This is a genomic window from Photobacterium sp. BZF1, assembly GCF_014349205.1.
In the GTDB taxonomy this organism is placed as follows: Bacteria; Pseudomonadota; Gammaproteobacteria; order Enterobacterales; family Vibrionaceae; genus Photobacterium.
The window spans coordinates 1-41174 of record NZ_JACSOF010000047.1 but is presented as its reverse complement, the minus strand read 5'-3'; the positions used below and the strand labels follow the sequence as shown (position 1 = coordinate 41174).

Sequence of the window (41174 nt, the reverse complement as noted above, 5' to 3'; positions counted from 1 at the left end):
CCACAGAACCACAGAACCACAGAACCACAGAACCACAGAACCACAGAACCACAGAACCACAGAACCACAGAACCGTTTTTACAAAAACAAAAAAGGCCCCGAAGGGGCCTTTCATTTAGCTGTTCATGCTAATCGCTTATCACTCACGCTCATGCAGCGGGCTGAACTCGCGCTGGTTGTAACCGGTGTACAACTGGCGAGGACGGCCGATACGGTTGCCCGGATCGTTGTGCATTTCGTTCCAGTGGGCGATCCAGCCGATGGTACGGGACATCGCGAAGATAACCGTAAACATAGATACCGGAATACCAATTGCTTTCAGAATGATACCTGAGTAGAAATCGACGTTCGGGTACAGTTTCTTCTCGATGAAGTACTCGTCCGATAGGGCGATACGCTCAAGCTCCATAGCAACATCCAATAGCGGATCCTGAATGTTCAGCTCCTGCAATACATCGTGGCATGCTTCGCGCATTACTGTTGCACGTGGGTCGTAGTTCTTGTAGACACGGTGACCGAAGCCCATTAGGCGGAATGGGTCATCCTTGTCTTTTGCACGTTCAACGAACTCTGGGATCTTGTCGACACTGCCGATTTCTTCCAGCATCTTCAAGCAGGCCTCGTTGGCACCACCGTGTGCTGGGCCCCAAAGTGACGCGATACCCGCTGCAATACAGGCAAATGGGTTAGCACCCGATGAACCTGCAAGGCGAACAGTAGATGTTGATGCATTTTGCTCGTGGTCAGCGTGTAGGGTAAAGATCTTATCCATTGCACGAGCCACCACTGGGCTGACTTCGTACTCTTCACACGGCGTTGCAAACATCATATGCAGGAAGTTTTCTGCATAATCCAAGTCGTTACGCGGGAAGATAAATGGTTGACCGATAGAGTATTTGTAACACATTGCTGCTAGTGTCGGCATTTTCGACAATAGGCGGAACGCAGTGATTTCACGGTGGGTATCGTTATTGATATCCAGTGAATCATGGTAGAACGCAGCAAGTGCACCCACCACACCACACATAACAGCCATAGGGTGAGCATCACGGCGGAAACCGTGGAAGAAGCTTGAGATCTGCTCATGCACCATGGTGTGACGCGTCACAGTGGTACGGAATGTTTCGTACTGCTCGCGGGTCGGAACCTCTCCGTAAAGAAGAATGTAACACACTTCCAAGTAGTCGGCGTTATTGGCCAATTGGTCAATCGGGTATCCGCGGTGAAGCAGAATACCTTTGTCACCATCAATGTAAGTAATTTGAGATTCACAAGATGCAGTGGCTAGAAAACCAGGGTCGAATGTAAAATAACCGTTAGCTCCAAGCTTACGTACATCAATTACTTCAGGCCCTTCAGTGCCCCCGATAATCGGCAGTTCGACGGGTGCTTTCCCTTCAATGTGAAGAGTAGCTTTCTTGTCTGCCATAACAATCTCCTTTGTTTTTTATAATCCTAATCCAAGGCGGATGTACATTTGTTGTACCGATCAGCGACCCAAATGTCAATTTTTGTGCTTGCTTGTGTGCGCTTGTTAATAAGTTTGCACAAAATAGTGCAAATTTCTAAAACCGTGTTAGAGGTCATGTAACGGGGTTTGTATTTGATTGTTGCGAGGCGTATACTCGCGGCAGGTCTCTGGTTCTGCCGCCGCCAGACGCAAATGCCAAAGTTATCAATAATTAGAGTAAGTTAGGGAAGGCACAGTTTTACATGTAATATGTAGAACATTATTGCAACCTCGGGTTACGTTTATGTTAACGCACTTGTTCGGCATAAGTAGAAACAGGGAGTGATAACAATAACAATGCTTCAATGGAGCTGAGTGGGCAATCACCGTGAAAGTAAATAAGCCAAGACCTGTAAATCTCGACCTACAGACGATTCGCTTTCCCCTTACAGCGATAGCGTCAATCCTACATCGCGTCTCCGGCGTGATCACCTTTGTAGCTGTAGCAATCCTGCTATGGTTGCTGGGCCTCTCTTTATCATCTCCCGAAGGCTTCGCCAGTGCAGCCGGCATAGTGAACAGTTTCTTCGCTAAGTTCGTACTATGGGGCGTGCTGACGGCGTTGTTCTACCACATTGTGGTAGGCATCCGTCACCTAATGATGGACATGGGATATTTCGAAGAGATGGAAACCGGTATCAAAAGTGCCAAAGTCAGCTTTGTCATTGTCGGTGTTCTGTCTCTGTTTGCAGGAGGCCTGGTATGGTAAATAACGTCTCAACAATTGGTCGCAACGGTATTCATGATTTTATCCTGATCCGTGCCACCGCCATCATCCTTACGCTTTACACCCTTTATATGGTGGGCTTTTTTGCCTTTGGACCTGAACTGACTTTCGAAACCTGGAGTGCCTTTTTTGGCAAGCTCAGTACCAAGGTGTTCACCATGTTGGCTTTGCTGTCGATCTTAATCCATGCATGGATTGGTCTGTGGCAAATACTGACCGATTACATTAAGCCTGCCGCCCTGAGAGCGGGTATCCAATTTGGTGTAGTTGCTGTTCTTTTTATTTACCTGTTCTCAGGTTTCTTCATTGTGTGGGGTGCGTAAGTGAGTATTGCAGTTCGAGAGTTTGATGCAGTTGTAATTGGTGCTGGTGGTGCAGGTATGCGCGCAGCACTACAAATTTCTGAGCAGGGCTTAAAATGTGCACTGCTTTCCAAAGTTTTCCCTACACGTTCCCACACCGTTTCCGCGCAGGGCGGGATCACCGTTGCGTTGGGTAACTCCCACCCGGACAACTGGCAGTGGCATATGTACGATACCGTTAAGGGCTCTGATTATATCGGTGACCAGGACGCGATCGAGTACATGTGCAAAAATGGCCCTAAATCAGTGATTGAACTTGAAAAAATGGGCCTGCCGTTCTCTCGTTTCGATAACGGGACTATCTACCAGCGTCCATTTGGCGGTCAGTCGAAAGAGTTCGGTGGTGAGCAGGCTGCGCGTACTGCGGCGGCAGCTGACCGTACGGGTCATGCTTTGCTTCACACCCTTTACCAGCAAAACGTCAAGCACAAAACGACGATTTTCTCTGAGTGGTATGCACTGGATTTGGTGAAAAACCAAGATGGCGCCATCTTGGGTTGTACTGCGCTATGCATGGAAACCGGTGAGATCTGTTACTTCAAGTCGAAGGCAACTATTCTCGCGACAGGTGGTGCGGGCCGAATCTATGCCTCTACGACCAATGCCCACATCAACACCGGTGATGGTGTTGGTATGGCGCTACGTGCCGGTGTCCCTATGCAGGACATGGAAATGTGGCAGTTCCACCCGACAGGTATTGCAGGTGCCGGTGTATTGGTGACTGAAGGTTGTCGTGGTGAAGGTGGCTACCTACTTAACAAAGACGGTGAGCGCTTCATGGAGCGTTATGCGCCGAATGCCAAAGACTTGGCAGGCCGTGACGTTGTTGCCCGCTCAATGATGGTAGAAATCCGTGAAGGCCGCGGTTGTGATGGTCCTTGGGGTCCACATATAAAGCTGAAGATGGATCACCTGGGTAAAGATGTGCTTGAGTCGCGCTTACCAGGCATTTGTGAGCTATCTCGCACCTTTGCCCACGTCGATCCGGTTAAAGAGCCAATCCCTGTTATCCCAACCTGTCACTACATGATGGGTGGCGTACCAACCCAGGTTTCCGGTCAGGCTATCAAGCAGACTGCGACGGGGGCCGATGTTGAAGTGCAAGGCTTGTTTGCCTGTGGTGAAATTGCCTCGGTGTCTGTCCACGGTGCTAACCGCCTTGGCGGTAACTCACTGCTTGACTTGGTGGTATTCGGCCGTGCGACTGGCCTGCACCTGGGTGAGACTTTGCTGGCGCAAGCTGAAGCACGCCCGGCAACTGATTCAGATATCGAAGCTTCCCTTGCCCGTGTCAACCGCTGGAACAACACCCAGAAAGGCGAAGATCCGGTTCAGATCCGCAAAGATCTGCAAACTTGTATGCAGAATAACTTCTCGGTATTCCGTGAAGGCGAAGCAATGGCAACCGGCTTGGAAGAGCTGAAAGTGATCCGTGAGCGCCTGAAAGAAGCGCGCCTTGACGATACCTCGACAGAATTCAATACCCAGCGTATTGAGTGTCTGGAGCTAGAAAACTTGATGGAAACGGCCTATGCAACGGCGGTGGCGGCGAATTACCGTACCGAAAGCCGTGGTGCCCATGCCCGTTTCGACTTCCCTGAGCGCGACGATGCACAATGGCTATGTCACTCTATCTACAACCCTGAGACAGAAGAGATGTCCAAGCGTGATGTCAACATGACACCAATTCATCGTGAGGCATTTCCGCCTAAAGCGCGTACATACTAAGGGGAGGATAAAACTATGAAACTGAATTTCTCGATTTACCGCTACAACCCTGATGTAGACAACGCACCGCACATGAAGGGCTACACCCTTGAGGTCCCTGAAGGTTCGGACATGATGGTGCTTGATGCGCTGATTTTGCTAAAAGAACAAGATCCTTCTTTGTCGTTCCGTCGTTCGTGCCGTGAAGGGGTCTGTGGCTCCGACGGTATCAATATGAACGGTAAGAATGGCCTGGCTTGTATCACACCGCTCTCGGCACTGACTGACCAGAGCACGATTGTGATCCGTCCGTTGCCGGGCCTGCCAGTTATCCGTGACTTGATCATCGATATGGAGCAGTTCTATACCAACTACGCCAAAGTGAAACCATTCCTGATTGATGAGGGTGCCCAGCCGCCTGCACGTGAAAACCTGCAGATGCCAGAAGAGCGTGCCCATCTTGATGGTTTGTACGAGTGCATCATGTGTGCTTGCTGTTCAACGTCGTGCCCATCTTTCTGGTGGAACCCGGATAAATTCATCGGACCAGCTGGCCTGTTGGCTGCTTATCGCTGGCTAATTGATAGTCGTGATACGGCAACTGATGAACGTTTATCCGATCTGGACGACGCTTTTAGCGTTTTTCGTTGCCATGGCATCATGAACTGTGTAAATGTTTGTCCTAAAGGGTTAAATCCGACGAAAGCGATTGGACACATCAAGTCGATGCTGCTCAAGCGCGCGGTATAAATATAAGTATTATCGATATGCTGGCTTCATGATTCGCTCTCAGGAGCCAGCCTCAATTCCGGTCACCGAGCCGGGAAAATGGCGATAACTAGTGGTTAAGGGAAAACAATGCAGAACGGCGTTATGAAGGCTTGGCTTGAGTCTTCACACCTGGCTGGCGCCAATGCAACTTATGTAGAGGAACTCTACGAGTTGTATCTTAGCGACCCAGAATTAGTAGATGAAGAATGGCGTCACGTGTTCAGTGATCTGCCTGTTGTGAATGAGACGGTTGTTGAACAGCCTCACTCACGTGTTCGTGACTATTTCCGGCGTCTAGCGAAGGAAACAACCCATCTAAGTGCTACCGTCAGCGATCCAGATGTTGATGCTAAGCAGGTTAAGGTATTGCAGTTAATCAACGCATACCGTTTCCGCGGGCACCAGCACGCAAACTTAGATCCGTTGGGGCTATGGCAGCAGGAGCGAGTATCCGACCTCGATCCTGAATTCCATAACCTAACCGTCGATGACTTCAACGAGACATTCAATGTCGGTTCTTTTGCCATCGGGCAGGAGACCATGAAGTTATCAGAACTTTATGACGCGCTGAAGAAGACCTACTGTGGTTCGATTGGTGCGGAATACATGCATATTACAAACACTGATGAAAAACGCTGGCTTCAGCAGCGTCTTGAGTCGGTTGTTGGGCGTGGTTCCTTCTCCAAGGAAGAAAAAATGACTTTCTTGGATGAGTTGACTGCTGCAGAAGGGTTGGAGCGCTACTTGGGCGCGAAATTCCCCGGCGCGAAGCGATTCTCGCTCGAAGGGGGCGATGCCCTGATCCCTATGGTCAAAGAACTGATCCGCTACGCAGGTACCAATGGTGCCCGTGAAGTGGTTGTTGGTATGGCTCACCGTGGTCGACTGAACATGCTGGTCAACGTTCTGGGTAAAAAGCCGCAGGACCTGTTTGACGAGTTTGCCGGTAAGCATGATGAGACATGGGGTACCGGTGATGTGAAATATCACCAAGGCTTCTCGGCTGACTTTGCTACACCAGGTGGTGACGTACATCTCGTGTTGGCATTCAACCCGTCGCACCTGGAAATTGTAAACCCTGTGGTGGTTGGCTCGGTTCGAGCAAGGCAGGACCGCCTGGGCGATAAAGATGGATCTCAGGTATTGCCTATTACTATCCACGGTGACTCGGCCATTGCTGGTCAGGGCGTTGTGGCAGAGACGTTCAATATGTCTCAGTCACGCGGCTACCGTGTTGGTGGTACGGTGCGTATCGTGGTGAACAACCAGATTGGTTTTACCACATCTAACCCGAATGATACCCGCTCGACCCAATACTGTACTGATATTGCCAAAATGGTGCAGGCTCCGATCTTCCATGTTAACGCCGATGATCCAGAAGCCGTTGCTTTCGTTACCCGTATTGCCCTTGATTTCCGTAACACCTTCAAGCGAGATGTAGTGATTGATTTGGTGTGTTACCGCCGTCATGGTCACAACGAAGCGGACGAGCCGAATGCGACTCAACCGTTGATGTACCAGAAAATCAAGAAGCACCCGACACCGCGTAAGATTTATGCAGATGCCCTGACTGATGCAGGTACGGTGGATCTGGAAACCGCAACGTCTTTGATCAACGAATACCGTGATGCCCTTGACCGCGGTGAATGTGTAGTTAAAGAGTGGCGTCCGATGAAGCTGCATTCTGTTGACTGGGAACCATATATTGGCCATGACTGGACCGTTGATTGGGATCATCAGGTTGACTATGGTCGCCTGCAAGAACTTGCTCACCGTGTCTGCCAATTCCCTGATAGCCATAAGCTGCAAAGTCGTGTCCAAAAGCTATACAACGACCGCATGGCGATGGCTGAAGGTGAAAAGGCGGTTGACTGGGGGATGGCAGAAACGTTGGCATATGCCACTTTGGTTGATGAAGGTAAGCGTATCCGTATTACCGGCCAGGACTCAGGTCGTGGTACCTTCTTCCACCGTCATTCGGTGCTACATAATCAGGGTGATGCCAGTACTTATATCCCGCTGGCCAATATCCATGATAAACAAGGTACTTTCCAGGTCTTTGACTCGGTACTTTCCGAAGAAGCTGTTTTGGCCTTTGAATATGGTTATGCAACCGCAGAGCCTAGCGGCCTGACCCTTTGGGAAGCACAATTTGGTGACTTTGCCAATGGCGCTCAGGTTGTAATTGACCAGTTCATTAGCTCCGGTGAACAGAAGTGGGGCCGTATGTGTGGCCTGACAATGCTACTTCCGCATGGTTATGAAGGGCAGGGGCCTGAACACTCATCGGCTCGCCTGGAGCGTTATCTACAGCTGTGTGCTGAGCAGAATATGCAGGTGGTGATCCCATCGACACCGGCTCAGGTTTACCACATGCTGCGCCGACAGGTTGTTCGCCCGATGCGTCGTCCGCTGGTGGTTATGTCGCCGAAGTCATTGCTGCGTCACCCGCTATGTACATCCAGTCTGGATGAACTGGCAAGCGGTAATTTCCAGCCTGCTATTGGTGAGATAGACGACCTAGACCCGAAACAGGTCAAGCGCGTGGTCTTCTGTTCAGGTAAGGTGTATTTCGACCTGCTAGAACAGCGCCGTAAAAACGAGCAGACGGATGTGGCCATTGTTCGTATCGAGCAACTTTACCCATTCCCTAAAGAAGATGTTGAAGCTGCCTTGGCAGATTATCAGCACGTTACTGATTTTATTTGGTGTCAGGAAGAGCCTCAGAACCAAGGTGCGTGGTACTCCAGCCAGCACAATTTCCGTTCTGCACTTCCGGCCGGCGCCCAGCTTGAATATGCAGGCCGCCCGGCTTCAGCATCACCGGCTGTAGGTTACATGTCGGTTCACCTGAAACAGCAAAAAGCGTTGATTGAAGACGCACTAACAATAGATTAATAAGAACTGGAACAAAAAGGACAAAGCCGATATGACGATCGAAATTCTGGTTCCCGATTTACCTGAATCAGTTGCAGACGCAACAGTAGCGACTTGGCACAAGCAGCCAGGTGATGCTGTCACCCGTGATGAAGTTCTGGTTGATATCGAAACAGACAAAGTGGTGTTGGAAGTACCAGCACCGGAAGACGGTATTCTTGAAGCAATTCTAGAAGACGAAGGTACCACCGTACTGACTAAGCAGTTGATCGGTAAGATCAAAGCGGGCGCAGTTGCCGGTGAGCCAACAAAAGATGTTCCTGCAGAAGCAGAATCGTCGCCTAACAAGCGCAACACTGCAGCGCTGGGTGATGAGACCAATGAAGCATTGAGCCCAGCGGTTCGCCGCCTGCTGGCTGAGCACAATATCAGTGCAGCCGATGTGAAAGGTACCGGTGTTGGTGGTCGCATCACTCGTGAAGATGTTGAAGCGTTCGTGAAAGAAGGTAAGCCGGCTCCAGCGCCTGTGGCACCTGCTGTTGAAGCGAAGGTTGAAGCACCGATTGGCCACCGTAGCGAAAAGCGTGTCCCAATGACCCGCCTACGTAAACGTGTTGCTGAGCGCCTGCTTGAAGCGAAGAACAGCACAGCGATGCTGACGACGTTCAACGAAGTAAACATGAAACCAATCATGGATCTGCGCAAGCAGTACAAAGATATCTTCGAAGAGCGCCACGGTATCCGTTTGGGCTTTATGTCTTTCTACGTGAAAGCGGTTGTTGAAGCCCTGAAGCGCTTCCCAGAAGTGAATGCGTCTATCGACGGTGACGACATTGTTTACCATAACTTCTTTGATGTCAGCATTGCGGTCTCCACACCGCGTGGCTTGGTGACACCAGTTCTACGTGACTGTGACAAGCTGAGCTTGGCCGAGATTGAGAAAGGTATTCGTGAGTTGGCGATCAAGGGCCGTGACGGCAAACTGACCGTTGATGAGCTTACTGGCGGCAACTTCACTATCACTAACGGCGGTGTATTCGGCTCATTGATGTCGACACCAATTATCAACCCGCCGCAGTCAGCGATTTTGGGTATGCACAAAATCCAAGACCGCCCAATGGCTGTGGATGGCAAGGTAGAAATCCTACCTATGATGTACCTGGCACTGTCTTATGACCACCGTTTGGTTGATGGTCGTGAGTCAGTGGGCTACCTAGTTACCATCAAAGAGTTACTTGAAGATCCAACACGCCTGCTTCTAGACGTGTAACCCTGCAGGCAGGCCAGTGAGGCTCGACAGTTGGCCTGCCATTTTTGCAGTTACAATCGAAGAAGTACCGAAGAGTACTTCACATGGATATAACGATTCCCCAAGGGATATGAAAACGGATAGAACATCATGAATTTGCATGAATATCAGGCGAAACAGCTGTTCGCCGAGTACGGTCTGCCAGTTCCAGAAGGTTACGCTTGCGACACGCCACAAGAAGCAGCAGAAGCTGCAGGTAAAATCAGTGGTGACAAATGGGTCGTGAAATGTCAGGTACATGCCGGTGGTCGTGGTAAAGCGGGCGGCGTGGAACTGCACGACACCAAAGAAGGTATCAAAGGTTTTGCCCAGAAGTGGCTGGGTAAGAACCTGGTGACGTACCAGACTGATGCAAATGGCCAACCAGTGACAAAAATCCTGGTTGAAGAAGCCTCCAACATTGCCAATGAACTGTACCTTGGTGCGGTTGTTGACCGTGGTACACGTCGCATCGTGTTCATGGCGTCAACGGAAGGCGGTGTAGAAATCGAAAAAGTGGCTGAGGAAACCCCTGAGCTAATCCACAAAGCAGCGATTGACCCACTTGTTGGTCCTCAGCCTTACCAAGGCCGTGAGCTAGCTTTCAAACTGGGCCTTAAAGGTGACCAGATCAAGCAGTTCACCAAGATCTTCCTAGGCCTTGGCAACATGTTTGCTGATTACGATCTTGCCCTGCTAGAAATCAACCCATTAGTGATCACCGGTGATGACAACCTGCTTTGTCTTGACGGTAAGATCAACATTGATTCCAATGCCCTTTATCGTCAGCCTAAGCTTCGTGAAATGCACGATCCTTCGCAGGAAGATGAGCGTGAAGCGCATGCAGCACAGTGGGAGCTAAACTACGTCGCGCTTGATGGTAACATCGGCTGTATGGTTAACGGTGCTGGCCTTGCAATGGGTACCATGGATATCGTCAACCTACACGGCGGACAGCCTGCCAACTTCCTTGATGTGGGCGGCGGTGCTACTAAAGAGCGTGTTACCGAAGCGTTCAAGATCATCCTGTCTGATACCAATGTTAAAGCGGTATTGGTTAACATCTTCGGTGGTATCGTCCGTTGTGACCTGATTGCCGAAGGTATTATTGGTGCGGTCGAAGAAGTGGGTGTTGAAGTCCCTGTCGTCGTTCGCCTTGAAGGTAACAATGCGGTGCTAGGAGCGGAAACCCTAGCGAAGAGTGGTTTGAACATCATTGCTGCGACTTCCCTAACTGAAGCAGCGGAAAAAGTTGTTGCTGCAGCGGAGGGTAAATAATGTCTGTTCTAATTAATAAAGATACCAAGGTGATCTGTCAGGGTTTTACTGGCGGTCAAGGTACATTCCACTCAGAACAAGCGATTGAGTACGGAACACAGATGGTCGGTGGTGTATCACCGGGTAAAGGCGGTACGACTCACCTAGGCCTGCCAGTGTTCAATACTGTGCGTGAAGCGGTTGAAGCCACTGGCGCAACAGCGACAGTTATCTACGTACCGGCTCCATTCTGTAAAGATGCGATCCTAGAAGCAATTGATGCAGGTATCGAGCTGATTGTAACTATCACTGAAGGTATCCCAACACTGGACATGCTTGATGTGAAAGTACGCCTTGATGAAGCTGGCGTGCGTATGATTGGTCCAAACTGCCCGGGTGTGATTACACCAGACGAGTGTAAGATCGGTATCATGCCAGGTCACATCCACAAAGCAGGTAAAGTCGGTATCGTATCTCGTTCAGGTACACTAACTTACGAAGCTGTTAAGCAGACGACAGATGAAGGTTTCGGCCAGTCGACCTGTGTTGGTATCGGTGGTGACCCAATTCCGGGTTCAAACTTTATCGACGTGCTGGAGCTGTTTGAAAAAGATCCGGCGACTGAAGCTATCGTGATGATCGGTGAGATCGGCGGTACAGCGGAAGAAGAAGCCGCAGCTTACATCAAAGATAACGTCACTAAGCCTGTTGTGTCTTATATTGCGGGTGTTACGGCGCCTCCTGGTAAGCGTATGGGCCACGCGGGTGCGATTATCTCTGGCGGTAAAGGTACTGCAGAAGATAAGTTCCAGGCACTGGAAGCGGCAGGCGTTAAGACCGTGAAGAGCCTAGCAGACATCGGTAAAGCACTACGTGAAGTCACTGGTTGGTAATCCTTTAGCTCCAAAGCGATACCGATAGACTCTAATGAAACCCGCCATTTGGCGGGTTTTTTTATTGGGCTACACCTGACGGGATGTGTATATGCTTAGGAGAGGCAAGTGACCGGAGGGCTGACAGTGAGAAAGGTGGCCTTACTGATGATAATCGCGTTAAGTTCGGCATTTAGCGTAGCGAAAGAAGACAAGGAAGGTTACGAGACCTGCATTCTTGAGTATGTGTCTTTGGCTGAAAATGGTACATCAGCCAACTTGATGACCAATGCCTGCCATCGGCTTTATATCGATAACTTCATGTTATCGGACAAAGATGAGGCGTATTTCCAATGCCTGCTCGATTACCTGCCAGAAACCAAGCACCTACGGACAGCAATGCAAGTAAAGAGCACGTGTAACAGCCGTCACCGTAGTTTGTTTAACTAATAAGCGAGGCTTTTTTTGGGCTCGTAGTGTCTAGGTTTAAAAGGGTAGCGTTGCCTTGGAGGCTGAGAAGGACAGCAGCCCGGGAAGGGCTGCTGTTAAGTTAGTGATATTAGGCTTCGGCTCGCTTGAACTGGCTTAGCAGGAACAAAGCTGCGGCTGCTACCACAACGGACGGACCCGCCGGAGTGTCATAGTGCCAAGACATGGCCAGACCACACATAACGGCAATTATGCCCAATACTGACGCCAGTGCTGCCATCATCTCTGGGCTGCGAGAGAATTTGCGGGCAGTTGCGGCAGGGATGATCAGCAGGGAAGTAATGATCAGTGCGCCGACAAACTTCATCGCAACAGCAATGACCATACCCACCATCAACATTAATAGCAGGCGCATCAGATCAACATTGACCCCTTCGACCTGTGCCAACTCTTCGTTGATAGTCATCGAAAGCAGCGGACGCCAGAGGGTGATCAACATTATCATAACGATGGCACCGCCACTGTAGATCCACAGTAGATCTGAAGGGGTAACGGCAAGTAGATCACCGAACAGGTAGGCCATAAGGTCGATACGGACATGGTCAAGAAAGCTGACCGCGACCATACCCAGTGATAAGGCACTATGAGCCAGAATACCCAAGAGGGTATCGGTCGCTACATACTTTTGCTTCTGCAAGCTTACCAAGATCACCGCCAGTGCCATACAGCAAATAAACAGCGCCAGGTTAAGGTTGATATTGAAAAGGAAACCCAGCGCAATGCCCAGCAGTGAGGCGTGGGACAGGGTATCGCCAAAATAGGCCATCTTTCGCCAGACGACGAAAGAGCCAAGTGGGCCGGAAAGGGCGGCGATGCCAATGCCCGCAATCAGTGCGGGAAGCAATAAATCAAGCATTGTTGCTCTCTTGTCGTTCGTTATTTTGGTGCTCGTGCTGACAGGGGCCAACAGGGTTGCCAGACAAATCATGTTCGTGGTTGTGGTGATGTTGGTACAATGCCAGTTGTTCACACTGGTGGCGACCGAACAGGGCCACATAAGAAGGGTGGTTAGTGATCATTTCCGGCTCACCAGAGCAACAGATGTGGTGATGCAGGCAGATAACATGGTCGGTTTTAGCCATAACCAAGTGTAGATCGTGCGAAACCATTAAGATGGCGCAATTGAGCTTGTCACGCAAAGATTGGATTAGGCTATACAACTCTAGTTGGCCATTAACATCAACCCCCTGCACCGGTTCGTCCAGCACCAGCAGATCTGGTTGTTGTAGCAATGCCCGCGCTAACAGCACACGTTGTGTTTCCCCCCCAGAGAGGGAATGCATATTGCTATGGTGCAGGTGTTTGCCGCCTACCAGTTCAAGGGAGTCAAGCCGTTGGGACTCACTATACCGGCCAGCCAAGCGCATGAAACGATCAACTGTTAGCGGAAGCGTGGTGTTAAGTGACAGTTTTTGCGGCACATAGCCTATCCGTAGTCCTTTCTGGCGAATGACTGAGCCAACTGTTGGTTTGTTCAACCCTGTGATGACTTTGACAAGGGTTGACTTACCGGAACCATTGGGACCGATCAGTGTGGTGATCTGTCCCCGTTCTAATTTCAGGGAAACCTGATCGAGTACGTGTCTTTCGGCAAATGTGACTGTGACCGATTGTAATTCAACTAAGGAATTCATAAATTTATTTGCTTAGATATTTGCCAAAGTGAGATGTTATAATATAACATCTTTGACGATTATTAAAATTAAGAATTATTCAGGGAACCTATTATGCGCCGTTTGCTTCTTACTTGCAGCACTTTTGGGCTTCTAGTCGCGCCTACATTGCACGCTGAAGAACTCAAAGTCGTTTCAACAGTCAAGCCTGTGACTATGATTGTCCAAGAACTGACACAGGGGGTCACATCAACGGAGACGCTACTGCCAGCAGGAGCATCACCACATGATTATGCTTTGCGTCCGTCTGATGTACGCAAACTCAACGAAGCCGACTTGGTGATTTGGGTTGGCCCTGAGCTTGAGCGCTTCTTGATTAAAGTGCTTGATGACAAAGAAAACGTACTGACACTGACCGCTCAGAACAGTATCAACTTCCGCCATTACGGCGATGACCATGACGATCACGACGACCATGGCCATGATGATCACGATGGCCACGATCATGACAAGCATGCCCACGACGACCATGACCATGACCATGATGATCATGCTCATGATGATCACGACGGTCACGATCATGATAAGCACGCCCATGACGATCACGATGACCACCACCATCACGAAGGCATTGACCCTCACCTATGGTTAGGCCCAGAGCAAGCGGTTCAGGCTGCCCAAGTGATCACAGAGAAACTGATTAGCGTTGCGCCGGCTAATAAAGATATTTTTGAGAAGAACCTAGCTAATTTCTCGGCGGAGGTTCGCTCTACTGTTGCTGCAATCGAGCAGACCCTGACACCGGTTTCTGATCGTGGCTACTTTGTATTCCACGACGCTTATGGCTATTTTGAAGATCAATTCGGCCTGAATAACCTTGGTCACTTCACGGTTGAACCAGACCGTCGTCCAGGCGCTAAGACACTGATCACTATCCGTAATGCGTTGAAAGACCAACATGCAGCGTGTGTGTTCAGTGAGCCACAATTCTCACCGGCAGTGGTTGATAGCGTAGCGCGTGGCACTGGGGTAAATATTGGTACCCTTGATCCACTTGCCACTGAAATTGAATATGGTCAAGGAAGCTATGTTGAGTTTCTGAACCAGCTAACCCAAAGCTATAGCCAGTGTCTACAGTAAGCATCAGGGCCGTCCGAGAGGCGGCCGCTGTTTTTGGACAACTGCCCCGCCCCCATCGGATTGGGCTGGCGGTGTGTTCTACCCTCGTACTGGCTGCCACATTGTGGCAGCCAAGTTCGTATCTGGGGCACGATCTTAGTCCTCGGGTGGAAGTGGGTATACCGTCAAGTGGACGGGAGTTATTGTCAGAAAGAAACAGCGAACCCTTGGGCGCTGTTGTGGAAAATAATGACCCGGCCTTTGCGATCCCAGCCGATGAGCTGGAACAGCAGCTCACGCAGAATGCCCAGCGAAACCACCGCCATACCATTGCTAGCGGTGATACCCTGGGAGGTGTTTTTGGCCAATATGGCCTGCCGCTTGCCGATATGTATCAGATGCTCGAGGCAGAGCCCTCTTTGCAGCGGCTTGGTGTTGGCCAGCGCTTGGCTTGGACGGTTGACCAAGATGGCAGAGTGGAAAACCTTTCGGTAAGACGGAATGCTAAGTTTACCGATCATTATGAGCGGGTTGCTGATGGCGAGTACCGTCATCACAGGGCTGAAGAAGCGGGAGAGCTAAAACCGGTTAGATTATCAGGCCGGGTATCAGGCAGTTTTTATAACTCTGCATTGGCGGCTGGGCTGACACCGAACCAGATTCAGGAATTGGTTCAAGCATTGCAATGGCGGTTTGATTTTGGTCGCCAGGCTCGCCGTGGCGATCAGTTTGCCGTTACCGTTGAACAGGAGTTTATTGACGGAAGGGCGGTCGGGCGTGGTGAGGTTAAGTCCTTGCTTTACCTTAACGGTAACCGAGAAATCTTTGTCAGCCGGGCTCAAAATGGCCAGTTCTATGACGAGGAAGGCAATAGCCTAAACCGCGCCCTGCGTCGTTATCCAACTGCCCAGCGATTTAGGATCAGTTCACCTTTTAATCCTCACCGCAAGCACCCGATAACAGGTAGAGTATCCCCCCATAACGGTACTGACTTTGCAACACCTATCGGAACTCCTGTGCTGTCGGCAGGTGATGGCGTAGTCGTCAAGGCACAGAAGCACCCATTGGCCGGCAATTATGTGGTCGTGAAACATGGCCGTGAGTATGTGACTCGTTACCTTCATTTGCACCGGATGCTGGTAAAACCAGGCGAGCACGTCAAAATGGGCCAGCGGATTGCGCTGAGCGGGAACACCGGACGTTCTACCGGTCCGCATTTGCATTATGAGCTGATCAAAAAGAACCGCCCTGTCGATGCGATGAAAGTCCCGCTGCCAAAAGCGGCTCCTGTACCTTCTGGCGATATTGTCGAATATGGCAAAATCGCCCGTGAGGAAAAGCAGGTGTTACAACAGGCATTGAGTAGCTAAGTTATCAGCTATATTGGTTTCGAGGTTATCTCATTACTGGATCGGAGATAAAAAGCGCACTGAGGTGCGTTTTTTTATGCATCTTGCCTCATTTTATAAATGTCGACTTATATTCGATTTGTCATTACTGCATAATACAAACGAATTTCATGGGGTTAGAGTAACTTTTTCATTGTTATGATCAGGCGATTTATATTATTAATCAATTTATTAGGGCTGGTACTTACGACATCGGAGTCCGTATTTGCTTCGAGTTACCTTTTCCGCCCAATGGCGGACTTAACCAGCCTGAGTAACTTGTCTGTCCGCAAAATCGTCGATGATTCAAACAAAGGCCTCTGGCTGGTCGATATTCGAGGGCAGTTGCTGTTCTATGATGGTACTAATCTTAAACCTGCAGTCGAAAGAACCGGTAAACCCGTAACCGGCGTGACAGATGTTGCCTTAGTCAGCGATACACTATGGCTGGTTAAAGACAGTCATGCCTATTCGTATTCACCACAAACCACCACGCTGAAAAGGCACAATATTAGTCAGGTGCCGATCGAGTCTGTTGTCGGCTTGGGTAATACTGCGTGGTTCGCTAATCGACGTGGCCTTTACCAATTATCTGACTCTGAGCTAGAAGCGAATTTCCTGCCTTTTCCACACCCGATAAAGCTGGCCGGCTTACATGTTGCAGGTAACCATTTGTACGTTGCTAGTCAGCAAGGTGTTTATGAATACCTTTCATTTGCTCTGCCACCCACCAAGTTGTTGCCAGACTATTTTGTCACTGCCGTAGAGCAAGACGAACAAGGTGAGCTCTGGTTTGGTACTCGGCAAGGTGTGGTCAAAGGCAGAGAAGGTACGTTATATCCACTGCAGGAAAATCAAAGCAAGCCTGCAGTACTGAGCCTTCAGGCGACAGCAAAGGGTATGTGGGTCGGAAGTACGGCCGGACTCTATCGGATGGACTTAGATGTGGCGACAAAGGCCTATTTTATGCCTTCAGACCACGACAAATTTTCATTGCCTGGCCGCCGGGTACTTGAGCTACAGCAAGACCATCAAGGCTCGCTCTGGGTATCGACACCGGAAGGGTTAAGCCAATTACCTGCGGGTTCTGATTTACTCAACCGGATTCGGTTAGGGAAAGGGGAAGGAGAAGTTGATGCTTCCCTTATTACGGATATTGCCTATGGCAGTAATGGCGACTACTGGCTGGCGACAGATAATGGATTGTTTGAAATCTCCCCTACTTTTGAAGTCGCGGGCCATATTGCAAGCCTGGGAAAGATTAGACAGTTAGCGCTGTCAGGTGAGCGGCTATGGGTCTTAAAACAAGACGGTATTGCGACTTATGAAATCAACCCATCGCGGTTACAAAATGTCGACTTGCCACCAGCTATTCAAGCTCTGTCTGTTAGCCAAATTATGATCGACCACTTTGGTTCGCTCTGGGTAGGAGCTGAAGATGGCCTTTACCGTTATTGGCCAGAGTACGGAGAGTGGATGCCGTTTGGAAGTCACTGGTTACGTGATCCTGAAGGCGGCGAGGTCATTACCCGCTTTTGGGAAGACAGTGAATACCAGGTATGGGTTGGGACTACCTTCGGCCTGTATAAATTTGATGCAGGTATGCTGCACTTTGCACCGGGCAGTGAGAATAGGGGCGGGGTTGTTGATATCTATGAAGATCGGATGGGCCAGCTTTGGGTTGCCTCGAACTACGGGGTGCAGGTATCTCAGGCTCTGAACCCATTGCAGCTGCAAGAGGTTCAGCTCTCCTCTAATTTTGTCCGTCCTTATTGCCTTGTCGGCGGAAATGCCGGGGTATGGCTTTCTTCCAGTACAGGGCTGTCTTTCATTAGCTATTATGGCGAACTAAAGCAGCACTTGGGCTTCAATAGCGGCCTGCTGCCGGAGGATGTTGGGTCGCAGGCTTGTTTGCAAGATAATGCTAACACTTTAGTGCTTGGCTACCGCCAAGGCCTATTGAGTATTGATCATGACGCATTGTTTGATGAATTCCCCCCCGAGCCGGGGTTGGTGCTGAGTGCAGTATGGGTGGATAACGATATTTGGCCATTAGCTGACTCATGGAGCAAACTGAGGCGGTTGCCATATGGCTCCTCCATTGCTTTTAAGTTGGAGGCTATGCCATCCCGTTCGACTTTGTATCAGTATCGTTTGGTTGATGAAAATGCTCAGGCTGGCGAATGGCAGATAGCCACCCAGCCATTGCTGCCTCTAGGGGTATTGTCTGCTGGGCAGTACACGCTTGAAGTCCGTAGGGTGAAAGCTGCTGACAATACAGTGGTTGAATTAAGCTACGTCTTCAGTGTCCAGCCTGCCTGGCGGATATATCAAGCCTTGATAGGTATTTTAGGGCTTGCTGCCTTGCTGCTGGCTTTGGTGCTAGTTTATTGGCGGAGTAAGGTATTCAAAGATCAGGCACAGCAACTCAAACAGGCTGTTTTCCAAAAGACAGCTAAAATTGAACTTCAGAAAAAGCAACTCAACGCAAGTAATGTTCACTTACAACGGATATTGGACGTAAGACAGCATATTATGGCGCAGCTTTCACATGAGCTGCGGACACCGTTGCAGTTGTCTCTGGGCTTGTTGTCAGATCTGAGGCCCACTTGCCAAGCACCGAGTAAGGTCGATATTGCCGAAAAGAACCTTACCCATGCTCTGCATGTGGCGGATCAACTGCTTTCACGTGACGTATTTGCTCAGGTTGAGCCAGAGAGAGCATGCAAGCAGCTAGTCAGTCCAATCATTCAGGCTTGTTGCATGAGCTGGCAAGTTGAAGCTGAAAAGAAACAGATAGCCTTGTGTCTCGAAGAAAATATTTCCCCTGAAACAGCCATTTGCTTGGCACCCTACCACCTTGAGATCATGCTCGGTAACCTGCTGTCGAATGCGATGAAATATACCGACAGTAAAGGGGGGATCACGGTTGCTGTAAAAGAGCTTGAACATCAACTCATCGTCTCTGTAAGTGACACTGGCCGTGGAATGTCTGAGCAGACCAAGACCCACTTGTTTGATAGCTATTACCAAGAAGCCCCTCAGCTCAGCCCCAAGGCAGGCTTCGGCTTAGGCCTAAGTACGGTCAAACAGTTGGTTGAGCAGTATCACGGTACCATTTCAGTGATCAGCTATCAGGGAGTAGGGAGCGAGTTTATTCTTCGACTTCCCCTATTAGTTGAGTCATTGGAAGCAAAATATCCAACAGCTAGGCAAGGAGTGTCAGACCAGCCCCGTTGGCTAATGGTGATTGGGAATGAGGATGATAGCCATAGTGATTGGAGTAAGCGGCTGTCCGAACATTATCATGTTACCCATACCCGGGGGGATTATGAGGACTTGATGCTAATTGAAGATACCCTCCCTGAGCTCGTCATTATTAACAGGGGAGTGCTCGAACCAAGCGATGAAGAACTGCTTCAGGGGATGAAGGAAGATTATTTTGGCAACAAGGGACCGGTGTTCGTCGCACTAACTACTCCTGAAGAAACACGCGGATCTCAACCGATTCGCTGGGCGGACTACACGCTTTCAAAACCATTAGAGGCGAATGTTGCGCAAGCTGAAATCGGTCGCTTACTCAGTAAAGAATCTGCTGAACCTGCTGATGGGGAAGGGCCCCAAAGCAAGGAGTGGCAGGATAATGTCCACGCTTTTGTTTCCAAGCAATTTCACCATTCTGGCTTTGGGAGCTCTTCAGCAGCAAAAGCGCTGACTATGCCCGAGCGGACGTTCCAGCAGCGTTTTAAGCAAGAGTTTGGCTTGTCCTTTAAAGACTATGTCACCCAATTCCGTTTTGAGCAGGCCGCGGTCATGCTTAAACAAGGGGACAAAGTCTCTGATGTCGCGCTGGCATGCGGCTTCAAAGACCCTTCATATTTCTGTGCAAGGTTCAAGGCCTACAGCGGGCAAACACCTAGTGAGTTTGCCAAAGGGGCCTCTGCACTCGACTAAATTGCGTGGTCTGGTTATTCAGCCAGATCACGTTAGTAAGCACCTTACCCGGTATTTTGCCAGGGAGTAGCTCCTGCCTGTTTCATTATCCTTTCATCTAACCATTCTGCCTGTACAAGTACCAACTCTGTGTCGTATATCTGTGTTTAATTACATAGAGATTTTAAGTGATTGATCCATGCAATGTTTTCGTTGTCCCTTTAGCTATGTAATCCATCAATAAGGCTGTAAAGCGTGCTGGGTGTCAATATTGCAAACAATGAATGCAAAAATGAGTGAGGTTTATTGATTTAAAACAACACTTAATGTGTTTCAATCTGTAACATTGAAAGTATTAATGCTAATTATTCTTATTTAGGGTAGCGGTTTAGAATGAAACTGTCAGAAATGTTATGCGGGGCTGAAGGAAGGGTGACCAGTTTAGCTGGCTTACCAGCAGCTACCCGCAAAAAGCTAATGGTCATGGGGATGTTGCCGAATACACCGGTGAGTGTGATTCGTGTGGCACCGCTTGGTGATCCTCTTCAGGTGCGAGTTCGAGGCGTGGATATCGCCCTGCGTAAACAACTTGCAGAAAGCATTGATGTGGAGGTGAACTGATGGAATACAGCATTCTGACAGTCGGTAACCCAAATAGCGGTAAAACGACTCTATTTAATGGCTTGACTGGCGCCAAGCAGCAGGTGGGTAACTGGGCTGGGGTAACCGTTGAGAAGAAAACAGGCCGTTATGACTGTGCAGGTGACAATTTTGCGCTAACTGACCTTCCTGGTATCTACAACCTTGACAGTGCCAACGACGTTAATAGCTTGGATGAAGCCATTGCTTCTCGCGCCATCCTAACCATGCCAGCGGATGTCATCATCAATGTGGTGGATGCATCGTGCCTTGAGCGTAGCCTATACATGACTCTACAGCTACGTGAACTGGGTCGTCCAATGGTGGTTGTGCTGAACAAAATGGATGTACTGGAGCGCCAGCGCCAGAAACTAGACATTAAAGGGTTGGAAAAAGCCCTGGGTTGTCCGGTAATGAGCCTGTCGGCGAATAACCTTAAGCAAGTAGCAGAATTCAAAACCCAGTTGCACAAAATGCTGGCGCAGGGAATTGCTGTTAATGAGCTGAAGTTGGATTACGGTACCCAGTTTGAGCAAGCCATTGCCGAAACAGAAGCCTTCTTTACCGATGCCCAATTGAACAGCCGCGCGCAGGCTATTCGTGCTTTGGAAAATGATACCTTGGTGATCAACCAGTTGTCAGAAGAGCAAAAGAATCAGGCATACAACGTTCGCAATACTTTGATGGTGGATGTTGACCCTGATATCCAAGTGGCTGATGTACGCTATAGCTTCTTGCATCAACTGTGCAGTAAGGTTCGCCGTCAAGAAGGCAAGCTGAGCCGTAGCTTGAGCGACAAGATTGATGCGGTGTTGCTCAACCGTGCATTCGGTATTCCCTTCTTCTTTGTTGTGATGTACCTGATGTTCATGTTCTCCATCAACATCGGTAGTGCCTTTATCGACTTCTTCGATATTAGTGCCGGTGCGCTTCTCGTTGATGGTGGACATTACCTACTTGATGACCACCTTCCGGTGTGGCTGGTAACTGTTATTGCCGACGGTATCGGTGGTGGTATCCAGACCGTCGCAACCTTTATTCCTGTAATTGCCTGCCTATACCTATTTTTGGCGATGCTTGAAAGTTCTGGCTACATGGCGCGAGCAGCGTTTGTACTTGATAAAGTGATGCAGAAAGTTGGCCTGCCGGGCAAAGCATTTGTGCCATTGGTATTAGGCTTTGGTTGTAACGTACCAGCTATCATGGCAACCCGTACGCTGGAGCAAGAGCGTGAGCGTAAGCTCGCAGCTGCGATGGCACCGTTTATGTCTTGTGGCGCGCGCCTACCAGTATACGCACTATTTGCTGCAGCTTTCTTCCCTGAAAATGGTCAGAATGTCGTATTCGGTCTTTATATTTTGGGTATTGCCGCTGCGGTACTGACTGGTTTGGTATTGCGCCATACTATTTACCCAGGTAACAGTGATAGCTTCATTATGGAGATGCCAGATTATGAAATGCCAACATTGCGTAACGTTGGTATCAAAACTTGGCAGAAACTGAAGAAATTTGTACTGGGAGCCGGTAAAACAATCGTCGTTGTTGTGGCAATCCTGAGCTTCTTTAACTCACTGGGTACTGACGGTTCGTTCGGTAACGAAGATACGCCTAATTCTGTACTGGCAAAAACAGCCCAGATCGTTACCCCTGTGCTTTCTCCTATCGGTGTGAAAGAAGATAACTGGCCAGCTACTGTTGGTATCCTGACCGGCATTTTTGCAAAAGAAGCCGTAGTCGGAACGTTGAATAACCTATATGCGCCAGCTGCGGGTGAAGAAGACGCTGAATATGATCTAATGGGCAGCCTTCAGGAAGCGGTAGGCAGTATCGGTGCAAACCTTGCTGACCTTAGCTATTCTGATCCGCTGGGTATCACTGTTGGTGAGTTGGAAGATAAAGCTGCAGCGGCTGAAGAGCAGGAAGTTGATGCGTCAATCTTCGGCAATATCCAAGCCCACTTTGTGAGCTCTGCAGCGGCAATGGCCTACTTGATCTTCATTCTGCTTTACACGCCATGTGCCGCAGCAATGGGTGCCTACGTACGTGAGTTTGGTCAGAAGTACTCAGTGTTTATTGCGGCTTATACCATGCTATTGGCGTATACCTTTGCGACGTACTACTACCAGATCGCTCACTTTGCTGACCACCCAGCAACAAGTATGTTGTGGATTGGGTTCTTCACTGCAATCAATGCAGGCTTGTTTATTACCTTCAAGCGTAAGGGCCAGCAGATGCAAACCGAGGAGTTGGCAACACTATGATCCTGCAGCAGCTGAAACAGTACATTGAGCAACACGGGCGTGCCAGCCGCAAGGCATTGGCAATGCGGTTCGGTATGTCGGAAGACGGTGTCGAGGCCATGCTGGAGGTATGGATCTGCAAAGGCAAGTTGGGCAAGGAACTGGTCGGCTGTGACAGTGATGGATGTTGTCAGGGGGCCAAGGAGATTTGGTACCGACCGCTAAAATCCGATGAGCTTTCTATCACGGTAATGCGGGGGTAGCAGGTAATATTTAAAGGAAAGGCAACCTCAGGGTTGCCTTTTTTATACCTTAATCTGCGGCACTGAAGCCGTCGATATGGCCTAGCTCAGCCCTTAGCTCTTCGGTTAATGCTTGTTGTAGGGCTTCGTCACGTTGGGTGCCGTCAGTATTGCCCCAAATCGGGCCAGGCCATGCCACATCATCTTTGAAGCGGGCAATGTGGTGTACATGTAACTGGGGTACAAGGTTGCCCAGCGCACCGACATTGATTTTGTCGGCTTGGTAGTCTTTTTCCAGTACGGCTGCTACTGCACTGGACTCTTTGATCAACTGAAGCTGTTCATCTTCAGGTAAGTGGTGGATTTCACGTAGATCCGCTTTTCTTGGTACCAGAATTAACCAAGGGCCAAGCGCCTCTTTGGAAAGCAATACCTGACACAGGGGAAGATTGCCGATAATTGTAGTATCTGCGGCTAGTCTCGGATGGAGTGTAAACGGCATGGGATTATTCCTTATTTGTATTGTGTAGCTCACACGTTGGGATATTTACCTCCAGCCAAAATTTGGCTTTGGGGTAGGATAAAGGCATCAGGAGCTGCACTGATGACAGTAAGATAGTGTGAATATAAAGCAGTGGCAATGCTTTCTGCCATGGCAGTCAGTATTTTTCAGCAGTGTATAGTTGATTGGGTTGTGATCAGGCAGTGGTATTGGATTGGCCGCTTTGTGGATTTGGCGGTAACGTGACGAAGATCGATGTGGGAGTGATACATGGTGGCTCAATATCAAGAAGTGCTGGATTTTTGGTTCGGCGAGATAGGTGAAGAGGTAACGGTCACTGATCGTAATAAACTGTGGTTCCGGGGCGGGGAAGAAACCGATCAACTGATTACAGAACGTTTTCGCCACTTAGTGAGCCAAGCCGGGGCAGGTGAGTTGAGCCATTGGACAAAAGAGCCGAAAGGTACTTTGGCCCTGATTATTTTACTGGATCAATTTACCCGCAATATTTACCGAGGCCTTAGTGCCGCATTTCGCTATGACTCACTGGCTTTGGCATTATGTAAGCGAGGGCTAGCGAAGAACCAAGACTTGCAGCTGACACCTATCGAGCGGGTCTTTTTCTATTTACCCCTAGAACATTCAGAAGCGATTGAAGATCAGGAAGAGGCAGTCTTCCGTTTTGATCGCTTGCGTCAGGTTGTGACGCCGACGCATATCGATACGTTTGATAGTTTCTACCAATATGCTGTCAGTCATCATGATGTCGTGAAACGCTTTGGCCGCTTTCCCCACCGCAACGCTGCTTTCGGTCGGCTATCGACCCAAGAAGAACTAGAATGGCTTCATGGCGGCGGTCAGCGTTTCGGCCAGTGAGGTAACAACACAGTGAAGGCTGTTGTGGCTAGGTAATAGGTAACACGCGGTTTCGCCCGAGTTGCTTGGCTTGGCTGAGAAAATGATCGGCTCGTTCTATCAGCTTCTCACTGTGCTCTGCTGGCTCAGAGGCGCTAATGCCGAATGATGCGGTGACTGAATTGATCCGTTGGCCAGATTTCTTGTCGAGTACAGAGATCTTCTCAATGGATTTGCGCATTGTTTCAGCTTGCTGGCGGGCCGATGGCAGTGATTTATGCGGCAATAGCACGGCAAATTCTTCCCCGCCGAAGCGGTATGCCTTGGCATAGTCGCGGCAGCACTCGGTCAGCCTCCTTGCCACCATCTTCAACACCTGATCGCCCAGTAGGTGCCCGAACTCATCGTTGAAATTCTTGAAGTGGTCTATATCCAACAGAATCAGGCTGGTTGGGATCTGGTTGTCGAGATAGCTTTGTATGTCCTGATCGAAGGCTCGTCGGTTGTAGAGCTTGGTCAGGGCATCTTCATTAGCCTGCTGCTGGCTTTTATTCAGCGCAGCACGCAAGGTTTGGATTTCCTGTTGGGCGGAATCCAGTTGCCCTTTGAACAAGCCGGTAGATTGGCGCATTTGCTGCGACTCGCGGATCAATTCTCGTACCAAGCCAATGGTTTCTTCCAGTGAAATTCCTTCTTTGCCAACTTGCTCCAGTCGGCCGAAAGTACTTTCCAGCGCATTGTGGAAGTTATTTGTGTCTGACAGGGTATCCGCCATGCTATGGGATAGCTCCTGCATCATAGCAGTGAGACTTAGCTTAAGCTGTTTGACATCACTATCGGTCTGACTGGCAAGGTGATCTTGATAGATGCTTTCGCAAAGGGTCGGCGTACAGTGGCCGATTGACGCAATACCGCTATCGAGAGCCATATTGAGCTGGGGGTTTTGTTGAGAGCTATAGGTATACCACAGGGCATAGTTGGTAGGGGTCGTGGGTACCTTGTGCTTAATCATCAGAGGAACGGTTTGTTTCAATAGCTCCGTTGATTTCGCAAAGCTGTCGTTATTCATACCTAACATCCATTCTTAGAGGTCATCTACACCAGTTGTTTTTATTGCTGAACGTGTTGGTTTTAGGTTGGTGTATTGCTTCAGGAAATAAAAAAGCCTTCTAAGGATACCTTAGAAGGCTTTGGATTATTAGAGGTTTATCGAATTATGTCAGCGTTTTATTACATGCGCTCAAGCGTTTCGATACCAAGAAGGTCTAGACCCTGCTTGATGGTCTTCGCTGTCAGTAGTGCTAGCTTCAGACGGCTCTGCTTCACTTCTTCTTCTGCGTTCAGGATTGGACACGCTTCGTAGAAGCTTGAGAAGTTACCTGCAAGTTCGAATAGGTAAGAACACATCACGTGAGGGTGGCCTTCACGGGCAACGGTCTGTACTGCTTCTTCGAACTGTAGCAGTTTAGAAAGTAGTGCCTGCTCTTTCTCTTCGTTGATCACAACTGGGTGAGTCAGATCAGCCAGTTCAACGTCAGCGCGCTTGAAGATAGAAGCAACGCGGGTGTAAGCGTACTGCATGTAAGGGGCAGTGTTACCTTCGAACGCTAGCATGTTGTCCCAATCGAAGATGTAGTCAGTAGTACGGTGCTTAGAAAGATCCGCGTACTTAACTGCTGCCATTGCTACTGTGTTAGCGATGTTCGCTTTCTCTGCGGCATCTAGCTCTGGGTTCTTCTCTTCGATTAGCTTCGCTGCACGCTCTTCCGCTTCATCCAGAAGATCAGCTAGGCGAACAGTACCACCGGCACGGGTCTTGAACGGACGACCGTCTTTGCCCAGCATCATACCGAATGCGTGGTGCTCAAGGCTCACTTCTTCAGGTACGTAGCCCGCTTTGCGAACGATAGTCCATGCCTGCATTAGGTGCTGATGCTGGCGGGAGTCGATGAAGTAAAGAACACGGTCAGCACCAAGCTGCTCGTAACGGTATTTGGCACAAGCGATGTCAGTGGTGGTGTATAGGAAGCCGCCGTCGCGCTTCTGGATGATTACACCCATAGGCTCGCCGTCTTTGTTCTTGTACTCGTCTAGGAAAACTACCTGAGCGCCGTCATCTTCAACAGCTAGGCCTTTTTCTTTCAGGTCAGCAACGATGCCTGGCAACATGTCGTTGTACATTGACTCACCCATTACGTCATCACGGCTTAGTGATACGTTCAGGCGGTCGTAGTTGCGCTGGTTTTGGATCATCGTAACGTCAACCAGCTTCTTCCACATTTCAGCGCAGTACTCGTCACCGCCCTGCAGCTTAACAACGTAGTTACGTGCGCGCTCTGCGAAGTCTGCGTCTTCGTCGTATAGCTTTTTAGATTCGCGGTAGAAAGCTTCCAGATCAGAAAGCTCCATTGATACTTCGCCAGACTCTTTCTGTACACGCTCAAGGTTAGCGATAAGCATACCGAACTGGGTACCCCAGTCACCGATGTGGTTAGCACGGATCACTTTGTGGCCTAGGTGCTCAAGAGTACGGACAACGGCATCACCAATGATGGTTGAACGCAGGTGACCAACGTGCATTTCTTTGGCAACGTTTGGTGCAGAGTAGTCAACAACGATAGTTTTCTGCTCTTCCTGTGCCACACCTAGACGTGCATCTTTCAGTGCGCTCTCAGCTTGCTCGGCAAGCCAAGTTTTGCTTAGGAAGATATTGATAAAGCCAGGGCCGGCGATTTCAACTTTCTCAGCGATACCGTCAAGGTCTAGCTGGTCGATAACTTTCTGTGCGAACTCTCGAGGGTTAGTACCCAGTTTTTTGGCTACGCCCATAACACCGTTGGCTTGGTAATCACCAAATTGCGCTTTCGCAGACTGGCGAACTGCAGCAGGGCTACCGGCAGGTGCGCCTGCGGCTTCTAGCGCCTGAGAGACTTTGTCATTAATGAGTGCTTGAATGTTCACACGCTTATCCTTTAAATCGTTTGGAACGCCAAATGATAATGCACATTGGCGAGGCAAAAACGGCACCGTATTCAAGGAATATGACCGTCAAAAATAATCACGACCATTGGCCTATAAAGATAGCACCAAGTGATAATTTAATAACGTGAGTATTTTTGACGGGGCCGCCTCAGGAGTGGGTAGAGGGGAAACATCTTGAATACGCTGGTTGCATTGCCCTAATAATACCCACAATTTTAGGTGCTTTGGCAAGCCGTAAAGGCAATAGATTGCGATTTTTTTTAAATAATCATAGTGGGGTGAAAATTATGCAGGAGTCTAGCAAGCACAAGGGCTTTGCCGATGCTGAAAGGGCTGTTGTCAAGACGAAAACTATGGATAATTATGCGTTCAATCGCTCAGCGTGAATAATCGGAGAAAAGAGATGCACAAGCTAGAACAAAAGGGCCTGTTACCCGAGCAAATGTTGGCCGAGTTGCCAGCCTTTATGGCGAAAATTGAACGCCTTGCCGAGCAGTTGGGCCTATCGCTTGCCGGTTACCAGGCTGATCATATTGCCTTGCGGGTCAATGATTGGGAAACCGCGGAACAATTGCACCAAGCTTGGTTGGCTTATGGCAAAGAATGGTCAACCAACGAAATCAATGGTCGCCCGATTGTGGTGATTGGTTTTGACAAGCCGCTAAGTTGTGGCCCATGGCAGATTGAAGCACTGGAGTTGCCTTACCCGGGAGACAAAGCCTACCCACAGGAGGGGTGGGAGCACGTTGAGTTTGTTATCCCGTCAAAAGCAGCCGATACCGAGGCATTGAAAATCACGCTTGATGAGGCATTCCCGCAATTGGCAGGGCAGTGGGGGAATTTGGCTGATAAGGGCATTAAGGTTAAAGCCAGCAGCCCGTCGGGTGAGAAAGAGCGCCTGTCGAACCCAACCTATGCCTTCAAGCATGACGGTGTGTGTATCAAACTGCATCCGCATTCGTTGAAGGACGTTATTGAGAGTGAAGCTGAATAAAAAAAGACCTTACTCCCTCATTGAACTTATCGAATATGCGATATTGGTTCTGCGCGAGTAGCAGGGTGAATTAGCAAAACCTACCCGCCAGGGACGGCGGGTCGGAGCGACATGGATGTCTTTATGCGTTTTTGATAATTTACCCTGCTGCTTGGCGCCAAGTGTTGATGCTGATTACAAGATCACAGTACGGTTACCGTAGACAAATACCCGGTCGTCAATCACCAGTCCCAGCGCTTTGCTGAGCACTGACTTTTCGACATCTTTCCCCGCCCGCGCCATATCCCCGGCACTGAAGTTATGGTCAACCGGAATCACGTTCTGGGTAATGATCGGGCCCTCATCAAGATCGTTAGTGACAAAGTGGGCTGTGGCACCGATGATTTTTACCCCGCGCTCAAAGGCTTGCTGGTAAGGCTTGGCACCGATAAATGCCGGGAGGAAGCTGTGGTGGATATTGATGATCTTGTGGGGGAACTGGGCAACGAAGTTCGGCGTTAAAATCCGCATATATTTGGCCAGCACCACATAATCTGGGCTGTACTGCTGAACGGCTTCAAGCAATAGGGCCTCATGTTCGTCGCGGCTAAGCCCTTCGTGGCTGATGTGGTGGAAGGGAATGTCAAATTTGTTAGCGAGATCCGCAAGGTGATCGTAGTTACCAACAATGGCAGCAATCTCGATATCCAGCGTACCGTCAAATGTCTTGACCAAGATGTCCCCCAAACAATGGGCTTCCTTGGTCACCATAATCACAACGCGCTTGCGATCGGAACTGATCAGGCGGCGGTGGCTGCCTTCTGGAAGTGCACGGTCCAAATCATACAGGAAGGTCTCGTCATTGAAATAACCCTCAAGCTCGGTCCGCATGAAGAACTGGCTGTGGGAATGATCGACAAATTCGTTGTTGTGGACAATATTGAGTTGGTGCTTGTAACAGATGTTGGTGATTTTGCTGATTAATCCCATTGCATCCGGGCAGTCTGTCAGCAGGGTTTTCTTTTCCATGGTGCTCTTCCTTGAACTACTATTTTCAAATCGGTTTACATCTTGGCGTAAAAATCAGGCATTTGTGTAATCCGGTTTAATAGTATTTACCTTGGATTGCTTTCAGGGTCAAAGGCTAAATTTTGAACGGGAATAAATCATGGCTGCTAGCTGGGAATATTGGCATAATGCCCGGTCAATCGACGGCAATGTCCTAAGTCCGTTATTCTAAAGCCCAATAGTTGAAACCCTAGAGACTCAAAAGTCTATGATAGCCAAGTTTTTTGCCTCCGGTGGTGCGCTGGATAAAGCCATTCCCGGATTCCAGGCCCGCCAACCGCAAATAGATATGGCGCAAGCCGTGGCTGATGCCATCAAATCCGAGACCCAACTTGTCGTCGAGGCAGGAACCGGGACCGGCAAGACCTTTGCTTATCTGGTGCCGGCCCTTGTCAGTGGCAAGAAAACCATTATCTCGACCGGTTCCAAGAACCTGCAAGAGCAGCTCTTCCACCGTGATTTGCCGTTGATGGCTGATGCCCTTGGTTTCACCGGCCGGGTATCCCTGCTTAAGGGGCGCTCCAACTATTTGTGCCTTGACCGCCTGAGCCGCCAGATCACCGAAAGCCATGGGGTTCATACCGATCCGAAACTACTGAGTCAGCTGGTTCAGGTCAGGAACTGGTCGTCGTCGACCAAAAGCGGGGATCTTGGCGATTGTGAAGACATTGCCGAAGATAGCCCAGTGATCCCGATGATCACCTCGACTAATGACAACTGTCTCGGTCGCGAGTGCCCGTCTTACGAAGAGTGTTTTGTGGTCAAGGCTCGACGCCGGGCGATGGAAGCGGATGTCGTGGTGGTCAACCACCATTTATTCCTGGCTGATCAGGCTATCAAGGAAACCGGGTTTGGCGAGCTTATCCCGGAGGCTGAGGTGTTCATTTTTGATGAAGCTCACCAGATGCCGGATATTGCCAGCCAATATTTTGGCCAAAGCCTAACCAGCCGCCAGATCCAAGAGTTAGCCAAAGATGTTGAGATTGGCTACCGCACGGAAGCTAAGGATATGCGCCAGCTGCAAAAAACGGCAGACAGATTGCATCAGGCGGCAGCGGATATGCGCATTGTGCTGGGAGAGCCTGGATTTCGAGGTAACTGGCGGGAAGCCATTGCCAGCCCGACGATTCAGCGAGAAATCACTCGCTTGAGTGATGCCTTGGATCTGACTCATGAGGTATTGAAGTTGGCATTGGGACGGAGCCAATTGTTGGATACGGCTTTCGAGCGGGCGACTCTGATCAAGGCTAGGCTGGAGCGGGTGTGTGATACCAGCATTACTGGCTATTCCTATTGGTATGAATGTACCCCGCGCCATTTCAGCTTGCATATCACACCACTATCGGTTGCCGACAAGTTTCATGAGCAGATGGAACAGCAGGGCGGGGCGTGGATATTTACCTCGGCGACCCTGGCCGTCAATGATGACTTCAGTCATTTCAGCGATCGATTGGGGCTCAAACCCAAACAGCAGTTTTCGCTGGAAAGCCCGTTTGATTACCAGCAGCAGGCATTGCTTTGTGTCCCCCGCTTTTTACCTGAGCCCAATAGCTTTGGTATTGCTGACAGGCTGGTGGAGATGCTTGCGCCTGTTATTGAAAATAATGACGGACGCTGTTTCTTCCTGTGTACCTCGCACCAGATGGTACGTGACTTGGCTGAAGGGTTCCGGGCTAAGCTCGATTTGCCGGTGTTGGTGCAAGGTGAGACAACCAAGCAAAAATTACTGGCGGAATATCTCGAACGAGGTAATGCCTTATTGATAGCCACCGGTGCGTTTTGGGAAGGGGTGGATGTTAGAGGCCAGGCACTAAGCTGTGTTATCATTGACAAATTACCCTTTACAGCACCGGATGACCCGCTGCTGAAAGCGCGTATTGAGGACTGCCGTTTACGCGGTGGTGATCCTTTTGCGCAAGTACAGATCCCGGATGCGGTGATCACCCTCAAGCAGGGTGTTGGACGACTGATCCGCGATAAGCAGGACAAAGGTGTTCTGGTGATCTGTGATAACCGGTTAGTCACGCGCCCTTATGGCGCTGTATTTCTCAACAGCCTGCCACCTATCCCGCGAACCCGGGATGTGATTGGTGTCGGGCAATTTTTATCTTCGGTAAATGGTCAGCAAGCATTGACCGATACTGAAGAACAGCATTCAGAGGCTTGAATGAGCAACAAAATTCTTGCAGTAGATACTGCCACCGAAAACTGTTCCGTTGCCCTGTTGGTGGGCGATGAGGTGATTTCTCACTGTGAATACGCTCCGCGTGAGCACACCACCAAAGTCTTGCCGATGGTCGATAGCGTATTGGCACAAGCTGGCTTGAAGTTGAACCAACTAGATGCACTGGCATTTGGTCGTGGTCCGGGTAGCTTTACCGGTGTGCGTATCGGTATTGGTATCGCACAAGGCTTGGCTTTTGGTGCAGATCTGCCAATGGTGGGTGTTTCAACACTAGCGGCTATGGCTCAGGGGTCATACCGCCAGCATCAGGCCGAGCAGGTGATGGCAGCCATTGATGCCCGTATGAATGAAATCTACTGGGGCCAATACCGTCGCCAAGCAGATGGTGACTGGGCATTGCAGGGTAGCGAACTGGTTATCAAGCCTGAGATGTTGATCACGCAACTACCGCAGAGTGAGGGCCAGTGGTTAACGGCGGGTACAGGTTGGGAAAGCTATGCTGAGGCATTGGCACAATTACCAATCGAAACAGTATCAGGTGCAGTGTTGTACCCTGATTCAGCCGATATGGTGCATTTGGCCAAATATGCATTTGCACGTGGCGAGGCTGTTGCAGCCGAAGAAGCAAGCCCTGTGTACCTTCGCGATACCGTTACCTGGAAAAAACTGCCAGGCCGCGAATAATACACTTGCCTCATTGCCGTGTATGCATACTATTGTATTAGCATGCTCGGCAATTATTTGGATACTGGACGTTTCCTATGGTTTCTATTCAGCGCCTCCCCGTCACCATCCCCCAAACCCCGTCGAAGACGAAAATATCCCGCGCTTCCGTTCAGGATGCCAGTGAGCCCACTCCCGTCGCTAAAGCTGTCGCCCAATCTGTTCGTGATCCTGAAGTGCTCAATGCAGCACACTCCCATATTCAGTACGATCAACCTGAGGGAAAAAATCGCCAGGCATTGGAGAGCTATTTGGGTGTAATGCATCAGCAAAAGCGTGATGAACTCTCGATGTTGGTTGGGGTCGATGTATATGTTTAAAGCGCGGTTAGTTGCCTGAATCTCGGGGAATTGCGCGGATATTCATCATTTACAATGGAGTTAGCTATGTTTAGGAAGCTAATCGTTGGGTTGCTTGCTGCGACTATGATAGGCTGCGCCGCGGTGCCTGAGAGCCTGATGACCGACAGTGATAATCCGATCACCGATGTGATGGCACTGAGTGATCCTACCGGTCAGGACCTAGGGCAGGCTATTCGTCTCGGGGGCGTGATTGCTGCAATCGATAATGGTGAACAGAAAACCCGTTTGGAGATCGTTGCTATGCCGATAGGCAGTGATGGTAAGCCCAAGTTGGGGGATAGTACCCAGCAAAGGTTTGTTGCTTATGTCGACGGATTCCTTGAGCCAATAGAGTATCATCCTGGTCGGTTGATTTCTGTCGCGGGCCATGTCGATGGCGAGGAGTACGGCAAGGTCGGTGAATACAACTACCGGTTCCCTGTGGTTGCCGCTTCGGGAACCCAGCTGTGGCAAGTGAAGCAAGAGATTTGGATTGATGACTTTGACCGCTACAGAAGTTGTATCGGTCTGCATTGTTCACCAAGCCTTATTAATAAAGGTTTTTCACGGGCCGAAGTCAGGGAACGGGTGACCAAATAGATAATCATGTTTCCGATTGAATTTCAGCTGTCTGAACAGCGGTTGTCCGGGCTTGCCTCATTTTCTGTCGGGCATCCCATCGTCGACAAGGCCCTGTTAAGTGATGTTTTATCGCAAAAGCCAGTGATGCTTATGTTGCATGGTTGGCAGGATAATGCTGCCAGCTTTGCCCCTTTGTTTGGTCCGCTTGCTGAGCATTTCCATATTATTGCGATCGATTGGCCCGGCCATGGGCTATCGGCACCAAGGGCAGCTGATAACTTCTACCATTTTATCGATTATGTTGATGACCTCGCTCAGCTGGTTGATTTATTGGATCAACCAAGGGTGACACTTGTCGGTCATTCAATGGGAGCAATAATTTCAGTCTGTTATGCGGCAGCCTTTAGCGATAAAGTGGTGGCGCTCAACCTCATAGAAGGTCTTGCCCCGCTATCAGAACCGACGCTAAATACAGCAGGTAGGTTGCGACAGGGAATCCAGAGCCGCCAGCGTTATCGTGCTAGGGCGCAGCAGCGTCAGAGTCGGTCAATGGCGACACTTCAGCAGGCTGTCGATTTGCGCTGCGCGGTTAATGGCGTAATACCTGAGCAAATTCAGCCGTTAGTCGAGCGTGCTGTGTACCAGCAAGATGGACGTTGGTATTGGCGCCACGACAACCGCCTGCGGTGCGATTCGCTTTATCGGATGTCGCCTGATCATGCCGAGGCTTTGATTGCAGCGGTTAATTGTCCGGTATTGTCTATTGTCGGGCAAACTGGCTACCAGGCGTTGAAGTTGGAACAACCAGCATCCTCAGGATGGCAGCACCTAGAACAAGTAGAAGTCGCTGGTGGTCATCATTGCCATCTTCAGAGTCCTGAAAAGGTGGCAGAAAAGATAGTGTCGTTTAGTTCAAAATTTAATGCATTGGCCCAATAGGTCAGTGTTACTTGTATGTTAATTGTGCTGTAATTGTGGTGTAAACACATGTTTTAAATACCCGTTAGCACAGATAGGCATCATGCCAAAATCAATAAGGAGAGTGCAAAGTGGATAAGGTTTGGCTTAACCGCTATCCGGAAGATGTACCGGCTGAGATCAACCCGGACCAGTATCCGTCGTTGGTTGAAATGTTTGAGCAGTCAGTACAGAAGTATGCTGATCAGACAGCGTTTATCAACATGGGTCAGGTTATGACCTTCCGCAAGCTGGAAGAGCGAAGCCGTGCTTTTGCTGCCTACCTGCAAAATGAACTGAAGTTGAAGAAAGGTGATCGCGTTGCGGTGATGATGCCTAACCTGCTTCAGTACCCGATTGCTTTGTTTGGTATTCTGCGTGCCGGCTGTGTGGTGGTGAATGTTAACCCACTTTATACTCCACGTGAGCTAGAACACCAGTTGAATGATTCTGGTGCCAAGGCGATCGTCATTGTTTCTAACTTCGCCCACACCCTAGAAAGCATCGTTAAAAATACCAGTGTTCAACACGTAGTGCTGACCAGCCTTGGTGACCAGCTATCACGCCCGAAAGGTACTCTGGTTAACTTTGTGGTGAAATACATCAAGAAGATGGTGCCTAAGTATCACCTTCCTCATGCCACATCAATGCGTATGGCGCTTCGTAAAGGTCGCCGTATGCAATATGTGAAACCATTTATGTCGGGTGAAGATACGGCATTCCTGCAGTACACTGGCGGGACAACTGGGGTTGCTAAGGGCGCTATTCTTAGCCACCGCAATATGCTAGCAAACGTGATGCAGGCAAAAGGTGCCTATGGCCCGGTATTGACCGAGGGCCGTGAGCTGATTGTAACCGCACTGCCGCTTTATCACGTCTTTGCCCTGACCGTGAACTGCTTGCTGTTCATTGAAATGGGTGGCCGTAACCTGTTGATCACCAACCCACGTGATATCCCGACATTTGTCAAAGAGTTGCAGCGTTACCCATTTACCGCAATTACAGGGGTAAATACCTTGTTCAATGCGTTGGTTAACAATGAAGATTTCCATGAGATTGACTTCAGTGAGTTGCGCCTATCTGTAGGTGGTGGTATGGCTGTCCAGCGTGCGGTCGCTGACAAGTGGAAACAAATTACCGGCAATTACTTGCTGGAAGGTTATGGCCTGACCGAGTGTTCGCCATTGGTTGCTGCTTACCCTTATGATTTAACAGACTATAATGGTTCTATCGGTTTGCCAGTCCCATCGACCGACGTGCGTATTGTTGACGACGAAGGCCTGGTGCTGGGTAACGATCAGACCGGTGAACTACAGGTTCGTGGTCCACAGGTAATGCAGGGTTATTGGCAGCGTCCGGAAGCGAGTAAAGAAGTCCTGACCGAAGACGGTTGGCTATCGACCGGTGATATTGTTCGCTTCGATGACGAAGGTTTCTTGCACATTGTCGATCGTAAGAAAGACATGATTTTGGTATCGGGCTTCAATGTTTACCCGAACGAAATCGAAGATGTGGTTGCCCTTAACAGCAAGGTACTCGAGGTGGCTGCCATCGGCGAACCGCATGAAGTGTCTGGCGAGGTTGTAAAGGTATGTGTCGTTAAGCGTGATGCCAGCCTGACTCGCGAAGAGTTGCTAGAGCACTGCCGTGAGCACCTGACCGGTTATAAGATCCCTAAGATTGTTGAGTTCCGTGATGAACTGCCAAAGACTAATGTCGGTAAGATCCTCCGCCGTGCTTTGCGTGAAGAATCCAATCAGCAAACTCAGGATGCGTAATCGGATCCTCAATTAAAGATAAAAAAATGCCGGCATCAAGCCGGCATTTTATTGGTGAGATAACTGTGAATTTTGAAATGATCACCAGCCGTACGCGGTTGGAAACGATATGCCAGAAGGCACGTCGTCAATCGGCAGTCATGCTAGATACCGAGTTTGTCAGAACCCGGACCCTTTATCCTAAGCTGGGCTTGATCCAGTTGTTTGATGGCGAGTCTCTGGCATTGATTGACCCGCTGGCTATCGACGATTTAGAACCATTGTGGGATCTGCTGCGCGATCAGTCGGTGATCAAAGTCCTGCATGCTTGTGGCGAAGATCTGGAAGTGTTCCAGTACTACGCTGGTTGCCTGCCAGTACCAATGATTGATACCCAGGTGATGGCTTCGTTCCTTGGTTATGGGGTCTCTGCTGGCTTTGGTACTTTGGTCAAAGATTTCTTGGGGGTCGAACTGGATAAAGGTGAAGCGCGAACAAATTGGTTGGCGCGCCCGCTAACCGATCGTCAGCTCGATTATGCTGCCGCCGATGTTTACTACCTGCTACCGCTATACCAGAAACTGATGCCGTTGGTTGAAGCCAAGGGTTGGCAGGAAGCTTTGGCGCAGGAATGTGCCGGCCTAATGCTCAAGCGAGTGAAAACCTTGGATCCGGAAAAAGCCTACCTGGATATTAAAAATGCTTGGCAGCTAAACCCGAAACAACTGGCAGTGTTACAAAAAGTGGCCAAATGGCGGGTACTGGAAGCGCGTAAGCGAGACTTGGCCCTTAACTTTATCGTCAAAGAGCTGCATTTGTGGAAACTGGCCCGTTACGGTATCAAGTCTAAGGCTGTGATGGCTAAAGAAGGCTTCGATAATATGGAAATCCAGCGACATGCCAACCGCTTGCTAAAGATGGTTCATGATGTCGATGACATGCCAGAAGAACAGTACCCTCAGAAAATCACCCGCCTTGTGGACTTGCCAGGCTATAAGCAGAAAGTGAAACACATCAAAGATGTGGTAACTGCGGTTGAGCAGGAAACTGGCCTGATGTCCGAATTCTTGGCTTCAAAGAAGCAAATCAATCAGTTGATTTCATGGGCGTGGAAAAAAGAGCGCTCAACGGAACAAATGCCAGATATGCTCAAAACATGGCGCAAGCCGTTGTTTGAAGACAAAGTGTTGCCGTTACTGAAATAGAATAAGTAAGCGGTAAAAGAAAAGCCCCGCTCAATATTATTGAGCGGGGCTTTTTTGCAACTGACCCAGATTATTTCTCTTCGTCTGGCAGGGTGACGTTGAGCTCCAGCACAGAAAGATCTTCTTCTTTCTGGTCGAGGTTAACGGTAACCTGATCTGGGCTGATCTCAACATATTTGCGGATCACATCCAGAATATCCTGCTTCAACTGCGGTAAGTAGCTAGGTGCACCCTGATCGGCAGAGCGGCGTTCAGCAACGATAATTTGCAGGCGCTCTTTGGCTACACTGGCAGTCGTTGGTCTCTTGGGGCGGAAGAATTCTAACAATGCCATCGTGTATTACCCTCCGAACAGACGTTTTAGGAAGCCTTTCTTCTCTTCTTCAAGGAAGCGGAACGGGCGTTCTTCGCCAAGCAGGCGCGCAACAGTATCTTCGTAGGCGATACCGGCGTCAGACTCTTTGTCAAAGATGACTGGCTCACCTTTGTTCGAAGCATTCAGTACGGCCTGGCTTTCAGGGATCACGCCAAGTAACGGGATATGAAGTATTTCTTCGACATCGCCGACGCTTAGCATTTCACCCAGAGTCACGCGAGCAGGGTTATAACGAGTCAGTAGCAGGTGTGTTTTCACTGGCTCTTCAGCTTGTTCAGCGCGGCGAGACTTGGAGTCAAGGATGCCGAGGATACGGTCTGAGTCACGTACAGAAGAGACTTCAGGGTTGGTGGTAACAATGGCTTCGTCGGCGAAGTACAGTGCCATCAGGGCGCCGGTCTCGATACCCGCTGGTGAATCACAGATAATGAACTCAAAGCCCATCCCTGCCATGTCATTGAATACGCGCTCTACACCTTCACGGCTCAGTGCATCTTTGTCACGTGTCTGTGAGGCGGGTAAAACATAGAGGTTGTCGACACGCTTGTCTTTGATAAGCGCTTGGTTAAGGTTTGCTTCGCCATTAATGACGTTAACAAAATCATACACCACGCGGCGCTCGCAGCCCATGATAAGGTCTAGGTTACGCAGGCCGATATCAAAATCGATCACCGCTGTTTTCTTGCCGCTCAGTGCAAGACCCGATGCAATAGCTGCACTCGAGGTAGTTTTACCAACGCCACCTTTACCTGAGGTAACAACGATAATACGTGCCATCTTTAAATTCCTTATTAAACGTTATAGAGCCATCTGCTCTATGTTCAAATTGTTTTCAGCAAGCGAGATAACGACATTTTTTCCCCAGAACTCTTGTTGGATTTTGTCGCTCAACCAGTAGTTCCCTGCGATGGAAATGAGTTCTGGCTGTAAGTTATGGCAGAATATCTTTGCCTCTTTCTGGCCGCTGGCCCCAGCTATAGCACGGCCTCGAAGGGTCCCGTAGACATGGATGCAGCCATCAGCAATGATCTCTGCTGCTGCACTGACATGCCCAAGCACTATTAAATCACTATTTTTAGCATAAATTTGTTGTCCTGACCGAACCGGATTTTTAATGATTTTTGTCGGTGTCATCACAGGTTCGGCGGCTTTGGCCTGCTTGGCCGCATTCATAATGGCGAATCCGGCCTCTTTTGCCTGTTCTTGCAGCGCACGTTGCTTACAGCCGCTGATGCCGACAGGGATCATGCCGGCTTCATGGACTTGGCTTTTTAGCAAAGCAAAATCGATGTCGTTACCGATCTGGCTGACATCAATAACGATGGGAGCTGCTGAAAAGAAATTAGGCGCTTGCTCAACTTTCTCTTTTAGAAAGTTGACTGCTTGCTGTATGTCGCCATCCACCAGGTGGAGGGCAGAGAGGGTAAAAGAGCCTCCCTTGAGTTCTGCAGATTTTGTCATGTGTGCTGATGACTTTCGCTAAATTAGTCGTCCGGGAACGTTATCTCTTGGGTAACTTGCATGTTATATTCCAAACCGTATATCAGCAAGCTATCCTTGCTTTTGCGTTGGAAATTCAGACAACCGTCTCATCAAGTAGGCGATCCCTGACTCGAAGGGGAATGATTCCAGTTAATTGTTGTCTGACAAAATAGCGAAATTAACGAACAGGTTACCGACAATATGTTGTGTGCAATTTACAAAAGTCCTAAAAAAAACAATACCTACCTTTATATCAACAACAAAGATGATTTCTCACCCGTACCTGAAACTTTGTTGAAAACATTTGGTACACCTCAATTTGTCATGGTACTTAAGTTAGATGAACGCCATAAGCTGGCACAGGCAGATATCGAAAAAGTAAAAGCGGAGCTCAAAGAGAAAGGTTATTACCTGCAAGTACCGCCACCCGTGCCAAACTTATTGGAGCAATACAAAGCGGACAAATCCGCCAGCAGCCAAGGATAAACTATGCATAAGCGATTGATATCGGCCCTTGTGGCCTTAGGGTTAGGATTATCATCGGCAGTTTATGCTGATGAGGGGTTTGATAATTATGTCGAAGAACTAAAAGTAGAAGCCCGGGAAAAAGGAATTTCAGAGTCGATAATCAACTCTGCTTTTGATGGCATTACATTTGTTGAGCGCGCAGTAAAAGCGGATAAAAATCAACCGGAGCGAAAGTTAACGCTGGATGAGTATATTCCCCGTGCTGTTCCTGCTTGGAAAGTAAAGCAGGCTAATGAGCTTTACCGTAAGCATAAGTCGACACTCGATAAAATTGGTCAGCAATATGGTGTGCAGCCAAGATTTATTGTTGCTCTATGGGGCGTTGAAAGTAATTTCGGCCGCCTAATGGGTAATTACAATGTTGTTGAAGCATTATCGACACTTGCCTATGAAGGCCGCCGCGAAGCATTTTTCCGTGGTCAGGTCATGGCGGCATTGGAAATATTGGATGCAGGTCATATTAGCCCTGAAGATATGAAAGGGTCTTGGGCTGGCGCGATGGGACAACCTCAGTTTATGCCTACATCGTTTTTATCTTATGCCGTTGATGGAAACAACGACGGTAAGATAGATATCTGGCAGACTGAGGCAGATGTTTTTGCTTCTGCTGCAAATTATTTAAAGAAAGCGGGCTGGAATGATGAATATACTTGGGGGCGTCAGGTTTCCATACCTTCTTCTATCGATGAGTCATTGATGGGAGTTGAAAAGAGTAAAGCCCGTTCATTATCTGATTGGCAGACGTCTGGTGTTCGACGATTGAATGGCCAGGCACTACCCAATGTTGATATTGATGCGTGGCTTATTCAACCAGATGATAATCATGGCCGTGCCTACCTTATCTATGGTAATTATCAATCTTTGTTGAATTGGAACCGCTCACATTATTTCGCCTTGGCGGTTAGCCATTTGGCAGACCAGATTCGCTAAAAGCGTTATATGACAATTAAGCCAGACCTCAGGGTCTGGTTTTTTATGCGCTGATGACAGTAACCTTACAATTATCAAGAGGATTAGCCCCGTTAAAGGTAGGTATCAATTAAGCGTTGGAAGGTGAAGATATACAACTCTGCGTTAGTGATTATGCCGGAATTTAAATTTTATCATTTAAAATCAGCATTTTATGTGACTTTGATGGATTGTCGTGAATAAAAGAAAAAACCCAGCAATTGCTGGGTTTTTAGTTGTTCTTCAGAAGATTTGAATTATTTGATTTCAAACTCTTCTAGAGACTTGCCTTCATCAAGTGCTTTTTTCAGTGCACTTGGAGTACGGCCTTGGCCTGTCCAAGTTTTCTCTTCACCATTTTCATCTAGGAAACGGTATTTAGCTGGACGCTGTGCACGCTTAGCTTTAGGTGCTTTATTTAGAGTTGCGAGAAGCTCCTCTGGGTCAATACCGTCTGCTAGTAGCATTTCACGGTATTGAGCTAGCTTCTCTGTACGTTCTTTTTCTTTAGCGACTTCTTCCGCTTCAGCTTCTTCACGTTCAGAAACGACAGTTTGCAGCTTTTCTAGTGCTTCTTGTAGCTGCTCTAGAGAATATTCACGAGAAAGTGCGCGAAGGCTGCGAAGGTTAAGTAGCGCTTTCATTGCATCAGACATTTTTTTAATTTCCTGTAGGT

Annotated in this window: 37 protein-coding genes; 26 read left to right on the top strand and 11 right to left on the bottom strand. The window is 49.2% G+C overall.

The window, feature by feature from the left end:
- Nucleotides 1-139: 139 nt before the first annotated feature.
- Complete coding sequence (locus BIZ37_RS12510; RefSeq protein ID WP_107298507.1) at nt 140-1429, bottom strand: citrate synthase; 1290 nt, start codon at nt 1427-1429, stop codon at nt 140-142.
- Nucleotides 1430-1838: 409 nt separating this feature from the next.
- On the opposite strand from BIZ37_RS12510, the gene sdhC reads away from it, so the two are divergent.
- From sdhC to BIZ37_RS12465, 9 genes are all read left to right on the top strand, one after another.
- Nucleotides 1839-2219 carry a succinate dehydrogenase cytochrome b556 subunit gene (gene sdhC / locus BIZ37_RS12505; RefSeq protein ID WP_187461780.1) on the top strand — a complete coding sequence of 127 codons (381 nt, stop codon included), beginning with the start codon at nt 1839-1841 and terminating at the stop codon, nt 2217-2219.
- The gene (sdhD, locus tag BIZ37_RS12500; protein ID WP_187461779.1) at nt 2213-2560 is read left to right on the top strand and encodes a succinate dehydrogenase, hydrophobic membrane anchor protein; all 348 of its coding nucleotides are present in this window, start codon (nt 2213-2215) and stop codon (nt 2558-2560) included. Before sdhC ends, sdhD begins: the two co-directional genes overlap by 7 nt.
- Nucleotides 2561-4327, top strand: coding sequence for a succinate dehydrogenase flavoprotein subunit (gene sdhA / locus BIZ37_RS12495; RefSeq protein ID WP_187461778.1), 1767 nt, complete (start codon nt 2561-2563; stop codon nt 4325-4327).
- Between the two features lie 15 nt (nt 4328-4342).
- On the top strand, nt 4343-5056 hold the full coding sequence (locus BIZ37_RS12490) for a succinate dehydrogenase iron-sulfur subunit (RefSeq protein WP_107298511.1): 714 nt from the start codon (nt 4343-4345) through the stop codon (nt 5054-5056).
- 108 nt (nt 5057-5164) lie between these two features.
- Nucleotides 5165-7975, top strand: coding sequence for a 2-oxoglutarate dehydrogenase E1 component (gene sucA, locus BIZ37_RS12485; RefSeq protein ID WP_187461777.1), 2811 nt, complete (start codon nt 5165-5167; stop codon nt 7973-7975).
- A gap of 31 nt (nt 7976-8006) precedes the next feature.
- A complete protein-coding gene (odhB, locus tag BIZ37_RS12480; RefSeq protein ID WP_187461776.1) occupies nt 8007-9224 on the top strand; it encodes a 2-oxoglutarate dehydrogenase complex dihydrolipoyllysine-residue succinyltransferase in 1218 nt (405 codons plus the stop codon).
- Nucleotides 9225-9353: 129 nt separating this feature from the next.
- On the top strand, nt 9354-10520 hold the full coding sequence (gene sucC, locus BIZ37_RS12475; protein ID WP_187461775.1) for an ADP-forming succinate--CoA ligase subunit beta: 1167 nt from the start codon (nt 9354-9356) through the stop codon (nt 10518-10520).
- Nucleotides 10520-11392 carry a succinate--CoA ligase subunit alpha gene (gene sucD, locus BIZ37_RS12470; RefSeq protein WP_107298515.1) on the top strand — a complete coding sequence of 291 codons (873 nt, stop codon included), beginning with the start codon at nt 10520-10522 and terminating at the stop codon, nt 11390-11392. The genes sucC and sucD overlap by 1 nt, the downstream gene beginning before the upstream one ends.
- A gap of 147 nt (nt 11393-11539) precedes the next feature.
- Nucleotides 11540-11821, top strand: coding sequence for a VF_A0006 family four-cysteine protein (locus BIZ37_RS12465; protein ID WP_187461774.1), 282 nt, complete (start codon nt 11540-11542; stop codon nt 11819-11821).
- 109 nt (nt 11822-11930) lie between these two features.
- On the opposite strand, the gene znuB is transcribed toward BIZ37_RS12465, so the two are convergent.
- Both znuB and znuC read right to left on the bottom strand, forming a co-directional pair.
- Nucleotides 11931-12716 carry a zinc ABC transporter permease subunit ZnuB gene (gene znuB, locus BIZ37_RS12460; protein WP_187461773.1) on the bottom strand — a complete coding sequence of 262 codons (786 nt, stop codon included), beginning with the start codon at nt 12714-12716 and terminating at the stop codon, nt 11931-11933.
- Nucleotides 12709-13494: a zinc ABC transporter ATP-binding protein ZnuC gene (gene znuC, locus BIZ37_RS12455; protein ID WP_187461772.1), complete on the bottom strand. Its 786-nt coding sequence runs from the start codon at nt 13492-13494 to the stop codon at nt 12709-12711. The genes znuB and znuC overlap by 8 nt, the downstream gene beginning before the upstream one ends.
- 93 nt (nt 13495-13587) lie before the next feature.
- On the opposite strand from znuC, the gene BIZ37_RS12450 reads away from it, so the two are divergent.
- From BIZ37_RS12450 to BIZ37_RS12425, 6 genes are all read left to right on the top strand, one after another.
- Nucleotides 13588-14613: a zinc ABC transporter substrate-binding protein gene (locus BIZ37_RS12450; protein ID WP_187461771.1), complete on the top strand. Its 1026-nt coding sequence runs from the start codon at nt 13588-13590 to the stop codon at nt 14611-14613.
- A gap of 2 nt (nt 14614-14615) precedes the next feature.
- On the top strand, nt 14616-15962 hold the full coding sequence (mepM, locus tag BIZ37_RS12445) for a murein DD-endopeptidase MepM (protein WP_187461782.1): 1347 nt from the start codon (nt 14616-14618) through the stop codon (nt 15960-15962).
- A 270-nt stretch (nt 15963-16232) separates the two neighbouring features.
- Entirely contained in the window at nt 16233-19934 is a 3702-nt protein-coding gene (locus BIZ37_RS12440) for an AraC family transcriptional regulator (protein ID WP_187461770.1), read from the top strand.
- A 372-nt stretch (nt 19935-20306) separates the two neighbouring features.
- Nucleotides 20307-20534: a FeoA family protein gene (locus BIZ37_RS12435; protein ID WP_187461769.1), complete on the top strand. Its 228-nt coding sequence runs from the start codon at nt 20307-20309 to the stop codon at nt 20532-20534.
- Nucleotides 20534-22813: a Fe(2+) transporter permease subunit FeoB gene (feoB, locus tag BIZ37_RS12430; RefSeq protein ID WP_187461768.1), complete on the top strand. Its 2280-nt coding sequence runs from the start codon at nt 20534-20536 to the stop codon at nt 22811-22813. The genes BIZ37_RS12435 and feoB overlap by 1 nt, the downstream gene beginning before the upstream one ends.
- On the top strand, nt 22810-23055 hold the full coding sequence (locus BIZ37_RS12425; protein ID WP_187461767.1) for a FeoC-like transcriptional regulator: 246 nt from the start codon (nt 22810-22812) through the stop codon (nt 23053-23055). The genes feoB and BIZ37_RS12425 overlap by 4 nt, the downstream gene beginning before the upstream one ends.
- A gap of 49 nt (nt 23056-23104) precedes the next feature.
- Here BIZ37_RS12425 and BIZ37_RS12420 read toward each other — a convergent pair whose 3' ends face one another.
- Complete coding sequence (locus tag BIZ37_RS12420) at nt 23105-23536, bottom strand: HIT domain-containing protein (protein WP_187461766.1); 432 nt, start codon at nt 23534-23536, stop codon at nt 23105-23107.
- 270 nt (nt 23537-23806) lie between these two features.
- Between BIZ37_RS12420 and BIZ37_RS12415 the strand changes: the two genes are divergently transcribed.
- Nucleotides 23807-24412 (top strand): DUF924 family protein, encoded by a 606-nt coding sequence (locus BIZ37_RS12415; RefSeq protein ID WP_187461765.1) that lies wholly within the window; start codon nt 23807-23809, stop codon nt 24410-24412.
- A 28-nt stretch (nt 24413-24440) separates the two neighbouring features.
- On the opposite strand, the gene BIZ37_RS12410 is transcribed toward BIZ37_RS12415, so the two are convergent.
- Nucleotides 24441-25460: a GGDEF domain-containing protein gene (locus BIZ37_RS12410; protein WP_187461764.1), complete on the bottom strand. Its 1020-nt coding sequence runs from the start codon at nt 25458-25460 to the stop codon at nt 24441-24443.
- A gap of 161 nt (nt 25461-25621) precedes the next feature.
- Nucleotides 25622-27352: an arginine--tRNA ligase gene (argS, locus tag BIZ37_RS12405; protein ID WP_187461763.1), complete on the bottom strand. Its 1731-nt coding sequence runs from the start codon at nt 27350-27352 to the stop codon at nt 25622-25624.
- Between the two features lie 424 nt (nt 27353-27776).
- Here argS and BIZ37_RS12400 point away from each other — a divergent pair, with 424 nt between their 5' ends.
- Nucleotides 27777-28367 carry a VOC family protein gene (locus BIZ37_RS12400; protein WP_187461762.1) on the top strand — a complete coding sequence of 197 codons (591 nt, stop codon included), beginning with the start codon at nt 27777-27779 and terminating at the stop codon, nt 28365-28367.
- 174 nt (nt 28368-28541) lie between these two features.
- Here the strand turns inward: BIZ37_RS12400 and purU are convergent, their stop codons facing one another.
- Nucleotides 28542-29375, bottom strand: coding sequence for a formyltetrahydrofolate deformylase (purU, locus tag BIZ37_RS12395; protein ID WP_187461761.1), 834 nt, complete (start codon nt 29373-29375; stop codon nt 28542-28544).
- Nucleotides 29376-29622: 247 nt separating this feature from the next.
- On the opposite strand from purU, the gene BIZ37_RS12390 reads away from it, so the two are divergent.
- The 7 genes from BIZ37_RS12390 (at nt 29623) to rnd (ending at nt 37164) form a co-directional block, all read left to right on the top strand.
- Nucleotides 29623-31581: an ATP-dependent DNA helicase gene (locus BIZ37_RS12390; protein ID WP_187461760.1), complete on the top strand. Its 1959-nt coding sequence runs from the start codon at nt 29623-29625 to the stop codon at nt 31579-31581.
- Nucleotides 31582-32283, top strand: a complete 702-nt coding sequence (gene tsaB / locus BIZ37_RS12385) for a tRNA (adenosine(37)-N6)-threonylcarbamoyltransferase complex dimerization subunit type 1 TsaB (RefSeq protein ID WP_187461759.1) — start codon at nt 31582-31584, stop codon at nt 32281-32283. It begins immediately after the preceding gene.
- A 77-nt stretch (nt 32284-32360) separates the two neighbouring features.
- A complete protein-coding gene (locus BIZ37_RS12380; RefSeq protein WP_107298532.1) occupies nt 32361-32642 on the top strand; it encodes a hypothetical protein in 282 nt (93 codons plus the stop codon).
- Between the two features lie 66 nt (nt 32643-32708).
- Nucleotides 32709-33263: a Slp family lipoprotein gene (locus BIZ37_RS12375; protein WP_187461758.1), complete on the top strand. Its 555-nt coding sequence runs from the start codon at nt 32709-32711 to the stop codon at nt 33261-33263.
- A 6-nt stretch (nt 33264-33269) separates the two neighbouring features.
- Nucleotides 33270-34184, top strand: coding sequence for an alpha/beta fold hydrolase (locus BIZ37_RS12370; RefSeq protein ID WP_187461757.1), 915 nt, complete (start codon nt 33270-33272; stop codon nt 34182-34184).
- Between the two features lie 110 nt (nt 34185-34294).
- A complete protein-coding gene (fadD, locus tag BIZ37_RS12365; RefSeq protein ID WP_187461756.1) occupies nt 34295-35980 on the top strand; it encodes a long-chain-fatty-acid--CoA ligase FadD in 1686 nt (561 codons plus the stop codon).
- A gap of 65 nt (nt 35981-36045) precedes the next feature.
- Nucleotides 36046-37164, top strand: a complete 1119-nt coding sequence (rnd, locus tag BIZ37_RS12360) for a ribonuclease D (RefSeq protein WP_187461781.1) — start codon at nt 36046-36048, stop codon at nt 37162-37164.
- Nucleotides 37165-37234: 70 nt separating this feature from the next.
- On the opposite strand, the gene minE is transcribed toward rnd, so the two are convergent.
- The 3 genes from minE to minC are packed head-to-tail and all read right to left on the bottom strand — an operon-like array spanning nt 37235 to nt 39001.
- Entirely contained in the window at nt 37235-37498 is a 264-nt protein-coding gene (gene minE / locus BIZ37_RS12355; RefSeq protein WP_107298536.1) for a cell division topological specificity factor MinE, read from the bottom strand.
- Nucleotides 37499-37504: 6 nt separating this feature from the next.
- Nucleotides 37505-38317: a septum site-determining protein MinD gene (minD, locus tag BIZ37_RS12350; RefSeq protein WP_187461755.1), complete on the bottom strand. Its 813-nt coding sequence runs from the start codon at nt 38315-38317 to the stop codon at nt 37505-37507.
- Between the two features lie 21 nt (nt 38318-38338).
- Nucleotides 38339-39001 (bottom strand): septum site-determining protein MinC, encoded by a 663-nt coding sequence (gene minC, locus BIZ37_RS12345; protein WP_107298538.1) that lies wholly within the window; start codon nt 38999-39001, stop codon nt 38339-38341.
- A gap of 222 nt (nt 39002-39223) precedes the next feature.
- On the opposite strand from minC, the gene BIZ37_RS12340 reads away from it, so the two are divergent.
- On the top strand, nt 39224-39508 hold the full coding sequence (locus BIZ37_RS12340; protein ID WP_187461754.1) for a YcgL domain-containing protein: 285 nt from the start codon (nt 39224-39226) through the stop codon (nt 39506-39508).
- Nucleotides 39509-39511: 3 nt separating this feature from the next.
- Nucleotides 39512-40480, top strand: coding sequence for a lytic transglycosylase domain-containing protein (locus tag BIZ37_RS12335; RefSeq protein WP_187461753.1), 969 nt, complete (start codon nt 39512-39514; stop codon nt 40478-40480).
- A 275-nt stretch (nt 40481-40755) separates the two neighbouring features.
- On the opposite strand, the gene BIZ37_RS12330 is transcribed toward BIZ37_RS12335, so the two are convergent.
- Entirely contained in the window at nt 40756-41154 is a 399-nt protein-coding gene (locus tag BIZ37_RS12330) for an H-NS family nucleoid-associated regulatory protein (RefSeq protein ID WP_187461752.1), read from the bottom strand.
- Nucleotides 41155-41174 lie beyond the last annotated feature (20 nt).

Coding starts and splice junctions, on each gene's coding strand:
- minE (WP_107298536.1), bottom strand. CDS start 37,498: ATGGCATTGTTAGAATTCTTCCGCCCCAAGAGACCAACGACTGCCAGT.
- BIZ37_RS12375 (WP_187461758.1), top strand. CDS start 32,709: ATGTTTAGGAAGCTAATCGTTGGGTTGCTTGCTGCGACTATGATAGGC.
- tsaB (WP_187461759.1), top strand. CDS start 31,582: ATGAGCAACAAAATTCTTGCAGTAGATACTGCCACCGAAAACTGTTCC.
- BIZ37_RS12410 (WP_187461764.1), bottom strand. CDS start 25,460: ATGAATAACGACAGCTTTGCGAAATCAACGGAGCTATTGAAACAAACC.
- BIZ37_RS12425 (WP_187461767.1), top strand. CDS start 22,810: ATGATCCTGCAGCAGCTGAAACAGTACATTGAGCAACACGGGCGTGCC.
- BIZ37_RS12330 (WP_187461752.1), bottom strand. CDS start 41,154: ATGTCTGATGCAATGAAAGCGCTACTTAACCTTCGCAGCCTTCGCGCA.
- sdhD (WP_187461779.1), top strand. CDS start 2,213: ATGGTAAATAACGTCTCAACAATTGGTCGCAACGGTATTCATGATTTT.
- BIZ37_RS12340 (WP_187461754.1), top strand. CDS start 39,224: ATGTTGTGTGCAATTTACAAAAGTCCTAAAAAAAACAATACCTACCTT.
- sucA (WP_187461777.1), top strand. CDS start 5,165: ATGCAGAACGGCGTTATGAAGGCTTGGCTTGAGTCTTCACACCTGGCT.
- minD (WP_187461755.1), bottom strand. CDS start 38,317: ATGGCACGTATTATCGTTGTTACCTCAGGTAAAGGTGGCGTTGGTAAA.
- BIZ37_RS12435 (WP_187461769.1), top strand. CDS start 20,307: ATGAAACTGTCAGAAATGTTATGCGGGGCTGAAGGAAGGGTGACCAGT.
- znuC (WP_187461772.1), bottom strand. CDS start 13,494: ATGAATTCCTTAGTTGAATTACAATCGGTCACAGTCACATTTGCCGAA.
- BIZ37_RS12420 (WP_187461766.1), bottom strand. CDS start 23,536: ATGCCGTTTACACTCCATCCGAGACTAGCCGCAGATACTACAATTATC.
- sucC (WP_187461775.1), top strand. CDS start 9,354: ATGAATTTGCATGAATATCAGGCGAAACAGCTGTTCGCCGAGTACGGT.
- BIZ37_RS12400 (WP_187461762.1), top strand. CDS start 27,777: ATGCACAAGCTAGAACAAAAGGGCCTGTTACCCGAGCAAATGTTGGCC.
- BIZ37_RS12335 (WP_187461753.1), top strand. CDS start 39,512: ATGCATAAGCGATTGATATCGGCCCTTGTGGCCTTAGGGTTAGGATTA.
- feoB (WP_187461768.1), top strand. CDS start 20,534: ATGGAATACAGCATTCTGACAGTCGGTAACCCAAATAGCGGTAAAACG.
- BIZ37_RS12370 (WP_187461757.1), top strand. CDS start 33,270: ATGTTTCCGATTGAATTTCAGCTGTCTGAACAGCGGTTGTCCGGGCTT.
- BIZ37_RS12450 (WP_187461771.1), top strand. CDS start 13,588: ATGCGCCGTTTGCTTCTTACTTGCAGCACTTTTGGGCTTCTAGTCGCG.
- BIZ37_RS12465 (WP_187461774.1), top strand. CDS start 11,540: ATGATAATCGCGTTAAGTTCGGCATTTAGCGTAGCGAAAGAAGACAAG.
- purU (WP_187461761.1), bottom strand. CDS start 29,375: ATGGAAAAGAAAACCCTGCTGACAGACTGCCCGGATGCAATGGGATTA.
- minC (WP_107298538.1), bottom strand. CDS start 39,001: ATGACAAAATCTGCAGAACTCAAGGGAGGCTCTTTTACCCTCTCTGCC.
- BIZ37_RS12390 (WP_187461760.1), top strand. CDS start 29,623: ATGATAGCCAAGTTTTTTGCCTCCGGTGGTGCGCTGGATAAAGCCATT.
- BIZ37_RS12490 (WP_107298511.1), top strand. CDS start 4,343: ATGAAACTGAATTTCTCGATTTACCGCTACAACCCTGATGTAGACAAC.
- znuB (WP_187461773.1), bottom strand. CDS start 12,716: ATGCTTGATTTATTGCTTCCCGCACTGATTGCGGGCATTGGCATCGCC.
- BIZ37_RS12415 (WP_187461765.1), top strand. CDS start 23,807: ATGGTGGCTCAATATCAAGAAGTGCTGGATTTTTGGTTCGGCGAGATA.
- sucD (WP_107298515.1), top strand. CDS start 10,520: ATGTCTGTTCTAATTAATAAAGATACCAAGGTGATCTGTCAGGGTTTT.
- odhB (WP_187461776.1), top strand. CDS start 8,007: ATGACGATCGAAATTCTGGTTCCCGATTTACCTGAATCAGTTGCAGAC.
- BIZ37_RS12440 (WP_187461770.1), top strand. CDS start 16,233: ATGGCGGACTTAACCAGCCTGAGTAACTTGTCTGTCCGCAAAATCGTC.
- BIZ37_RS12380 (WP_107298532.1), top strand. CDS start 32,361: ATGGTTTCTATTCAGCGCCTCCCCGTCACCATCCCCCAAACCCCGTCG.
- BIZ37_RS12510 (WP_107298507.1), bottom strand. CDS start 1,429: ATGGCAGACAAGAAAGCTACTCTTCACATTGAAGGGAAAGCACCCGTC.